Consider the following 57,671-nt stretch of genomic DNA (forward strand, 5'->3'; position numbering starts at 1 on the left):
TTTAACGCTTACCTCTAACGTAGTCAAGTTTTGACTTAATCTGGTCAGATTAGAGCTTTTTCAAGCCCCGGCCTTTAGGCATGGGGTTTCTGACATTCAATCTAACTTTTCCTATAGGAATCATACTTGAATCTTGCTAAGTATACTGAGAAATAAACCTTTGTATGGCAAGCTTCTAGCCAATTTGGTTTTTCAGAAATCAAATATGAGTCCTATATAAGGCAATCTGGTAGTGATTGACCATAGCAGTATTTTAGGTGTTAGGCGATGCTTACTGCCTACGGCGGCAAGCATCGCGCCCCCCAATCAAGAGAGGAAACTGCGAGTGGTCGCAGGCTCTTGGTGGGTAAGCCATCCCACATTTAAATTTATGGGGATTATTTTTTTACTTTTTACTTCTTACTGATGCTGTTGCTGCCATTGTGCGCGTTGCTGTTCGAGTTGCTGCCTCTGTTCGGGAGTGAAAACAGAGTCCATCTTCGCTTTTTGCGCTGTTATAATTCGCTTGATTTGAGCCTTTTGACTATCAGTTAGATTTAGAGATTTCATGACATCATGACGATTAGCATGTTGCCCTTGTTGATGCTGTGTTCTTGCTGCTTTCAGTTGTGCAAGTTGTTGTGGTGTATAAACACCTTCGATTTGCTGCCTGCTATCTTTTTCAATTTGACGCAGCTGTTGTTTTTGCGCGTCAGTCAGATTTAATTTTGCCCAGCGACCGCCTTCTTTTTTGTGAGAATTTTGTTGAGCTTGTGCTAGCAATGGCTGTCCATTATGAATCGCATCTGCTTTAACAATAAAGGGAACTGCTACAACACTTACTGCTACAACACTTGCAAGAACAGACATTAACTTATTAAATTTCATCATACTTTAGAGGTAAATTTGCTTTTTGTGTATGTCATCATCATAGGAATCTATGATCAAAACTGAATGAGCTAAAAGTCATGATTTATACTATGACCTTTGTAATAGTGGCGTATGGGAAGGTTAGGAAACCCACCAGTTTCCAATGTTCGGGTTGGGAGTGAAATTCTTGGTAGCCATAGCGTTGTTTGATTAACACTGGCGATGCTCCTGTTGAATTTACCAGCCGTCTTGAGTCAGCATTAGGCAAAGTAGTTTGATTGCGATCGCTCGCTCTCCTGATCAAGCGAGAAAAGGGAAAGCGATCGCGCTTGAATTGGGCGGGTACACCATTGCACATTGACTATGTATTTTCTAGTACATTGTTCGTAATAAGTTAAAAGTGAGTGAATTTTGTCAATACCTCCAAGTAGAGAAAGAAAACTCCTTAATATGGTTCTTGGTTATCACCCGAAGCTTATCGAATGCGCTTCATCTAAACTTTAAGTAGATGTAGAGTTTTCAACGAAGACTGCGACCTGACTGCAATGCCAAGCTAGAGCTTAACTATGTTTCATTAAAAGCGTATCTTTGATGAGTAAAATTATCGGTTATTGTCTGTTAGGTCTAATATTGGCTTCCAGTACAGGTTTAGAGCAAGTCTCTGCTCAAGGAACCGTAGAAAATGAACGCCGATTAGATCAAGGTCAGCATGAGCGTCAAGTAGATCAACGTCAGCATGAGCGTCGATTTGGGCAACGTCAGCATGAACGCCGATTTGGGCAACGTCAGCATGAACGCCGATTTGGGCAACGTCAGAGTGAACGCCGATTTGGGCAGCGTCAGAGTGAACGCCGATTTGGGCAACGTCAGGATGAGCGTCAAGTTGACCAAGGTCAGCATGAACGCCGAGTAAATCAAGGTCAATAATTGGGGATTAGAAAAAGCAAGAGTCACAGTAATTGAAGGCGAAAGCCCACTAGTTAAAGGGAGAAAACTTCTTAGTTTTCTCCCTTTAACGTGATTGATGAGCGATTGTACAAACTGCCTGCTGAAAAGCAATCGTACTTAGTGACTTTAGTCATGTTTAAGTGGTGACATTTGCTAGATATCTTTTCTTGATTATGCAGAATATATTGGCAATATACAAGTTAAGTAAAACAAGGACTAAAGGATATATGAACCGCTTAAAATCTCTTCTTCTTGGTGGTTTATTAGCTTCTGTTTCAATTGCTGCTCTTTCAACTCATGCTAATGCTTCTATTGTGAATTTTCGTAATGAACATTTAAATACTAATACTATTGCTTTTAATAACGCCAAACTAATTCGTGAGCGTCAATTGCATGAACAGCAGCTTCGCGAACAAAAAGCTCGTGAATTGCGTGAGCGCCAAGCTCGTGAACAAAAGGCTCGTGAATTACGTGAGCGCCAAGCTCGTCTTCATCACTAAAATTTGAATTTTTACTCGCTCTGCGATCGCCCCGCATTCCATCACCCTATCTCCTGTAAGATAGGGTGAAATTTTGTATTCTGTGAACTTTCACCATCGCCTAGAGCGCTATCGCACTCCTCTTGTCTTGAAAATCGAGTGATGCCTATTATGTTCCCGGACGAGAGCGAATACGATCAGGTATATGATGGCGATCGCCTAATATTTCGAGCATTGGACCATTAACGTCAAATTTAACCATACTTACCGACGCGACCAAAATATTCACCCGATAGCGATAGCGTCCTAAATCAATTCCCAGTAAACTGCAAAGCATAATCCGAATTGTGGCTTTATGGGAAACTACTAAAACATTACCTTGGGGATGTTTTTCTTGAATTTCAGCAATTACAGGCATAGAACGGTTAGCAATATCTACCGCAGTTTCTCCACCTAGTGGGGCATTCCAAGCGGGTTCTGTCAACCATTTTACATAGTTTTCTGCGTAATTCTCTTGGGCAAACGATTTACTCTTCCTTTCCCATTCGCCGTAACTACCTTCTTTAAGTCCGTCACGCAACTGCATATCCATACCGATAGCATCACAAAATGGCTTGGCAGTTGCAATTGTGCGTTTCATCGGGCTAACATAAACAGCCTCCCACAACAAGCTTTGATAAACATCGGCAAAACCGGATGCCATCTGCATCCCCTCTGTTGTCAACTCCGCATCAGTTTCACCGCAGAAATTACCCTTTTGACTAAAAGTAGTTTCTCCATGTCGCAGTAAATATAAATTGAGTGTCATAGCTTGTATCGCGATTGGATCAAGGAGTTTGTGCAAAAATAAACTACCATCAATCTCGCAATCGAGTCTGTGACATCAGGACAAAGTAATCAACCAAAAAAGTCAGTTCCCTCACAAACTTTTGTCAACGAGATCAAAAGTAGCGGTAAGAGCTAGTACTCTAGTTTGAGCCGGGATGCGGATACCGTTGGCGAATCCCCCAAACAGCTAAACTGAACTGCTCCTTGAGCTTTCTGAGCAATTTTATACCCAGATGCAACATTCCCCAACTTCAGTTCATTCCGATGCTACACATATCTCCATCAAGTAAAAAAGATTACGGTTTACTCTAATTTTGCGGTTCGTAAACCAGAATATAAATTATTAAAGTCAATAATCAGTAAACCAACTATTCTGCTGTTGAAGAAGATAGTGCAGTTAGGCGATCGCATTCTTTGAAACCGGAACCGGAACAATAAACTATTGCGCCGTGGTATTCCTAAGACTTTAGGCTAGAATCCCCATGCCTAAAGGCTAGGGGTGTTGACAGGGGATTTATGATTTTTGGCTCATGTCACCTGATAATTCAGGTTTTATAATTAAAGTTAAAGGGCTTAGAGCATTAAGCATAAATGAGGTTAAAGGCTGTGAAGAAAATAGTTGTTGCTGCAATATTCAGCTTAATCGCTGGCTCAACATCTTTACTTTTTACCCAAGCCGCTAAAGCTGATCCTATTGTTTCCTGTTATCCTGTTACTTACAACAGGGTTCTCAAAGAATCGGCGGCGGATCATCCCCATGCTTATGCAGATGGTTATCGAGAAGGGGAACAAACCGCTCGGAATAGAGTTGCTTATAAACCTCGGACTGTGGGAGGTGAATTTGCCCGTGGTTTTGAGGATGGGTACTTTAATCTACCTTATACTGGTCAAGAGACTGTTGTACCGAAAACAATTGTGCAACATACTACTCAGGTTTGTAATGAAGATGGTTATTACACCGTAGCGCCTCCTCCTACTTACATCTACAACCCTTATGCCATCTATGGGTCGCCTTATCCTACTTTTGGCATCAACTTCGGATTTGGAAGAGGGTTCAACAGATGGGGTCACTATCGAAGATGGTAGGGGTGGGGAATTTCGTTGGAGAAAGTCATTAGACCGAAAACTTTTGGAACTTGAAGAAAGAATCAAGGTTTGAGCATAACCCAGAGGTTGAATTCGAGTACGTTGATGCTGATGTCTGGTACAAGAAAAATCCCGAAACGGGCGAACGTATTGACGTAACCACTACGGACGATATTCTTGACCAGATAAATGATGAGGACGAAGAGGAAGACAATCCACCTTCATGAACAGGGTGTAGGGGATAGGGTGTAGGGTGTAGGGAACCCCATAATTAAAATCAGGGGTTTCAAAAGGGACGCTGTATTTCTTGCACATACGTGTCTCAAAATACATCTTTTTCTTTTTCCATATTTAAAAATAGGGGCTTGTACCCGTTGGGTGTGGGATAACCTTCTTTTCCTACACCCTACACCCCACACCCCACACCCTTTTCGGTCATCTAGATAACGCTTAACTTTAGCCCCTAGCTTACCTCTAGGGGCTTTCTTACTTTAATTTTAGCTTATGGATATGCAATCAATTTATTCTCCACTTTATCTTCAAATTTACCAAGGCTATAGTGTATACACAAATCGAATTACCCCCCTTAATCCCCCCAATATATCGGGGATAAACAAGATAAAGGAGGGAAACAAAAAATCTAGTTCCCTCCCCTTTATAAGGCTACGCCCGGATTTCTCACCAATGCTCAAAGCCTGTGCTTGTGCAGGGGAGCAGGGGAGCAGAGGAGAGTTCAATGTGCCAAGTTCAATCCCCTCCGCCCCTCTGCCCCTCTGCCCCTCTGCATTTCAAACTTGTGAGAAATGCGGGTACGGTGTACACACAAGTCTAGAAACTCCACCTGAAACTTGGTTTCGTTGCTCTAATCTCTAAATTCTGGAGAGAAGTGGAGTTTCAAGTTCCCAAAAATTTGGGTATTTATGGGACTAAAACAGTTGGAAGCTATACGGGTAGTACTTGTGTGTACACGGTAGCCTTTATAAGGGGAGGGTTAGGGTGGGGTACAACCTTTGTTAATCAGTGTAATGATGCTTTGAGGAGGTTGGGAGGGGTGAAAATAATGTGCAGCTTCACAGAGAATTGATATTAGTTAGTATGAGTATAAGAACGTCATTATCAATTACGAATTATTTTAATTTTCTAGCAAAATGGAAACGAAGCAAGATATTTAAAAGATGTAGGTAAAATCAGGAATTAGAAAAACTTCTAACTGATAAATATTCACTCCTCACTTAGCACTTACTTTTATGCTTGACCTAACAAAACTAGCGCGGCAAATGCAGGGTTTAAGTCAGCATCTTACTTTAGAAGCTGCTGCCAGTCGTCAGCGTTTAGAACTGGCGCAACAACATTTAAAAAATGCTTACGAGTCTCAACAAGATTTAATCGATCGCCAGGAAAAATGGCGCGAGCGCATTCTCTTTGCTAATGCTACCCCAATCGAGCCGCTAGAAACCTGCATCGACATTCCAGTTCCCCCAAAAATTCATACTGTCATCGCTACTGATGGTTCCCAAATTGCCCCCAATCATCACGAAATTGCTTACTGTTATCTCCTAAATATTGGCAGAGTCGTCTTACACTACGGACAAAATCGCCATCCACTACTCGATAGTTTGCCAGAAGTATTTTACCGCCCAGAAGATTTATATATGTCTCGGCAGTGGGGAATTAGAACTGAGGAATGGATGAGTTTTCGCCGCACTGCTTCAGAAGCTACAGTGTTGGCAGAACTGGCGTGTGATGCAGTGCAAAGGGAAATGCCAGCGCTAGCAATGGTAGATGGTTCGCTAATTTACTGGTTTTTAGAACAGTTGCCGATGGATGCACGTGATCGCATTTTACCCCCCATTCTCGAAGCTTGGCAGCAAATGCGTGATGCTCGAATTCCTTTGATGGGCTATCTTAGCGCCTCTCGCAGTATCGAAACAATGAACTTTTTACGCTTGTTGGCTTGTCCTCATCCAGCGCCAGACTGTAAAAGTCATTGCCCAAATCAGCTAGAAAAAGTACCTTGTAAAATTTTTGAACAGTTACGAGATACTTCTGTTTGGGCAACCCGACTCAAACCAGGACAACGCAGTACCCTGTGGCGCAGTAATTCTCCCATTCTCGAACTTTACGGCGATCAAACAATTTACTTTTGTTATGTCCACGTTGGCACCGAAATCGCCCGCATCGAAGTTCCGGCATGGGTAGCGGAGAATGCAGCCATGTTAGATCAAGCACTGGGACTGATGTTAGCACAAGTGCAAAAAGGATACGGCTACCCTGTAGCGATCGCTGAAGCCCATAACCAAGCAGTGGTAAAAGGTGGCGATCGAGCGCGTTTCTTTGCCCTACTCGAACAACAAATGATTAAAGCTGGTTTGAAAAATGTGGGAACTTCCTACAAAGAAGCCAGAAAGCGCGGGAGTATTGCGTGAAGGAGGTAGGAGGTAGTAGATAAGCTGCGTTGAAGAAGAATTCAGCTATTCTGAATTCTTCTTCAAGTATATCCAACGCTTTATTTTTCGCCGGATATCACCTTTTTAATACTAGAAAAATCTTAAATTATGATTTGCGATCGCTCCACATATTAATTAAAAAATAGCTTATTTTAAATAATTACGAATTATCTTTTTATTCTCTCCATAATACCACTTGTTGCTTGAGTTCGCTCATATCCAAATAATCATTAGCAAAAGCTTTCCATAAAAGTGGATGAGGAATAAAACCATCATATTTTTGAATTTCCGGCGCTTCTGAAGTACTGACTAAATCTTCTGAAGTAATTCTTTGTTCACACAAGGAAGCAATTTCACGATAAAGATATTTAAATTTATCCTTGCCTAATTTAACTGTCACATAATAGGGGTTTACTCCACCAATACTTGTAATTTCCAACAATTCTCGGCAGTATGAATTAAGTAATCTTTCTAAGGTGCGATAGGCAATCGTACCCATCCAAGGAAAAATACAGCATTTACCTTTTTCCAATTGCAAAATATTGTGCTGATCTAATCCAGCCTGTTGCACCAATTGGCGAACTTGATTTAAACGTTGTAAAGCATTTTTTTGCAAGTAACTATACTCGACATTCTCAAACAAGACTTGCTGCATTCGCTGTAAAACTTTGGTATGAATATTACCACCACCACCACGCCAATAAATACTAGATTTACCTTCAGATTGTTTAACAAAAATAGCCTTCTTTTTAAAGTCAACTTCTACAACTTCCCAAGTTCTGCCAGCTAAAGCAAACTGATTGCCAACAGGAAGCGGCGTGACAATACTACCAATTTCTGTTGCACCTTGCTTAACAATATATTCTTGCTGTTCAGCAAAGACAGCATAAAACTGAAATTTTCTCACTACCTTTTCTCCTAGTAAACCCAGGATTAATCTACCTTGTTCAGTATGCTGAATATGACCAATATCAATTAAATAGCGTAGTAATAGTTGTAAATCTTCTTTTAAAATAGCAGCAAAGGGCGGTAGACTAAAAATTTGTTTAGCTAGGGCATTAGCTGAAATTTCTCCTGCTGCTGTTAAAATACTCATTGTTTGGTGATAAAGCAAACTCAAAGGATATTTAATAGGTCTAATTGGTTCAATCCATTGTTCCTCTAAATAAAGTTGAATTATTGCAATACACTGTAAAAGTTGCCAGGGGATTTGTTCTGGTAGAGAAGCTTCTGCTAATGGCTTATCTTCAGCACATACAAAACGCATATCAGCAGCTTCACCTCTTCTACCACTGCGTCCCAAGCGCTGTAAAAAGCTAGCTACAGACAAGGGTGATTCTAATTGAATCACTCGCTCTAAATGACCGATATCTATACCTAATTCTAGAGTCAGAGTGGCGGCAGTAACAGCTGGATTTTTGGGTTCACGCATCGCATTTTCAGCAGCTTGCCGCAAACTAGCAGATATACTCCCATGATGTACATGATATATATCTGGTAGTCCTTGTTCTGTGGCAATTTTTCGCAAAGAAGCAATTACAGATTCGGTACGTGTGCGATTATTCGCAAATATGAGACATTTGCGAGACTTGCTGAGGTTGAAAATATATTGTTTATCATCTGTCGCCTCTGATTCATCTACTTCATCTGTAATAAAAAAATGTTCCACAGATAGTTTTATTTGGCGTTTTATACCATCAATTTTTGGTGTAATGACTGGCTTATCTGTTCCTGAACGCAACCACTCTTCAGCTATTGAGTAATCTCCAAGAGTTGCCGATAAACCAATACGACGCGGTTGCTTTTGCGTCAACTTTGCTAAACGTTGTAATTGGCAAATAATTTGACAACCGCGTTCTGAACCCATAAAGGCATGGATTTCATCAATGATGACAAACCTTAAATCACCAAATAAGCGAAGTAGGTCGTTATTTTTGTTAATTAACAAACTTTCTAGAGATTCTGGGGTAATTTGGAGAATGCCTTGCGGATTTTTTAAAAGTTTGTTTTTTCTAGTTTGCGAAACATCACCGTGCCAGTGCCAAACGGGAATATCTGCTTCTTTGAGTAAGTCATTGAGACGCTCAAATTGATCGTTAATTAAAGCTTTGATTGGACTAATATATAATGCGCCGATGGTGGCAGCAGGGTTGGCATGCAATAGAGTCAAAACTGGCAGAAAAGCTGCTTCTGTTTTACCAGCAGCAGTTGCAGCCGTAACTAGCAAGTGAGCATCAGTGTCAAATATAACTTGACAAGCGGCAATTTGAACTGGTCGTAATTCAGTCCACTGGTGATGATAAATATATTCTTGGATGAAGGGTGCAAGTCGGCTAAAGGCATCGCTCATATTTTTGATGGATAAAAGTGTTAGTAAAACTACTCCTTGGTATTTCAGAACCCTCGAATTATGAATCAACGAGTTCCATTACTCTACCGCTATCTGCTGCCCTACAACTGCTTAACTTCATTTACCCAGCCGTGCTGTAGATGGTGGGGACTTAGTTGCCTTAGTGGTGCAGAAAACTTTTTTGAGTTTCGTCTGAGCGATCGCAGGGAGCCAAGGGTTTGAATCCCCATCTGAACGAAACCTTCTGCCTTCTTCAATTTTTGGCATTCTCTACTTTTAATAACCGTTTTTGTAAAGCAATAACCACAGCTTGAGTACGGTTACTGACTTCCAATTTCTGTAGAATAGCGTGGACATGAACTCGCACTGTTCCAGGTGTAATATAAAGTGCGAGGGCAATTTCTTGATTGTTTTTTCCGGATGCCAACAGCGACAGAATTTCTTGTTCACGTCCAGTTAGGGGATTGGCAGGCTTTGAGATGTTTGTTGAGTGAGTCAGAGACGGTTCAGATACAAAGGAAGAACGAATCTCTTTTGTTGCAGTTTCATCCCACCAAGAGGCTCCAGCAACTACAGAGCGCAGTGCCAATACTAATTTTTCGGCAGGAATTCCTTTAAGACAGCATCCTTGAACGCCTGTTTCTATTAATCGCACAATTAGGGGCTTTGGCGAATGGGATGTGAGAACTAAGATTGGCAGATTAGGATTTCGCTGCTTAATTTGTCTACAAGCCTCGATTCCCCCGATTGCTGATAAACCCACATCCAACAGCACTACATCCAGAGGATTTTGCTTGACTAATTCGATAGCTGTTTTACTATCTTCAGTTTCAGCAGTAATTTCTAACCCTGGTTCTTGTTGCAATCGTATACGCAAGCCTAATCGGAAGAGTTCATCGTCCTCAACTAAGAGAATTTTGATTGGAGTAGAGGACATTTCACATAGTTCGAGAAGATTGAAATGGGTAAACGGGCAGTTTGAAAGCAAACATCGCACCAGTTGTGACTCTATTCTCTGCCCAGATTATACCTCCGTGGGCTTCAATAATTTGCCGAGACAGGTAAAGCCCTAATCCAGAACCTTTAGCTTGGCGATCGCTATGGCCCTGGTAAAATCGCTCAAATAGGTGAGTAAACTGTTCCACCTGGATACCTGCACCTGTATCTAAAATTTTCACCACTTGATAAGAAGGTTGTGGTTTTAAGACAACTTCTACCCGACCGCCACGCAGGGAATGATTAATGGCATTCACAAGCAAATTATTAAAAACTCGTTGTAGTTGCAAAGCATCACCCTGAACCCACAGTGCGTGTCGCCAATCAGAATCTCCATAAGTAACCGAGAGATGAACACGACGATTGGCAGCTAATTTAATTAAATTGCCAGCCGCCTCTTCTGCTAAAGTAGTTAAATCCACGGGTGCTAAGTCCAGCTTTAAGCCTTCAGTATCGTTGCGATAGATATCTAACAAAGTTTCTACTAGTTGCAACGAAGTCTTGTGACTGCGTTCCATTGTCCCTAAAACTTGTTGCTGACCTGGTAAGACAGGGCCAAGTTTTTCTTGTTGAAATGCTTGAATCGTCTCAATTGCTCCTAGTAACGGTGTTTTCAAATCATGAGTGAGTGCCGAGGCAAAGTGTTCTCTGAGTTTGACTAATTCCTCTTGGGATTCTAGCTTGGCACGGGTGAGAGCGATCGCTTCTTGAGAACGACGTAAGCGATCGCTTAAAATACCTGTTACAATCAACGCCATCGAAGCAATTGCTCGACTGGTAACTGTCGATATCTGAATGACTTCACCTCCTGGCAACCAAAGATTTAAAATTGTTAAGCATACAGCAACGACTGTCACTTTAAAAGTTGCTATTCTTCCAAACCATGAGTTTGTTAATAATATTGGGCCTGTATAAAGATATCCAAATACATATTCAGTTGGGGTCTCAAACTCCATAAACATGACAGTGAGAAACAATCCAAATATGACTGAGAATCTCCTTAATTGTGATTTATTAGTCAGTATTTTATCTCGAAGCAATATCATTTAGGATATATTTTCTCATTCATTTTTGTTAACTACATAGCCAGAAATTAGATCCTTACCTTAATTTTAGTAAGATTTACTTTATTTGTAACAGTCAAGATAACATTTAAATAAAAAATATACTCTTAGTTTAGAGACAGGTTATACACAGTATGCTTTTGATTTAGACGTTTATAAGAATAGCCCTTGTTAACCACCAATTATCAGGAATCCAGAAGTCCAAAAAAATCTTATTTGCCAGTTCTCTTAGTTCAGCGTTTATCAGGCATATAAACACACTAAACAGTCATATATATATAACTAAAATTTGGATATAAACAACTATATCTTTCATATATCCTAGTTTAAATATCAATTTATACGTTGTCTTATTAACAAAAAGGCTCTATGCTCAATAGAAGATTTATAATCAGCAAAAGTTGATGATCAACAAAAAATAACGTCCATTATTAGTGCAATAAACTTCTCCCAAAATTTATAACCCAATCAGTATAAGGGTTTTAAACACATTTACATCGATATGTCTTCAATCAACGCAGCAACAAGTTTTGATATAGTTGCTGATAGTTTAGAAGCATAAATAGCGTTGTTTGGTTTTGAGTATCTGCCAGATTTCATATTTGATTTAATCCACACTAGCCTTTTGGCATATTAATTTGAGTTAATGGAGGTAGTATTTTATCTCCTTGATTTGGTCAAGTTTAGTTTTCGGACTGGTCTAATCATCTAGATTTTTTAGCTGAGAAAAGTGTAATTGTAGCCAATTATCTAGCAAGTTAATTATGGTTCTACCGTTGTTACGACTATCTAATCAAAAGTATGACTTCAACTCAAACTCCATCTGCTTCAAGAGTTCGTTCCTCACAACATAATTATCCAAAAGTTGACACCTCTGGTCTTTACTCAAGAGCAATTAAGGAGTCTTTCGTTAAACTTGACCCACGAATCATGGTCAGGAATCCAGTGATGTTTGTGGTCTGGGTCGGGACTATTACCACTGCACTAACTACCGTTGCTCCAAATTTGTTTGGTACTGTTCCAGGCAAGAATCAATGGTTTTACAACGGGATAATTACCGTTATTCTGTTTTTAACTCTTCTCTTTGCTAACTTTGCGGAAGCAGTAGCAGAAGGACGAGGCAAAGCCCAAGCAGATACACTCCGAGCCACCAGGTCTGATACCTTAGCACGCAAAATTACCCCCAGTGGCTTACAAGAAGTCAGTTCTACTAATCTGCGTAAAGGCGATTTAGTGCAAGTAATTGCGGGTGATATTCTCCCAGCTGACGGGGAAGTGATCGAAGGTGTGGCTTCCGTTGATGAATCCGCCATTACGGGTGAATCAGCACCAGTACTCAAGGAACCAGGAACAGATATTTCTAGTTCCGTGACTGGCGGGACACGTATTTTATCAGACCAACTAACTATTCGGGTTACAGCCGATCCAGGTAAAGGGTTTATTGATCGGATGATTGCGTTAGTGGAGGGGGCAGAACGGACAAAAACACCAAATGAAATTGCTCTCACAGTCTTACTTGCAGCACTCACCTTAATTTTCTTGGTGGTGGTGGCGATAATTCCACTAATTGCTAACTATCGTCAAAGTCCGGTGAGTATCGCCAACTTAATTTCACTCCTTGTAGCCTTGATTCCCACCACCATCGGTGGTTTATTAAGTGCAATTGGGATTGCAGGGATGGATAGAGTAGCCCAATTTAATGTGATAGCGACTTCTGGTAGAGCGGTTGAAGCCTGTGGAGATGTAAACACTCTGATTTTGGATAAAACTGGTACTATAACCCTTGGTAATCGCCTAGCTGAAGAGTTTATACCGGTTAATGGTTACACTTTAGAACAGGTAGCCGAAGTTGCCTTAGCTTCTAGCTTGTTTGACCAAACACCAGAAGGGAAATCCATTGTTAGACTAGCGCGGCAGTTAGGCGCAGAGATCAACTTTGACGAAAGTAAAGCAGAAGGGATTGAGTTCACTGCTAAAACTCGGATGAGTGGCACAAACTTACCAGATGGACAACAAGTTAGAAAAGGAGCAGTTGATTCCATTAAAGGATTTGTTCGTTCTTGTGGCGGTTCCTTAAGTCCTGAACTAGATCAAGCTTATGAAAAAGTTTCTCGATTAGGCGGTACTCCCCTGGCCATTTGTCAAAATCAAAAAATCTACGGTGTGATTTATTTGAAAGATATTGTCAAACCGGGGATTAGTGAACGATTTGAACAACTGCGGCGCATGGGTATTCGCACCATCATGTTGACAGGAGACAATCGAATTACTGCTTCTGTGATTGCCCAAGAAGCTGGTGTAGATGACTTCATTGCTGAGGCTACACCAGAAGATAAAATGAGAGTTATTCAAGCTGAACAAGCGGAAAATAAAATAGTAGCAATGACTGGTGATGGTACTAATGATGCACCGGCACTTGCTCAGGCCAATGTAGGTGTGGCGATGAACTCTGGTACACAAGCAGCCAAAGAAGCTGCCAATATGGTGGACTTGGATTCTGACCCCACAAAGTTGATAGATATTGTGACAATTGGTAAGCAGTTACTAATTACCAGAGGCGCACTGACTACCTTTTCAGTCGCTAACGATATCTCTAAATACTTTGCAATTATTCCCGCTTTGTTTACTACTGCTGGACTTGGCAGTTTAAACATTATGGGTTTAGCAAGTCCGCAATCGGCGATTCTGTCTGCTTTGATCTTTAACGCACTGATTATTCCCGCGCTGATTCCACTAGCGCTTAAGGGTGTTAAATTCCGACCTCTCACAGCCGATCAACTATTGCAACGCAACGTTTATATCTATGGCGTTGGTGGTGTAATTGCTCCATTTATTGGCATCAAAATCATTGATGTGATTATTGTGGCGATTGGGTTATCATAGTTAGTTTTTTGAGCATTTGTCTTTCATCGGCGTTGTTGATTTAACTTCATGCAAATGCGCTTTAGCCGCAGACAGGAAGAGTGAAGAATACTTATTTTTTTTCTAAATTAAATAACGCCCTTTCACAAAAAGTTCACTTTTTGAATCTCCCAAATAAGCATTTTATTTGTGTCTGTCTATGAATATTAAAAGCTCACGCATAGACGCAAGGATATAAACATTCATGAGGCTTTGAATATATGACGAAAATTAAGTTAGTTAATAAGATAGTAAGTCAATTGAGTGATGAGACAGAGGTACTGCGATCGCCAAAATTGTATCGCTCTATTTCTTTCAAAATATTTCTTGCTCTCTGTTTAAATGCAGTTCTTGCCCCTGTTGTCTTTGCAGCAAGCGGAGAAACAATTTCGCGGGGAAGTGCTTATGCGATCGGTGTGCTGGGACTTGTGACAGTAGCGTTAGCAATTTATCTATTCATGGTGATGTTACAACCCCAACGCTTTTAAGCTGGTTGGGGATAAATCCCCAATCCCCAATCCCCAGTCCCCAAATATAGAACTTATGAACGATTTAATTTACGTGGTGGTTATTTTAGTCAGCTTTTTAGGTCTTTTTGGTTTAATTAGAGCGTTTGAGACGCTGTAGGGAATCAATTTGTATGATATTGAACATCTTGCAACTGCTAATCATTATCTTAATTATTGGGTTTGCTTTTGTTATCCCAATCGGCAAATACTTAATTAAGATTTTCACTGATGAGACAGATACGGTATTAGAGCGTTACACCTATCGATTTCTAGGGATAAATCCTGAAGAACAAATGACTTGGCAACGCTATAGTCAGGCGATTGTAATCTCTAATTTAGTTTTGGTGTTGTTGTTTTATGCAACACTACGACTTCAAGATATTTTGCCTTTCAATCCCGATAAAATTTCTCCAGCACCAACGGCAGAATTGGCGTTTAACACTGCAATTTCTTTTGTTACTAACACTGATTGGCAAAACTATGGCGGTGAAACAACCCTTTCTTATTTTAATCAGATGGTAATGATTACCTGTTTGATGTTTACTTCATCAGCAACAGGTTTAGCGGCTGGGGTTGCAGTCATTAGGGGATTGAGTCAAAACGGTGTCAATAATCTGGGTAACTTTTGGGTAGATTTGACTAGGGCAATTTATCGATTGTTTCTACCGATTTGTTTTGTGTTGTCGCTAGTCTATGTTTGGCAAGGAGTACCTCAGACATTGGCTCCGGCTGCGATCGCAACTACTCTAGAAGGTGCTACTCAAACCATTGCTCGTGGTCCTGTTGCTAGTTTAGAGTCGATCAAGCAAATTGGTACAAACGGCGGTGGATTCTTTAACGTGAATTCAGCCCATCCCTTTGAAAACCCAACTGCTTTGACAAATTCCCTAGAGATTATGTCAATGTTGCTGATTGTTCCAGCACTCACCTACACCTTTGGAACAATGGTAAGAGCGCGGCGACAAGGATGGATATTTTTTGGGGTATTCACCGCCTTATTCATGGGATTTTTAGCAATCATCCTGCCGGCTGAACAAATTGGGAATCCGTTGTTAACTGAAGTCGGGGCTGACCAAACCTTATCAGCTTTGCAAAGTGGCGGCAATTTTGAAGGTAAGGAAGTCAGGTTTGGCATTGCTCAAACTAGCTTATTTGTCACTGCTACCACAGCCGCTACTACAGGTAGTGTCAATGCCATGCATGATAGTCTCACACCAATGGGAGGCTTTGCGGCGCTTTCGGAAATGCTGCTGAATGTAGTTTTTGGTGGTAAAGGTGTCGGGCTGATTACCTTAATTATGTACGCTGCTGTCACCGTCTTTCTTGTAGGGTTGATGGTAGGACGTACCCCAGAATTTTTGAGCAAAAAAATTGAAGCTAAAGAAGTCAAACTTGTATCTTTAGCCTTACTAGCTCACCCCTTTACAATTTTAATCGGAGTCGGACTGGCACTTGTTTGGCCGAAAGCATTAGACAGTTTAAATAACCCAGATGCTCACGGGTTTACTGAAATTTTATATGCTTTCACATCAGTAACGGCTAATAATGGGTCAGCCTTTGGTGGACTCAACGGTAATACTCCTTTCTACAACACTGTACTAGGGATAGGGATATTGCTAGGAAGATTTTTAGCTCCTGTATTGCCCATGTTAGCCGTTGCTGGCTACTTGGCTGTTAAACCTAGAGTACCAAAAACCACGGGTACTATGTCTACAAACACCGTGTTCTTTGGAGTGCTGTTATTAGCTTCGATATTAATTGTTGGTGGATTGACGTTTTTCCCAGCTTTGGCTCTTGGCCCAATATCAGAACACTTTGAGCTAGCATCTGGCAAATCTTTTTAACTTAAATTCAGGAACTATTCCCAATGGCAATTCAATCTCGTTCACCCATAATTAGCTTGCTGATACCTGCAATCACTACCGCCCTTTGGTTTATCTTGCTTTGCGGTATCGTCTATCCACTTGCAACTACGGTGGTTGCCAATCTTTTGTTCCCTTACCAAGCCCAAGGTAGCTTAATCACTGTCAATAACAAAGTGATTGGTTCTGAACTCATTGGTCAAAATTTCGCTGCGCCTAAATACTTCCATCCCCGTCCTAGCGCTACAACCAAAACTGGTGGGACTGATGCTCAACCCTATAATGCTGCTAACAGTGGTGCAACCAATTATGGCCCCACTAATAAGAAATTGATTGATGCAGTCAAAGGTGCAGTCACAGCCTACCGCAAAGAAAATGGTTTAGCGGATAACACCCCTGTACCAATTGATGCAGTCACTAACTCTGCTTCTGGTTTAGATCCTGATATATCCATTGCCAACGCCAACCTCCAAGCATCTCGCGTAGCTAAAGCCCGCAATAAACCTGTAGCAGAAGTGCAAAAATTAATCAGTGACAATACCACAGGACGGCAGTGGGGATTTTTAGGAGAACCCCGCGTCAATGTTCTCAAACTGAATTTGGCTTTGGATAAATAGGGACTGGGACTGAGGAAATAAGGGGGGAATAAAGTTAAAGCGCTTTTCAAATAATTGAACTACACTCCCCATTCCCTACTCCCCGTCTTAGCCATGATCTAACTAGGTTAAAACATGAACCAGATTTAGTTGCTTCTGTAACCTCACTTGCAGATAGTTCTATCGCATCCGTCACCATCTTTGACCCGAAAACACAAACTTGGCATTACTTACCTGCGAGGGCTGAAAGTGCAGAACTGGCGCAAAAGTAGCTGTATTCTTGGGCGATGCTGATTTTTGTTAATGCTTACTTATAGCTCAATACGGTTCAGTTAAGGCTTTACTCTTTGTCAAAGTGATTTTTTTTGAACGTAGACGCGGAGCGGCTTGCCGCAGGCTACCGCAAAGGACGCAAAGGAAGAGAAGGAAGAGAAGCTTAACTGAACTCTATTGACTTATAGCTAAATTTTTATAAATTTTACATTAAAAATCATCTTTCAGGCAGCTATGAATTTCCAAGACTTTAACCAACCCCCAACTCTTCCTATTGCCATCATTGTTCAACCTAGCCAGGTAAAATATACAAACCAAACAGATAAAAATATCAGTATTGCAGGAATCTTAGTTACTTTGGCGATTACTGGTATTACTTTAGGTTGCGTTCTTAGATATAGAAAATGTCAAAAGGAGTGTCAGCAGCAAGCATTAAAAATTATCCGAGAAATTGAAGCCTTAAACAAAATTCCAAAAGAAACAACTGAGAGTGAAAAAAAATTGAGTCTTCAAAGAAAAAAACAGATTGAAACCCTAGAAAAAATCTGGAAGAAAACTCCTTAGAGGTTGTTTGAAAAGTCGGAGAGATGGTAAAAAAGCTCTCTGGGTATACATTGTGAATAGATAGTAGACAGCAGCAAGAGAGCGACTTAATTAACGAGTCAGTGGAGTTTCAAGAATAGAGTGGGATGGAGGAGGGGTTTTTCGAGGCATAGAAGATTTATGCTTTTTTCAAGGGGAAACTTAACCGAGAATCGATATAGCGCGATCGCTTTTTTAGTGAGCATCGCCTACAGGTTGCAGATGGTAGCTATCGATTTTTTGCCGCGCGGGCAGTTCCCGTCCTGAATGCCAATGACGAGATTCAAGAGTGGGTAGGTACTCACACCGATATTACAGAACAACAAATTGCTCTGCGCGATTGCAACCTTGCACAACTTGCACTACAAAAAGCTAATGAGGAATTAGAAATCAAAGTACAGATACGGACGGCGGAATTACAAAAGCTAAATGAGGAACTAAAACGCTCTAACCAAGAGTTAGAACAATTTGCCTATGTGGCTTCCCACGATTTACAAGAACTATTACGAGCCGTGACAGGCTATACCCAATTATTAGAAAATGAATATCAAGACCGTCTAGATGAGTCTGCCCAAGAATACTTTGGTTATATTATCGACGGCGCAAAGCGGATGCAGCACTTGATTCAAGACTTGCTAGTTTATTCTCGCGTGGGGACTCGCGGTCAAGAATTTGTCCTTGTTGACTGTAATACTGCACTCAGTCTAGCTCTTAATAATTTACATGTAGTGATCGCTCAAAGCAAAGCCATCATCACCCATGAACCTTTGCCAAAGTTGTACGCAGACAAAACCCAAATGGTGCAGTTGTTCCAAAATCTGATCAGCAATGCTATCAAGTTTTGCCGACAGGAGCCACCCCAGATTCACATTGGCGCCATCCTCAGAAAAGCAGGGGGAGCAGGGGAGGCAGAAGAAAAACCTAACTCCCCACTAGACATCTCCAGAAATTAAATATGCGTTATCCAGAATCCTTGTAGAGACGTAGCACTGCTACGTCTCTACATTCATTTTCACCAGATGTCTACTTCCTACTCCCCACTCCTCACTTCCTACTCCCCACTCCCCACTCCCCACTCCCCACTCCCCACTCCCCACTCCTCACTCCTCACTCCTCACTCCTCACTCAGCACTCCGAGTGGCTCATCTGGGTACAAGATAATGGCATCGGTATTAAGCCTCAGTATCTTGAGCAGATTTTTGAGGTTTTCCGCCGTCTTCATACTCGTCGAGAATTTCCTGGTACAGGCATTGGTCTAGCTATCTGCAAAAAAATCGTCGAGCGGCATGGTGGTCGCATCTGGGCTGAATCGGAACCAGGCATAGGAACAGTATTCCATCTTACCCTCAACGCAAATTAAGGTATCTTTAGTATATATACTGTACATCTGCCTAATAGCTTACTAATAACTGCATGATTGATCGTCAAGCATTGCGACCTATTGAAGTTTTGCTAGTTGAAGACTCTCCTAGTGATGCTAACCTAAGCATCAAAGGCTTTTCAAATGCTCAAATCGCCAACAACTTGCACTGGGTTGAAGATGGTGAAAGTGCTATTGCTATGTCACAAAACCGATTGATGTCTACCAGTTTATTCAAGTTGTGCAGCTAATCAAAGATTTCTGGCTGATAGCAGCAACATTACCACAAAAGTAATTGGGTTGGAAATTTCAACTGTTACTTATAAAACTAGACAATTAACCCCTGTCTAACAAATAGAAAATCAGGTGATTATCTAACAAATTGATATAACCCTGTACTATGGAAAAGTTCACCATTCATATTCTATTAGTAGAAGATAGTGCTAGTGATGCCCATCTGCTACGCCGGATATTTTTACATGCAGATCAAGAACAATGGCAGATGTTACATGTTGAACGGCTATCTGAGGCAATAGATGCTAGCAGAGAAAACTCTGCATCCACCCTTGATAATTCTCAGATAGTGAGTCGAAGACAACGCAGATTCGACCTAGTTTTGTTAGACCTCAGCCTACCAGACTCTATTGGATTGGATACGTTGAAAGAATTTCGGGCAGCAGTACCCGATATTCCAGTAGTGGTGTTAACAGGTCTTGATGATGAAGACTTAGCAATGCAAGCATTAGCAGAAGGCGCACAAGACTATCTCGTTAAAGATCAAATCACTATACAAAGGTTAGTGCGTGCTATTCGCTATGCAATTGAAAGGAGCGAAATTCTTAACCAACTACGGGAAAGTGAAGAACGCACCCGTCAAGCCCTAGCAAAGGAACAGGAACTCAACGAGTTAAAGTCAAACTTTGTAGCAATGGTTTCCCATGAGTTTCGCACCCCTATGACTACAATTCGGACGGCTGTAGATATCCTGGAATATAACAGTGATAAACTAACTGATGACCGGAAAACTAAATATTTTGATCGTATACAAAATGCTATAAACCAAATGCTTCATCTCTTAGATGAGATATTGTTCTTGAGTAAAACGGAAGCAGCCAAACTCGAATACAAACCCACACTTTTAAATTTAGAAAATTTTTGTAGCGAACTGACAGATATTCTTCAAATCAATGCAGGTAGTCAGCACAGTATTATCTTTACTTGTCAAGGAGAATCTACCCAAGCCGAAATGGATGAAGACCTACTAAATTGCATCTTAACCAATTTGATTTCCAATGCCATCAAATATTCCCCTCAACATAGCACTATTTGGTTTGATTTAATTTGCCAAGATCGCCTCGCAACTTTCCAGGTAAAAGATCGGGGAATGGGCATTCCCCTCAAAGACCAAGCTCGTCTGTTTCAAACCTTCTATCGCGCCAGTAATGTGGGTGTAATTCAAGGAACAGGACTAGGACTCACTATAGTGAAAAAATGTGTGGAGCTACATGGTGGTCATATTCAATTAGAAAGTGAGCAGGGTGTTGGCACAACAGTAATTGTGACTTTACCACTGGAATGATTGGGCATACAAGTAAAAAGAACCAAGTAAAAAGTAAAAAGAAAGATAAATTCAATATTTCTTTTAACTTTTAACTTGTTTCTCTCCCTCATCTCCCTCATCCCCCTCTCCTATTTTCCTACTTGGGGATTTGGCGTTGGACAAGTTTTATTAGTAAAATCACACTGATAAATATAGGGTTCTTGCCAACTCAGAGGAATTTCTAATAAATCTCGTGTGCCTGTCATGCCTTGTCCAATAAATAGTAACAAAGCAATACAGTTTAAAATTGTATGAACGATACGCCAACGATTGGACTTATCTTGATAAATATCTTGAACAATTGCTAATGAAAAAATCATCAGCAGTGCTGCGGTAATCCCAATATAATAATGTGACCAATACCACTCATTAGTGAGGCGATAGACTCCATCCTGACAGCCTAAAATGACTAAACCTGCACCAGTTAAAGTTGCAAAAACTCCCCGCCATAGCCGCTGCTTTGCCCGATAAAGAAATACTAAAGAGGCGATGGTAGCAGCAAACATTAATAGAATAAAAACAACTTGAAAAGGTGCTTTATTGCACAATTGATTTTTGATAATATTTTTGCCAATAGGATAGCTTAATCCGATTAAAGTTAATCCGACAATTGCACTTGTTAGCCATTCACCTAACTGCTTATGTTCTCCACCCACCACCGGAGGAATTTTGCTCTTACTCCCAGCTAAAATTTGCAATCGGCGTTGCCGTGTTTGCCAAGCAAAATTCACTACTGTACCGATGAGTGGAAACACGAATATGATTGCGATCGCTGGATGTACAAGACTAAGAAAATCTGTTATTTGCATACAACACCTTTCAATGAATCATTGAATTCATCTCAAAGGATAATTTAGGTCATCGTACCGTCATTTAAATTAATTTGAGATGAGAATTTGTTTAATATTCATTTCTATTATTTTTAGCTGATTTTAATCAAGCCAATATTTGAATATCTTATAAAAGATTATGACTCTACAAAATATTACTGTGTATCAAAAAATACATTAGTCAAAATTAGAAATTTTTTGTAACATTTAAAAAAATATGTTACAAAAAATGGGTGAAATGCTTTTTCGCAGAATAACTTTAGGTGAAAAAGGGCAAAATGTCAGGATTCAAGTTGAGCTATAAACCATCTCAAAATACTGTTTCTAAGAGAGTTATTCAATTCCACACAGCAACGCTAATTTTATTAGGCATTGTTTTATTTTCTGGCATGATTATAGCAGGATGGTTTGCTGGTGAAGATAGAATTAGTAGAATTTTTGCTCAAATCAACTACTGGCAAATGCACCCACCAATGTGGTTAGAAGTTTCAAGAATAGATGGTAAATATTTACTGCTACCCACTCTGGGATGCTTGTTAACTGTGTTTGTCGTGATGAAAATATCTCCAATACCACGGATTTGGTCGCAACGGTTAATAGTGGGAATGTTAATCATTAGACATCTCCAAAATAGTAACATTCTGTGATAAAAGAACATTAGAGAAATTTTTTGACACAGAAATATGAGTGATATACTGAAGCATATTGAAGAAAATTCTAAAGAAACACGGAGACTAATTGGTCTGGAGTATGAATAGTTACAGCAATTAATCCAAAATGCCGAACGATATAAAAGTTAGAATTTTATACTCTTTATCTATCCGTCTATATGAGGTATTTAATATTATGTAGATTATTACACTATAAATCAATACAGTTCAGAATGAGCAACAAAACCCAGATGTAGAGACGCGATTTATCGCGTCTTTAAAGACCAATTATCTACACAAATAACCCTTAACTGATACCGTTTTTTTGTGAAGCTGCATATAATTTACCCCCCGGCTATCGCCGTCCCCCCGATGCCTTGGGGGGACTACAGGCAATACTGTTCGGTTAAGGCAAGAGACGCGATAAATCGCCGTCTCTACAATAATCATTCCTTTGTAGAGACGGCGATTTATCGCGTCTTTGGAATTTAGAATTTTAATCAAAAAACCTTAACCGAACCGTATTGGGACTACAGGGGGATATTATTATGTGTATCTTCATACAAAATTGGTATGAACCGTATTGCACTATAAACTAGCAGATAATTGATTATTAGGTGAGATATTACATCAGCGCAAATTACGATTTGTAGTAAGTTTCCAGATCGAATAATAGTCATCACTATAAACGATATCTGTCTTTAGCTGATATTTTTTTTCAATTGTTTCGCGCCAAGTGTCTGAAGGATTAAGTAAAAATACATCAGTAAATCCATTAGGGATTTTAGGCGTTTTTTGATTATTCACCAACAGAAATCGCACCTTTGGTTCCAAAAGATAGCTCAGAGAAAAAACATTCCCATAATTATTGCCCAAAGCATCACTAATCAAAAGTGGACGAGTCGCCTGATTAATTATTTGGGCAACTTGTGGATTGCCATAGTTCATACCTTTATTCCACCAAGTTTCTGCCTGGGAACTCACCTTAAAAGAAATTAGACCACAAATAATCACTAATGCCATGATTGTGTGCCAAATGCTCCGGCGTGACACGCTCCCATTATATAGTTGTGTAGCTAGCAGATAAGCAACAGCTAATTGGATTCCTAAATAAGCTGGTATTAAATATGGTTCGATAGATGATCGTATACCCCCAGAAGTTAAAGCTGGTATTATTAGTGGTAGTGCTGGTACTACAATTAATGTGATGATAAAAGACCAGACTTTATAGTTAGTTGTTTGACAAAGAAAATAAATTGCATATCCTACCAAAGTTAAAAATATTGGTGTAATTAAATAGTTTAGAGAATTTTCTGAAGTAAGGTTTATATCAAAAAAAATCCGGCTTAACTGCATTAGTAAAAATGGAAATACAGTCATTAAAGATGACTGTGAATTTGTTTTATCTGCTGAAATCAAAAATTGAAAAAAGTCACCGATTACAACTGTTATCCAAGGCATGAAGGCTAAAAAACCTACCAGTGATGCTATCAGATAAGTTCTGGCAGTTTCAGTAAACTGAAATTTGGCGATGATCATCACATAAATGCCGTGAGCAAGTGCTACAAATACACTCCAAAGAAATGTATAAAGACTGATGGCTAAAGTTACTGCATAAATGCTCCAGATAGCGAATAAATCTGGTCGTTGTCGTTCTTTTGCTAGCTCATCTTCCAGCCGCATGGCTCGCAGCAGAGACGCACTGGATAGTAAGATGGTGACTAACCAAAGAATATATTCTTGTGCTTCTTGGGCGTATACTAAGTGAATGGGAGAGATAGCCATGAGTGCGATCGCAACACCAGAAACCGATAATGGCACATTAAATAATTCTCGGCATAGCCAATAAACACAAGGGAAAACCAGCAAACTAATACAGGCAGATAAACTTCTAATCGCCGTCACCGAATTACCAAAGACTTCCATCCACAATCTGGCTATGATGTAATACAATGGTGGATGCTGTGGATCTTGTTTTGCTAAAGACATAATTGTGTCATTTAAGCTTTTTTCTGGATTTGCACCTTGAAACTGGGTAAAACTTTCTCCACCAATGACACGATTATTAAAAAGTTGCTGTTTCGCTTCAGTTTTTGTGTAACCAGAAATCCGCAATGACGCATAAGTTTCATCATGCCAGTAAACTTTGCCATCAAGGTTAAAGAAGCGAAACAAGATACCCATCACCAATAAGAAAATAATTAAAAATCGCAACCAACTCGGAGTCAATTTGAGATGGCGCATAAGTGATTTTCCCAATAAATAAATATATCTACAATAATCGAGTCAGTAAGACTAAATAAGGTGCGATCGCTAAGAATTATATCTGAGTTTATTCATCTAAGATACTTTGAGCGATCGCACCCGATTCAGAGTAATGAATGAACATCAAAGGTTAGTTACTCTAGCCGCCTGTAAATGGCAGTCTTTAGCAAAAAAGACAATTTTTACAAAATTTTGTAACGCCATCTAGCAAAGTCTTTACTATTAGATATAGTTAAAAAATCAATAGTCTTAAACTGCGAATCAATAGCTGGAACACTGCATATTTTAGCTCCAATATTCAAGTATGCCTGCAAAATTTTAGGAATTTCAAAATTATATGAATCTGGAGAATTTTGAGGCAGTTGTAGAAAAGATTGTGAATTTGGATAGACCAAAATACTCGGATGCATCAAGCCATTCTGCCGAAAATAATCATAAGCACAAGTAGCTTGCCAAGGACATTGTGTTAGTAACGATGCACATCCAAAGAAATATTGGTTTTTACTCCAGATCAGATAATTTGCCAGCCCTTCCCAGAGTAATAAAAGTGCCTGACTATTGCGATATTCTTTAGCTATACATGCACGTCCAACTTCTACAGATACTCGCAGCACAGAATCAGGAATTCCATTAAGATTAAATATATCGGCAGCATCAAAGCCCAGTCTTTGAGAAGCCATTGTATAGGTTTGCATCCGATAAGTTCCAATCGTTTTACCCGTTTGTTTGGAGAACAAGATTAAATGATGGCAAACCGCATCAAATTTATCTATATCCATCTGGGTAAAGTTAGAAGTAGATAATCCTAAGCCTAGTTCAAGATTAAAAACTTCAAAGCGCAACCGAAAAATTGATTCTAATTCTTCTTCAGTTGATGCCAGCCGTAGGGTATATTTTTCAGTTTGAAGGACGGGAAAATCTTCAAGAGGGGGAAGAGGATTCAGTGCGTAATTGATGTGGCGTCCAGAAACTTCCATCTATCTTCCTACTTAGATTTGCGAAAATATCCTACTAGGATTTAGGTACTATAAAAATAGCTCACATTATGCATTAATGTGTCGAAGGGTAATTGAGACGGTTTTCGATAAAAGATCCTTGAGAAAGCTTTTTTACTTTCTGGGATTAGAGGTAGAGTGCTTTTATTATGGGCATTAATTCCTAAAAAATCTGGCAATAAGATACAAAATTTTTCTTTGATATAGGCTATAAATGCAAGTCATACCATTTTGGATTTTGGATTTTAGATTTTGGATTGTAAACCGCTTGGTGTATCTGGATTGTCTCACTCCATCTGTTGCAATTATTTTTAAAATTGGTATCAGGTTATAAAGCAATCCAGTTCAGAATGAGCAACAAAACCCTCATGTAGAGACGCGATTTATCGCGTCTTCAAAGACCAATTATCTACAATCAAAATCAGGCAGAAAGCCCCCGGATGAATCCAGGGGCTTAGATAATTTTGGTTGCGATCGCCATCTGCGGTAAATGCACTCTAAAATACTTAATTAATTACGGTGATTATTGTTGTAGTGAACCCTTGTACCTGCCCACAGCAACTTCTCCCGTAGTGTCTGATAGTAGGAATTGTTCTCGCGCAAAATAATAAATTTAGCCCGACACTCTGCCATCCGCACATCAACACGGTGTCCCGGCCAAATTGAAGTCCCTAAAACCCCATCTGTCCACAGTTTAGTACTCAAGTCGTAATCCCCCAAAGGCCAAATACTCACCACAGAACCAGGGGGTAAAACGAGGGGGCGACTAGAAAGGCTCATTGCACAAATAGGAGTGATGGTAATCGCCTCCATACCATCGTGCATAATTGGCCCATTAGCAGAAACAGTGTAACCAGTAGAACCTGTGGGAGTGGAAATAATCAACCCATCCCCAACGTATTGATCGACTACCTCACCGTCGATTTCCATTTCCAGAATTGAGGTAATCATTCTATCAGCGGAGGCGGGTTTGACACAAAATTCATTCAAAGAGAGGTAACGCTCACTCACAGGTTCCAAATTAGACCCGTGACCCTCATACACCGCAGCTTGTAACATCATCCGTCGTTGGATAGCATAGCGATCCTCAAACAGCCGATCCCAAACTTTCTCCGTATCCTGAAACTCTTCCACCGACTCAGTTAAAAACCCCAGATGACCTCCTACATTCACTCCCAGAATTGGGATGCCAGCTGGGGCTAAATGTCTGGCACTGGTTAAAACAGTACCATCGCCACCGAGTACCAAAGCGAGATCGATTGGTTGACCCGCCGAAGCCAAAAAGACTGGATAGGGGTTGTCTTTCGGCCCGCTAGGCCCCATCAACACTTGGCAATCGCGACTTTCTAGTTGTTTCGCACAGAGTTCTGCCCATTCTTTACTCCGGGCATCCCGCGCTTTATAAGCAATGATTACCTGCTTTAGTTGCACGCACAATTACCATTTCAGGAGATTAAACTGCTCCATATCGACGGTATCGCGGTTGCGATAAATGGCCAGCACGATCGCTAAACCCACCGCCGCCTCGGCTGCGGCCACGGTAATCACAAATACTGTGAAAACCTGACCCTTAATTAATGTTGAGTCGAGGAAGTTGGAAAATGCCATTAAATTCAGATTAACAGCATTGAGCAGTAACTCAATTGACATCAGCACCCGCACAGCGTTGCGGCTGGTAATTAAACCATAGATGCCGATGCAGAATAAAGCTGCTGCTAGTAATAAAAAGTACTGGAGTTGCATGAATTTGAGTATTCCTCCTGAAAAATCTGCCTGTTCATCTACGACTGAGGTCGTAAATATTACTCTTTTGTTTCGCTGGTTGTTGATACTAGTTCTCTGGGGCGTTCTGGTAAAGTCAAAACAGTTTGCCCTAGATTGGATGATGTCAGTTGGTCTGGCAAATACTCGCGACGTGCCAAAATAATTGCTCCTACCATCGCGATCAGCAGCAAAATGGAAGCTAATTCAAAAGGTAATAAAAAGTCAGTGAAGAAATGCTCTCCAATCAAAACTATAGAACTTTCACCACCCACAGCAGGAGCAGTTGAGTAAGCCCAAGGAGTAGCCAGCACCATCGTACTTAAAAGACCAAACAATCCCACACTGACTATACCTGTTAGTACTTTCCGCACCCAAGAGTTGGGAAATGCTACAAAATCCTGCCTTTTGTTCACCAACATAATGGCAAACAAAATCAGCACGTTAACCGCCCCAACGTAAATTAGTATTTGTGCGGCTGCAACAAAATCACCATTTAGCAACAGGTAGATTCCCGCCATGCTGATAAACACGCCCCCCAGCAAAAAGGCAGAATAGACGATGTTGGAGAACAGCACCACACCAATGGCCGCCCCAATCATCATCACGCCTAGTATGCCAAGTGATACTAACTGTACTCCTTCTGCTAAATTCACTGTTTTTTGTCCTTAGTCAATTGTCATTGGTCATTGGTCATTGGTCATTGGTCATTGGTCATTGGTCATTAGTCAAATAACAAAGGACAAATGACAATGGACAAATGACATTTATTTTTCTGTTTGTTCTACCAAGTCTTCTGGACGCGCCCCTGCACGTGGCGCATCTGCGGGTAGTCCGTGGGGTTCGAGGACGCCCTTGGGTAGATAAACTAGTTCGCGCAGTGGTGTAACCATTGGGTCATCTGTTACCTTGTAGGGCAGACGACCTAGTGCCACGTTGTCATAGTTCAATTCATGGCGATCGTAAGTGGCAAGCTCATATTCTTCTGTCATCGATAGACAGTTAGTGGGGCAAAATTCCACACAATTACCGCAAAAAATACAAACTCCAAAGTCAATGCTGTAGTGGTTGAGTTTTTTCTTTTTGCTGGCTTTGTCGTATTCCCAATCTACTACAGGCAGGTTAATGGGACAAACGCGAACGCAAACTTCGCAGGCGATGCACTTATCAAATTCAAAGTGAATTCTACCGCGAAACCGTTCGCCAGGAATGAGTTTCTCGTAAGGGTACTGTACAGTAATCGGACGCCGCCGCATGTGGTCGAAGGTGACAGAAAGCCCCTGACCAATGTAACGCGCAGCTTGTACCGTTTCTTTGGCGTAATCACCAACTTGTTTCAGGAACTTTAGCATTTTGTGTCTCTCTCTTCAGGTGATAAAAGTTAGGAGTGAGGAGTGAGGAGTTAGGAGTGAGCAGTGAGGAGTGAGGAGTGAAAAGTGAGGAGTTAATTAAAAACTCATAACTCTTAACTCATAACTCCTAACTCATAACTCCTAACTCTTAACTCTCTCATTACCCGCCGAAGGCGAAGGGAAAGGCTAGTTTTAGGGCGGCGGTTAATAGGAGATTAACCAAGCCGACTGGTAACAAAAACTTCCATCCTAAATCTAACAGTTGGTCAATCCGTACACGTGGTACTGTCCAGCGCAACAGGATGGCGACAAACACTAGTAAATAGGCTTTGAACACGGTCATGGTGATACCTAAGGCCGCAGTTACTATCTGGAACACGGGATTGACTTCACTGACTCCCAGCCAACCAGCGATGAGGTTGAGGGGAATCGGAAAGTCCCAACCGCCCAAGTAGAGAATTGCTACTAGTAAGGAAGAAAGGATCAAGTTAACGTAGGAACCCAGGTAGAACAGACCGAATTTCATCCCTGAGTATTCAGTCTGATAGCCGGCGACGATTTCTTCTTCCGCTTCGGGTAAGTCAAAGGGTAATCGTTCGCATTCAGCTAGGGCGGCTATCCAAAAGATCAGAAAACCGATTGGTTGTCGCCAAATGTTCCAGCCCAGGATGCCGTAGCCAGATTGTTGATTGACAATATCAACGGTGCTGAGGCTATTAGACATCATAGCGATCGCTAACACCGCCAACGCCAATGGAATTTCATAACTAATAGATTGCGCTGCTGCCCGCAAGCCCCCTAAGAGGGAGTATTTATTATTAGATGCGTAGCCAGCCATCAACAAGCCAATAGGTTGAATGCTTGACAAGGCAATCCACAAGAATACGCCCATACCCACATTACTAACTACGATATTCTGCCCAAAGGGAACGATCAGGAACGACAGAAATACCGGAATTACAACAATAATTGGCCCAAGGGTAAACAGCCAAGGGTCAGATTTGGCTGGTACTATATCTTCTTTAAATAACAACTTCAGACCATCCGCTACAGGCACCAGCAACCCAAAAGGCCCCTGGTATTCTGGCCCAATTCGCTGCTGTGCGGAGGCAGAAATTTTCCGTTCTAGCCAAGTAGCAACTAATACCCCCACTGTTGCCCCAATCAGCATCAGTATCATTGGCAAGGGCATCCAAATCGCTTTGGCTGTTCCTGCTGGTATACCTAAATCCCGGAGGGATTCAATAAAAGTTCCTTGGAGGTCAATTCCTGAATTCATGTTTCCGCTCTTTAAGACATCGAGTCATGGTGAGTTACAACTATTAGTTAAATTAATACCTGTAAATTCACCCATTTTTAATTTTTGCCCAGATGACGCCCAATTGAAGATTTGTTGCCAATTCCCATGCCTAGTATATCGTTGGATGGTTTGACCACCCTGAAGCGAGATGAGAACTTCTACTTATGGTTGGCATTGAGATTGGCTATTGAGGGGACGGGGGAGAGAAACAAGTTAAAAGTTAAAAGTTAAAAGAAATATTGAATTTATCTTTCTTTTTACTTTTTACTTGGTTCTTTTTACTTGTATGCCCAATTCCCATTTCCCATTTACCGTTGTTCAATCGGTGTATAAGTAACTTCGTGCAGACCGTTGTAAACCTGGGTAGGACGGAAAATCCGGTTTTCTGCTAGTTGTTCTTTCCAGTGGGCTAACCAACCGGCAACACGTGCGATCGCAAATATTGGCGTAAACAAGTCTGTGGGAATCCCCATCTTCCTATACACCAAACCGGAGTAAAAGTCAATATTTGGATAAATCCCTTTGCTACCGAGTTTTTCCTCTACCACTCGTTCCATTTCTTGAGCAATGTCATAGAACTTGTCATGGCCAAACTTCTCAAACAATTGCTCTGCAAGATTTTGTAAAATTATGGCTCGTGGGTCTTTCACTTTATACACACGATGTCCAAAGCCCATAATCTTAGATTTACTTTGCAGACAGTCCTCTATGTAGGGACGGACATTTTCTACAGAGCCAATTTTTTCCAACATCTGAATTACTTCTTCATTGGCTCCACCATGCAGAGGCCCACCCAAAGTTCCCACAGCACTAGCAACTACAGCGTAAGGATCAGTCAAGGTGGAAGCTGTCACCCTGGCACTGAAAGTAGAAGCATTCATTGTATGCTCAACTTGAAGTATCAAGCAGATATCAAAAATCCGCGCCATCAGAGGATCGGGTTCTCGCTCATCGAGCATGTATAGAAAGTTGGCGGAGTAGTCTAAGTCATCACGGGGACGCACGGGATCATTGCCTTTCCGCATCAGTTGGAACGCCGCTACCATCGTGGGAATGGTTGCTATCAGGCGCACCACTGAATCTCGAATGTAGACAGGATTATGTAAATCCCGGAGCGAATAAAACAAGCCTAAAGCAGCAGCAGAAGCTTGTAGGGCATCCATTGGGTGGCCGCTTTCTGGAAAGCATTTCATCATGTCCCGAATGCGGTACTTTATCCGCCGGTGGTAACGAACTTCATGCTCAAATGTTTCCAGTTCTTCCTTGTTTGGCAGTTTACCCCAGATTAAGAGATAAGCAGTTTCTAAGAATGTACTTTTTTCTGCTAATTCCTCAATCCTAATGCCACGATATTCTAGTATTCCCTTTTGCCCATCAACATAGCTAATACTTGATTGGGCGGCGGGAATGCCTTCTAAACCAGGCTTGTATTCGCACACCATCATGGCAACACCATTTGCTTTGTGAAATATCTGATCAAGCTAACTTACCAGAAATTTATTGTCGCCATAACAGTAGCCGTTCTAACAACAATCGAAAATGTTGAAAAACTGTTATAGCAGGTACTTGGGTGGTGTCAACCAAAACATCTGACTCCGACCCAGAGGAGAACCTGTTTCTGGTAGTTTTATCCCAATCATACCTGCTTTTTTCAAGACTAAGCTTGCTTTGGCTTCTCCCCACAGGAGAATTTCTGCCCAATTGCTCAAATTAGGTTCGTGTCCAACCAGCGCCAGTTGGGTATTTTGGGAATAATTTCTTGGTTCTAACCAGTCTTTGAGCCAACTAGAAATTTGACCATCGGGGGCGAGGTGGCTAGATTCCTCTAATTGGGAGCTTAGTTTTTCTGCTATGAGGATTTCAGCCGTTTGGCGGGCCCGCACTAAGGGACTGGTGAGAATGAAATCAAAGCTTAAACCTAATTTAACAAGTTTCTGGGCAACTTTCTCAGTTTTTTGCCTTCCTTCTTTGGTTAGGCTGCGATCTTCATCCTTGATGCCTAATCCCTGGTCTTCGGCGATGCCATGACGAATTAAATATAGTTCCATACTTTGTATTATGAGTGATCAGTTAGGCTGCTCTTAGGCAATGTTAGAACGCTATCCACCACTTAGCAATCTGTCATACTCTGGATGTGATCCAATCCAAAACCATACAAAATTATCATCTTCTTTTACAGCAAGCGCCCGATAATATATACCAATACGCACTGACCAAAACTGACCGACTTTTTTGAAATGCAATGATGGATATTTGGGATCTTCCCGAAGAAACTCGTAACATCGATCAGCAAGATCTTGGATATCAATTGGTAACTGGCGATAGTAATACCAAAAATCAGGGGTTGCTCGATGTTTCACAGGTCAGTACAACGCCCTTCTCGAAGATGTTTGAGTGCTTTCTCTGCCAATGCATCTAACCGACCAGCAGCGACATCTTCTTCAATCTGTTTATCCCAGGCTGCTGCATCGAATTCCGCAAACCAGGCACGAAAAGCAGCTAAATCTTCTGGTGAAAGTAGACTAACATCCAATTCGACATTTATAACCTGTTCGTCGTTGGCGTTTAATTCTTTCTTTCGTTTCTCATGTCTTATTAATTCTTGCGCTAAAAGAAGGCTTGTCTGATTGATTAAATTTCTCCTTAATTCTTCTCGTTTATCCAAGGATGCTGCATCGAATTTCGCAAACCAGGCACGAAAAGCAGCTAGATCCTCTGATGAAAGTTGACTAATAGCGAGTTCGACTGTCCATTTTCCTAATAATTCACGAACCAAATTGTCAAAATTATGTACAACTGGCAAATTTAGGTTTTCAATATATCCGTGAGCAAGACGATTCCAAACTTCAAAACAAGCTTGAGCAAGGTCAAATTGAGAGATTGATAACTCTCCAAAGGAGTACAGATGTCTTAGTAATCCTATAACGGGGAAACGTTCAATAGGAATTGACACATCGACTGCTCGCTTTCTTAAAGCCCCCTCAAATATACTCCACATAAAAATAAAAGCAGGCTCAATTTCGTCATTTTCAATCAGCTTATGTGCTTGGATAAACCGATCGGTTAGCTCTTGCCATGAAGGAAATTGTTCGGATGTTCCAGGTAATGACTTGGCTTCTATATCTTCAAGCGTTACCAATAAAAAATGCCAACCTGGATGCGTACTAACTTCCTCTGCTAAAGCTTGTAAACGATCAACCGACAGACGGTTGAGACTGTTTTTTACTTCAATTACCAAACCCGAACCGTCTTTAATAGCAATTAAATCTGGCTGGTAGTTACCCAAATCAAATGGTAATTCATCTGTTTTGAGTTCAGTTAAAACATGAAATCCTTGACTTTCGTACTTCTCTGCCAGAGATTTCACTTTTTCATCATATAGAATTTTAGTATTGTTAGTCATAAGTATTTTTCCAATGGTTGAGATTCACTTACTTTTACATAAACACACTCTTGACCTGTGATGACAGCACGCTGTAATAAGGAAGGTAGACTTTTAATCTCAATTGGGTCAGACATAAACCGACGATGGCTTTCTACATCTGATACTAAACTATCATCTTCAAAAACTAAGCCTACAAGTGCATCCTGAATCGGCTTGATAATATTATCGGTATCAGCCGGAAAATCATCACAAAGATAAACTAGCGTCAGTTGTAAATCACCTTGTTTAATGACGCTGCGATCTTTCCAAAGTTTTTGAGCTTCAACGCGCACAAAATTCTTCCATGCCTGAAGGTTTTCTTTTTTCTTTGTCTGTAACGAAACAGGTCGTCTGGGAATGAGAAATTCAAAAGGTATTATTCGCATCCCAAGTGCATATCTTTATAATTAGTTAACAAAGTTACAGCAATTTTCATAGATGATTACTCATCATATTGAGCATATCTACACTTATACAAAAATTCTACATGGTTATTCGTCAGGGTTAGGATAAAAGTCTAAGTCTAAAATCTCATCGACAGAAAACGAACAAGCGATCGCAAAGTTATCTTCTGATAAACCAGTTTCCACCATTGCCTCTCGTCGCGATCGCTGATAAGTAGTATTAATCCACTCGGCATCATTTAAAAAACGCCGCAAGCTAGGACTTTCTTGCAGCAATTCATCTATATTCAGTCGCTCACGGGTAATGGTAACTTGCCAACTGTGACTACGACGTTCTGGTTGATACTTCCACTTCAATAAATGCGACAACACCAACCGCAACGTACTTTGCAACGTCCGTTGTTGGCTTTTACCCAAGTCCACCACTTCCTCAATTAAGTGTTCTAAATCCAGCGTGTCCCACTGATGCGATCGCAAAAGCTCTGCTGTCTGCTCTACCCAAGCATAAAAATCTTGCTCATACAGAGTTTGTAAGATTTGGAGTTTTATAGACTTCATGGCGCTCCTTTCCTTCTTAGCAAATAAATAGGTAGGCGCAAGTTAACTTTGATTTAGTTGAGCATTCGTCATAAAATCCAAATTCCCGACTTTTATCAAAAATCGGGAAGGGATGCTATCTAAACAAACACTTTGACTGCTGCATTAGTTAGGAGTTCTCCGCGTCTCCTTGAGTTCCCTCTACTCTGACTGAATCGGGTTGTCTCTGGGATTAACTAACCTCAGCAATTTTTGCTTAATTTGAGCGTCGAATACTTCCCATTTCATTTTCGCATAAGCGGAATTTTCGTTGCTGCCAGATAAGAAGCCCATTGGAATTTCAAAGCCACCTGCGCTTGTTCTTCCACCGCCGAAAAAGCGCCCTGCACTATCTTGTCCAAAGGCTTCTTTGATAAATTCATCGGGGTCAAGGGTAAGTTTACTGGTTCTCAGGGAACCAATGACTATTTCTAGTTCTTCGTCTTCATCGTGAACAATACCGTAAACTACGGCAGTGTGAACGTTTTCTTCGGTGACGAGGAAATCAGCAGCTTGGGGGATAGCATCGCGGTCTTCATAGCGTAAGTAACCAACACCAGCAATGGAAAAGTTATTTTGGACGATGCGATTTTTTAGCGATCGCTCGATCACATCCATTACCCGCTTGGAACGGTTAGCCTGTAAAATGGCATTCAGCAGTTGAGCGTCATAAAATCGGCTTAAATACGCCGCCGCCATAAAGTCTTCTTCTTGCGCTTGCATCAGCCGATTTGTATCCGATCGCAAGCCATGCATCAAGGCAGTTGCACATTTGACGTGTTGATTTATGCTGCTATCTAATGCCAATAATCCTGTTTGCAGGTATTGAGTAAAAATTGTTGCCGTTGCTCTTACGTAAGGACGGATATCCTCAAACTCTGAGTGGAGATCGCCTTGGATACTGTGATGGTCGATGAGTACTACTAGGGGAATTTTAGCTTGCTGCACCGATGAAAGTAGCTGTGAAGTGGTTCCCTGGTTATCAATTAAGACAAAACCTTGATAACATGACAAATCTTTGGTTTTCAAGGTTTGAATTGTCCAGCGTTGGATCGGTAAGTTCGTCAGTCTTACCAAGGCAATATTCTCTTGATGGCTCAATGCACCAGCATAAATTATTTCACATTTGATATCATATTGCTGGGCAATTAACTGATAGGCCCAAGCACAGGAGAGGGCATCAGGATCGGGAAAATCTTGCAGAATTACCAGTTGGCGATCGTGTCGGTGTGCCAAAAGGGTTTTTTGCAGTTCTTCTGACTTTTGTTGTGCCAGCGAATTACCACGCTGATTGAGATATATAGCCCCATCACCTACCGATGGTGATAATGGCGGACTCTTAAATGCAACTTCCACTGGCGCTTTCTCGATTTCAGGTTCCTCTGGGTTTGGCTCTGTGGTCAACGACAAACTCTCAAACTGAGTAACGGGAGAATTAAAGTACATAGGGAACTTTTTTAAAGTGTGAGGCTCCTTTAATTCAGAAATACTACGAGCAGCAATTCACTGAATTTAGCCACATTATTATGATCTTCGCAAAAATATCAAGACATTGCACTATACATCTAAGTATATTTTTTGTCAGTAACAGCGCTTAACATCAACTAAATTCCACTAAAGGGCATACAGCAAGTAAGTTGAGTATATCGGGCTGTATCTGGCAGCATAAATCTGTTTTAGTGGCTTTTTTCTCTTGCGTAAATTTGATCGGTGGGATTTTTCTCTGACTTAGGATATACTTTCTATCTTATACTTTAGGATTAGTCTTTGATATTTTAAATATTCTTATGCTTAATATTCTCATTATTGTGACTATTAAGCAATTAACAATTATTTTTTTTTGATGAACAATGTGTGTTTGTATCCCCTTTGAAAATTCCGATCGTTCAGAGCGAAGCCTAATGGAAAAAGGCACAAGGCAGGAGGGTGAAAGAATGACTGGGGACTGGGGACTGGTATTTTTACTCAGCACGGGCTAAACGCCCCGCTACCGCTAACAGCACTCATCACTCATCACTTTCAAGGCAGGGATGAGGAGCAAAGGGAAAATTCATACACAAATTTAGAGGCTTGAGCGAGCGTTGAAGCACTCCGCTTCGTTGCAAGCTATACAGCCGCCAATTTTTTAACATTCCATAACTTTAGTTATTGGCTCTTTCCCCTCTGTTCCTCTGCTTTTTTTTGCTCAAAGACCTATAACATACTTTTGCCATTCTGTATGCAGTCCACTCTTAAGATGCTTGCTGACCTCGAAATAGAGACTGCTATAAGGTTGGCGGGGAGGATGACGCAAAGGCATGTGAGCTTCGTGGGGAGTCCGACTGCCTTTTTTGACATTGCAACGGACACAAGCGGTAACAATATTCTCCCAAGTATCCCCGCCGCCGCGCGATCGCGGTATTACATGATCTAGGGTCAACTCATCACCTGTGTAACCACAGTATTGACAGGCATGACCATCACGGTGCAATATATTTCGGCGAGTCAGAGGAATTTCTTTATAAGGAACGCGTACATAATGACGCAACCGGATCACGGTCGGCAACGGGAAATCCGAGTACAGAAATTTACCGTTGTGTTCCACGCGTTCTGCTTTGCCCTTGATTAAAAGAACTACAGCGCGACGCCAACTCGTTATGTTGAGAGGTTCGTAAGAGGCGTTTAAGACTAAAACCTTCCCCATTATTTGCGCTCAGGGTATGAGTTTTACAATATATTAACACAAATACACCCTGCTAGGGAGATGAGAATAAATTATACTTTCGGGAGAATTTGGAAATTAAGTTAGGAGTTAGGAGTTAGGAGTTAGGAGTTTGGAGTTAGGAGTTAGGAGTTTGGAGTTAGGAGTTTGGAGTTAGGAGTTTGGAGTTAGGAGTTTGGAGTTTGGAGTTAGGAGTTAGGAGTTAGGAGTTTGGAGTTAGGAGTTAGGAGTTTGGAGTTAGGAGTTTGGAGTTTGGAGTTTGGAGTTTGGAGTTTGGAGTTTGGAGTTTGGAGTTTGGAGTTTGGAGTCTAGAAGTAAAATTTCTAACATTATGCGAATAAGCTTACGTGTGCTAACGCAATCGCGCAGCGTCTCGTAGAGAAAAACGGAGTGAAAAGTTGAGCCGTAAGATTTACTTCTAACTCTTAACTTCTAACTCCTCACTCCTCACTCTTAACTTCTAACTCCTCACTCTTAACTTCTAACTCCTCACTCTTAACTTCTAACTCCTCACTCTTAACTTCTAACTCCTAACTTTTAACTTCTAACTCCTAACTTTTACTTTAGTGCCGCAACATCTTGTATCCATTCCAATATGAAGGTTAAACTTCCTATTTAATCTGATCTCGCTTTTAGGAGCGTGTATAGATAGATAACTTGAAAGTTTAGCCGTGGTGGGATAGGAGTCAGTATAAATGTTAAGTGGCAAAGGAATCCCTGGTGTAGTTCCCGATCAGCAGTGCGACACCTACGCGTGGTTTTCGCAACGAGCTTGGGTAGAAATTGATTTAGGGGCGTTGTCGTACAATGTACAGCAATTGGTACGGTTTTTATCGCCGCGTACCCAGCTGATGGCAGTAGTCAAAGCTGATGCCTATGGACATGGTGCGGTGACAGTCGCCCAAACCGTAATCCAATCGGGAGCTAGTTGGCTGGGAGTGGCTACAGTTCCAGAAGCTATTCAATTGCGAGAAGGCGGGATTCAAGCGCCCATTTTGATTTTAGGGGCAACTCATACACCAGAACAGATTCATGCGATCGCACATTGGAAACTCCAGCCCACACTCTGTAGCCCTAAACAAGCCTTAGTATTTTCTGATACCCTAGAATCCATGAATTATGGTTCTCCAGTACCCGTACATATCAAATTAGACACGGGAATGTCGAGGTTGGGAACTAATTGGCAAGAAGCTGGCGAATTTGTGCAATTAGTCCAGCGCTTACCACATCTTTCTATTGCTAGTATTTATTCCCATTTGGCAACAGCAGACGATCTTGATACGACGGCAATGGAAGAACAGCATAAACGATTTGAGGATGCGATCGCTCAAATCAAAGCAATGGGAATTCAAGTGCCCTGCTTGCACTTGGCCAACTCAGCCGCCGCACTCACAAATCCGGCATTGCACTACGACATTGTGAGAGTAGGTTTAGCCGTTTACGGACTCTACCCAGCACCGCATTTACAAAATGCGATCGACCTCAAGCCCGTTTTGGAACTGAGGGCACGAGTCACCCAGGTTAAAACAATTGCCGCAGGAACAGCTGTTAGTTACGGTCATAAATTTATTGCCCCGCGTGAACTTCGCCTCGCCGTCGTCGGTATTGGCTATGCTGACGGTGTTCCTCGCGGTCTTTCCAACAAAATGCAGGCGTTAATTCGCGGTCAGCGAGTGTCGCAAATCGGGACAATTACAATGGATCAATTGATGCTGGATGTGAGTGCCATACCTAATATCCAAGAAGGAGAAGTAGTCACCTTACTAGGGGAACAGGGAAAAGAAAAAATTTCAGCGGATGATTGGGCAAAACAATTAAATACTATTTCCTGGGAAATTCTCTGTGGGTTTAAGCATCGTCTGCCTCGTGTTGCGGTTATGTAGTTGGGCATGGGGCATTGGGCATTGGGCATTGTTATTCTGCCCCTGGTTCCCCACTCCCAATTCCCTCTTCCCATAAATAATTTCTTATGGTATGATAGTAAACTGATGCGGATGTGGCGGAATTGGCAGACGCGCTAGATTTAGGTTCTAGTTCCGAAAGGAGTGAAGGTTCAAGTCCTTTCATCCGCACTCTTAATTACCAAAAACTGCATGAGCCAACAGGTTCATGCAGTAATTTTATGAATAAATTCGTCATCAACTACTAGCACGAAGGTCAGTAGAGCTAGATTTTGCTGGCGTAATGAAGATTATTATCTGTGTTTTTTAGCTTTGCGATCGCTTAGTACACGTCACCATAAAAGGGGTTCGGAAGTATCGAGGGTTGATGTTGGGTTTCACTACGTACCCCTACGGGGATCTTGCTACCACCCAACCTACGAATGATTCAATTCCATACTCTTTTTGTGGTGGGCTGTACTTAGTTATTGTGTGATACCAAATCTGAAGATAATCGTCTCTTGTGGTAATTACTGTGATCTGCTCTTACCACCGCCTTTTCTTGAGAGGAAAATTTAGCCTGTGGGTGGGCTTTGTCGTTCGGTGCAGCACCGCACTATGAGCAATGGTTTGGTTTGCTTTCAGGCGGGCGATCGCAAAATATTAGTATTAGTGACAAAAGTAACTATTTCAACATGACTTTATATACAGGCGTATACCTGATTATTTCGATTACATTGAGAATGTACAAATCAAGTAATACAAGAGAGATTTCAGAATATATGAACCGCTTTAAATCTATTCTTCTTGGAGGCTTATTAGCAGCTGCTTCAATTGCTGCTCTTTCTCAAAATGCTAATGCTGCTGAATTTAAATCCGATCGCGATCATTTTAATGGTAATACTGTAGCTTTTAATAATAGCAAAGCTGAACATGAACGTCAAGCTCGTGAACAACGCGCCCGTGAATTACGTGAACGTCAAGCTCGTGAACAACGCGCCCGTGAATTACGTGAACGTCAAGCTCGTGAACAACGTACCCGTGAATTGCGTGAACGTCAAGCGAGGCTTTACCACTAAAAAATAAATTAAAAAAATAAATTATCACTCACTCATATTACATTAGGAGAGTAGCAATACTCTCCTTTTTTCTTTGCATAAACCTGCTCAAATTAATGCTTAAATTCAGCTAAATCTGAGTTGATAAGTTTTTCAATTAGTTCTATAACACCATCCCCCCGACTACCATTAGTCACAAAATCCACACGTTCTTTGAGTGTCGGCAAAGCATTGGCAACGGCTACAGAATAACCACAAACACTCAGGAAATCATGGTCATTTTCTGCATCGCCAATCCCCACTGCATTTTGAGGTGATAACTGTATCTCTTCCAAAGCAGCGGCTAACCCTGTGGCTTTATTAATTCCTGATGGTAGCACCATCACCGCACCTTTATTCAATATGACTTGCAATTCTAATCCCAAGTGGCGGATAGTTTCTAAAACTATGGTTTCTTGGGGATGCCAAGTAGCGACAATTACACGACCAACTGACAGAGGCTTGACTTGGCGATCGCGCAATGCCTTAATAAATTCTGGTGATGGTTGCGAACCTAATAGTTTCTCCTCACGGCTAGCTGGTGAGTACAACAAAGCGCCATTTTCTGCCACTACATAATCAAATAAATTTACTTGTGTAAAAACTTGCAGTAACTCATCTAGCTGTCTACCTGTCACCAAGATGAGTTTGTAACCAGAACTTCGCAGACGTGAAAGCGCTGCCAAAGTATTTTCATTTACATCATTGTCAGTTGCTAGTGTACCGTCGTAGTCAGTGGCCAATACAGAATAACGCATAATGTTACTCAATTTTTGTCATTGGTTTGTCATTTTATTGTATTACCTGTCAATGGCGGGTTTTTATCAAGCAACTGCAAAATCAATATAGTAAGAGTAATCAGGAGAAAACAGGCGATCGCGCAAATTTTTTGGGCAAACATCTCTGCCAAAGCAGTAAAGTCTTGCCTTAGTATAAAATCCAACTTAAAATATTTCAACTCCTGACTTCTGAATTCTGTTTTATTTTTGTCAAAAAAATCAGTATTATCCCTGTAGTCAGAATGGGGTAATTAATAAAAAGTGGCTTCATTTAGTACTCATATCCTTAAAGACTAGATTTTACTTAAGTGTAAATACATAAGTTCAAAGATATTATTTTAAGAAAATCAGTATTATTCCTGTGGTCAGAATGGGGTTACTCAATGGAAAGTGGCTTCATCTAGTCTTGACATTTCTATGTCTTATTTTTCCAGAATGTTTATAAATCTCAGTAACAGGAAGTAAATTAATAACAATTTACGAATTTACTGAGATTTGAGCATTTGAATATAAAGCGGCTTTCGTTGAGTTTCACCACAAATCCTAGAGGTCAAAATTGTGTACTTTAAAATACAAAAATTTGAAGCCTTTTACTTAACTTTAATTTGTGGAATAACTCTGCACGAATTTAGCTTACACGTATCGAATTTAGCTGAAGTAAAAGCAAAATGAGCACAACTCCTATAGGTAGCTACAGGTTGTTCCAGAAACTACATCCGCTATCTCTGTTGGCACAATTAACCAGTCGGCGTGCTACAGGGTGCTTAAGCATATTTACTGGGATAGTTTTTTGGTCAATCTATCTAGAGGACGGTAAACTTACTTATGCCTCCTATTCAGATAAACTGTTTGAGCGCCTTGACAGTCACTTGCGGCGATTGAGTCAGCAAATTCCTGCTCTCAACAGCGCCACTCGCGTGCAAATGCGGCTGATGTTTGAGACGAAGAATGAACATCAATCAATACCAAATGCTGATTACCAAGCTATTTGTTGGCTAGTAAATCAGGACTATATTACCTCTGTGCAAGCAGGAAGCCTGATAGACGAATTAGCAAAAGAAGTGCTGGAATCATTTCTGTGTTTAAAAGAAGGTAGCTATGAATTTAGTCCTGAAAGCTCTTTGGATGAATTACCAAAGTTCTGTCGCCTGGATTTACGGTTACTTGTTGAACACTGTCAAAAGCAATTAAGAAATCGGCAAAATATTCAGTCATCAATTCCGGCTGGTGGGGGTTCCCAAGTTTTGGCTGCAACACAACCGACTCAAGTTCAGCCACAACTGCAAATAAAAATTGGACAAAAATTACCGATACCAATCAATTTTGATATTCCTGAGAATAATAAAATTAGTCAGCCAACTGTTGGCAAAAAATTATATACAATTGCCTGCATTGATGATAGCCAAACGGTTTTGAATTCCATTAAACACTTTTTGGATGAAAACACATTTTCAGTTGTGATGATCAACGATCCGGTAAAAGCTTTAATGCAAATTCTGCGGAGTAAACCCGATCTGATTTTGCTAGATGTTGAAATGCCAAGTTTAGATGGTTACGAGCTATGTTCTTTATTACGGAAACATTCAGCTTTTAAAAATACACCGATCGTTATGGTGACTGGTAGAACAGGATTTATCGACAGAGCAAAGGCTAAAATTGTCAGATCGTCAGGATATTTGACCAAGCCTTTTACACAATCAGAATTGCTAAAAATGGTTTTCAAGCATCTTGGTTGATTTCAACAAGGCAAATAAAAATAACAAAATACGTTTAATTTATTTTTTTAGGAGATTTAATAGTGAGCCTGACTTTGCTTGGCACGATTCTGATTGTAGAAGATTCTCCCAGCGAATTAGAATTAATGAGTCATTATCTCAAAGAAAGTGGTTACAACGTAATTAAGGCAAGTGGTGCAAAAGAAGGTTTAGAAAAGGCTGTGTTAGAAAAACCAGATGCGATCGTTACTGATGTCGTTATGCCAGAAATGAGTGGATTTGAATTGTGTCGTTATCTAAGAAGAAATCCAATTACTGCAAAAGTGCCAATTGTGGTTTGTAGTTCTAAAAATCAAGAAATTGACCGTTTGTGGGCGATGAGACAAGGTGCAGATGCCTATATAACTAAGCCTTATACCCGCGAACATCTCCTACGTACTATTAAATCAGTGGTAATTTGAATCAATGACTAGTACAAACATTGCTCTTCCTGAAAAAACAACCCAAAATAACTTAGTAGATGGTTATCTGAAGTTTCAGCTAAATCAACAAACTACTGCTGTTTTATCAATAAGGCATACACAAGAAGCTATTCTTGTGCCCATTGAATCTATCACCTCAATGCCCAATATGCAGCCCTGCATATTAGGATTGATGAATTGGCGGAGTCGGATAATTTGGGTAGTTGATTTGCCAAGAATGCTCAATTTAGAATCCCTAGATTATCGACTGCGACAGTACAATGTGATCGTTATCCAATTGGAATCATTAGTGTTAGGCTTAGTTGTACAAGAAATCAAAGGTACAACCAAGTTCATCGTTGATGATATTCATTCTCCCATAGGACAAGTGGCATCCAGTTTAGTTCCTTATTTATGTGGGTGTGTTGTGCAACAGGAAGAAATATTACTGGTATTAGATGCACAGGCGATTGTACAATCTTCTATTCTCCGCAGTGATTAGGGTGTATTACTAAAAAAGATTTTTAGTGTCTTATTCACATACTTAGGAGAGCTACTTTTATGTTTAATAAAACCAACACGAATCAAGGTAATGGCGCTCAAAACCGAGCATCACTGATTTCATCCCAAAAAGCCATTGGGACTGTAGTAAAGCTACCAACTAAGCTGACTACTGAAAGTGTTAATAATTCTTCTTCAAATCAGAGTATTGCCTTTTTTACAAGGCTGGGATTGGTTAAGAAAGCGACTATTTTAGCGATCGCAATCGGTACAATACCAGTATTGGGCATCGGCGCGATCGCTTTTGGTTTTGCCAACAAATCTATTACTAAGCAAATTACCCAATCTCAACAAGCCGAAGCCACTGGCTTAAGTGATAAAGTTAACCGCTTTATGCTGGGACGCTACGGTGATATTCAGGTGATATCAAGTTTGCTATTTTTGACAAGTCCCCAAACTAGTGTCACTACCCAGCAAAAGCAAGCAGTCCTGGATCGTATTGTCCAAGCCTACAAAGCTTATGACAGTATTGCTGTTTTTGATCGCCAAGGTAACTTGATTGTGCAGTCCACAGGCGAACCCCTGGAAAATCAAAAAGATCGTACCTATTTTCAAGACGCTTTACAAAAAGATACTCCTGTTATCAGTAAACCGGAAGCAGCAAAAAGTACTGGTGTAGTGAGCATTTATCTAGCTGCACCTGTGAAAGAGACAAGGACGGGGCAAACTATTGGCGTAGTACAGGCACGTATGCCCGTAAAATCTTTAGAGGAAGTCATCAAAAACTACGTAGCCAATGGCCAACAATACCAGCTGCTCGATGCTTCGGGAACAGTTTTCTTGAGTCCCCAAAAGGAATTATTGGGGAGAGATGCCAAGGAAGAGTATTCTAGTTTACCGAAACTGCTGGCAGCTAAAAAGGTAAATAGTTTTATAGAAGTTCCGAAAACTCAGAAAAAACAAGAATTAGTCAGCTACGTACCAGATAGTACGGTAGATAGCTTACCTGATTTAAACTGGCAAGTACTTTTATCTACAGATACCGCAACTGTATTTGAACCGCAAAGACAATTGTTGTGGATTATAGCCATCGGTACAGCAGCGACAGCATTGATTGTAGCTGCCATCGCATCTCAGTTAGCGAAACTGACTACACAGCCAATTCTCAATGCCACTGCGGCATTAGCAAAACTAGGTCAAGGTAAATTCAATACCCGTCTGCAAATCGAAAGAGAAGACGAATTAGGGGTATTGAGTGCAAATATCAACCAGATGGCCGAACAATTGCAGGTCTTAGTTAAGGAACAGGAACTAGACGTTGAAGGGGTAAAATTACTAGCAGATATTACCCTACAGATTCGGAAAATTCTGAAAACTGAAGATATTTATCATACAGCAGTCAAAGAAGTTCAGCGATCGCTAAAAACAGACCGGGTAATCATTTATAGTCTGAATCCAGATACTTTAGCTGGCGCTGTCGTTGCGGAATCGTTAACTGGTAATTGGCCGGAAATGCTGGGAGTGCAAATTGATGATCCCTATTTCCGAGAACATTATCTAAAAACTGATCGTGATGGAGAAGTGCAAGCGGTTGCCAACATTCATCAAGACCAAAACTTGAAAAATGCCGACAGTTACATCCAACTTTTGGAAAAATTTGCTGTCAAAGCTCATTTAATCGCACCAATTCTGGCTCAAGAGAAACTTTTAGGCTTATTAATTGCTCATCATTGCGAAACTCCTCGTGTGTGGCAACAGCCAGAAATTGACTTATTTCAACAAATAGCAACTCAAGTCGGCTATGCCTTAGAACAAGCCAAGCTATTAGAAGAAATAGAAAAAGTCAAAAATGTTACTGTAAGTGGCTCAGATGAAACACTGCAACAACAACTTTTACAACTACTCAACGATGTAGAAGGTGCAGCTAGAGGCGACTTGACAGTGCGTGCAGACGTAACCGCCGGAGAAATCGGCACTGTTGCCGACTTTTTCAACTCCATTGTGGAAAGCCTGCGGGATATTGTTACCCAAGTTAAACAAGCTGCCATCCATGTCAATAGTGCCATTGGCTCTAACGAAGGAGCCATCCGCCACTTAGCAGAAGAAGCGCTAACCCAAGCTGCCGAAATCAACCGCACCCTGGATGCTGTTGACCAAATGACTCAATCCATGAAAGCCGTAGCCGAAAGTGCCGAAAAAGCTGCCTTTGTTGCCAACCATGCAGCTCACACCGCTACTAAGAGCGGACACGCAATGGATTTGACAGTACAAAATATTCTGTCTTTGCGGGAAACTGTTGGTGAAACTGCTAAAAAAGTGAAGCGTTTGGGAGAATCTTCGCAACAAATTTCTCGCGTAGTTTCCTTAATTAACCAAATCGCTATTCAAACAAACTTGCTTGCCATCAACGCCGGTATTGAAGCAGCACGTGCAGGTGAAGAAGGTCAAGGATTTGCCGTCGTGGCGGAAGAAGTCGGCGAACTAGCAGTCAGAAGTGCCGCAGCAACCCAAGAAATTGAACAAATTGTTGAAAATATCCAACGAGAAACCAGTGAAGTGGTGCAGGCGATGGAAATAGGCACTACCCAAGTGGTAGAAGGAACTCGCATTGTGGAGGAAGCTAAACAAAGTCTGAGTGAAATTTTGGATGTATCGTCTCAAATTGACTCCTTGGTGCAGTCAATTTCCACTGCAACTGCATCTCAGGTTGAAACATCCCAAAGTGTTAGCCAATTCATGAAAGATATCGCTGCTATATCACAACGTACCAGCGATTCTTCTCGCCAAGTTTCTGAATCTCTGCAACAAACTGTGGAAATTTCGCAGCAGTTACAAGAGACTGTCGAGGCTTTCAAAGTTAGTTAAGTTTGTCATTTGTCATTTGTCATTTGTCCAATGCCCAATGCCCAATGTCCGATGCCCAATGCCCAATGCCCAACAATTATTAACAAAAACCATGTCACAAGACAAAGAATTAGAAATCCAGATGCAATTTCTGGAAGAAGCAACTGATTACTTAAATACCTTAGAAGGGGTATTGTTGGAAATCGATACTAGTAACCGTATCGATTTAGATAAAATCAATGCTGCACTCCGGGCCACTCATTCTATTAAAGGTGGCGCGGGAATGATGGGATTTAGATCGCTCAGTGATTTATCTCACCGTCTCGAAGATTCCTTTAAAGTTTTAAAAACTAAAAAAAATTCTTTAGAAATTGATACTCAGTTACAAAGTTTATTGCTATCTGGAGTTGACTGGCTGCGTCAGATTGTAGAATTACTTGCCGAAGGGAATGTTGTTGAAGATCAGTGGTTAGCAACTTTTTGTTATCCAATTTTTGATGAGTTGCACGATCGCTTAGGCGACCCCACCCCTGAGGATGCCTCAACTATGCTATCCCCAGAGGATGGCCAAGACGTTATCCCCTTGCTATTTGCCACAGAAGTAGAAGAGTGTTTGCAACGCCTAGAATCTATATTGACAGATAGCGAACAGCCGGGATTGCATGAAGAAATTGTGATCATGGCAGCTGAATTGGGTGGTTTAGGAGAAATGCTCCAGTTGCCAGCTTTTAGCAAGCTTTGTGAGTCAGTAACGCAGCACTTGGAAACTGTTAGTAGCGAGCGCATTCCCGAAATTGCCCAGTTAGCATTGCAAACATGGCGGCGATCGCAAGCTTTAGTGCTGACAAATCAATTAGATAACTTGCCTACAGAAATTAACTTGGGTAGTTCTACGCAATCCCAGCTACTATTACCAGCAGAAATAATACCGCAGCTTCTCCCCACAGATATCCTCGACACAGAAGCAGCTTCAACAGCAGTTTGGCAAGCCGAAATAACTCCCGAAGCTTGGATTAAAGATGAAGCGATTGCAGCAAATTTTACATTCGTAGATGCAGAATTTGCCGACGAGGTAAATGGTGTCAATGTCACCGAACATAATACCATCTTTTCTAGAGAAGATAATTCTGCCGATGCCAAATTTGGCGAAGGCAAAGGAGAGCAAACTGGCGTTGTAAAAGAGCGGGAAATTCATGAAAATAGCGTTAGAGTTCCTAGCAAACAACTAGAGCAAATTAATGATTTATTTGGCGAACTGATTGTTCAACGTAATGGGTTAAACTCACACCTAGAAAGATTACGCAAACTCGTTCGTAACCTTAACCAGAGAGTCCAAGTTCTCGACCGCGAAAACCAAGATTTACGTATAGCTTACGAAAAAATTTCCACTCAAGCTGCTGGGGTACGGGCACAAGCTGAAAATGGTCATCAAGCACAAGACACAGACAGGGAATTTGATACCTTAGAAATGGATCGCTATAACGATTTAAACCTGCGATCGCAGGAAGTTATGGAAACCATTGTTCAGGTACAGGAAGTCACAACTGATGTGCAACTCAGTGTAGATGATACAGACAATATTGCTCGGAAATTAAACAAAACATCCAAACAATTACAAACAAAGCTAAATCACATCAGGATGCGGCCACTGTCTGATTTAATTGAACGTTTTCCTAGAGCCTTGCGCGATTTAAATGTAGAGTATGGGAAAAATGTCCAGTTAAAAATTGAAGGTGGCAACACTTTAATTGAACGCAGCATTTTAGAAGCATTAAATGAACCTTTAATGCACCTGTTAAGGAATGCCTTCGATCATGGTATCGAAGACTCTAGCACCCGCCGCCTTCTGGGTAAACCAGAACAAGGATTAATTGAAATTACAGCTACTCACCGCAGTAATCGCACACTCATTACTATCCGTGATGATGGTTGGGGTATTTCTCTAGAGAAAATTCGCACCCGCGCCCTAGCTATGGGATTGGATGCTTCTCTACTCGCGAATGCTAGTGATGAAGAACTGTTATCACTAATTTTTGAACCAGGTTTTACCACCTCCGAGCAAGTTACAGCATTATCTGGTCGCGGTGTTGGTATGGATGTGGTTCGTAACAACCTCAAACTGATTCGAGGAGATGTGAAAGTTGATACAGAACCAGGAGTTGGTACTACCTTCACCCTATCAGTACCATTTACCCTTTCGGTTGCGCGAGTTCTACTAGTAGAAATCAACAAAATGCTATTGGCATTTCCTACAGATGTCATTTCAGAAATATCCTTACTCCAAGACGAGCGAGTTTTCCAAATGGCAGGTAGTGAAGTCCTAAATTGGCAAGGAACAATGCTACCACTGATTCGCCTGACTCGTTATTTAGAGTTTAATTGTCTGCGCTACGATACTTCAGAGTTAGAAACCCCGGCAGCAATTAATGCTAATAGCGTGTTAGTGGTCAAAGGTAATAATCAGCCAGTAGCGATCCAAATAGACCGTTGCTGGGGTGAACAGGAAGTTGCTATTCGCCAAGTCGAAGGAAATATACCTTTACCTGAAGGTTTCAGCAACTGCACAATTCTCGGTGATGGTCGAGTTGTACCACTAGTGAATGTCAATGAGTTATTGTATTGGATTGCTACAAATCGGAAGACTCCCAGAGGTACTCAACTACCATCAGCAAGGTTAAAAACACCGTTCCTCATATTTGATGAAGAGAAAATGTCAGCAGCTTCAGTTAAGCAGAAAGGCACAATTTTAATCGTAGATGACTCGATTAATGTTCGTCGCTTTTTAGCGCTGACCCTTGAAAAAGGAGGGTATCAAGTAGAGCAAGCTAAAGATGGTCAAGATGCCTTAGAAAAACTCCATAGTGGATTGAGAGTTGAGGCAGTAATTTGTGATATTGAAATGCCTCGCCTTGATGGTTATGGCTTTTTAGGTAAGGTAAATTCAGACGTTGATACAAAAAATATTCCCGTTGCGATGCTGACTTCTCGTAGTAGTAATAAACATCGGCAATTGGCTATGCAATTAGGGGCGCGAGCTTACTTTTCTAAACCTTATAATGAGCAAGAATTACTCCAAACGCTGGAGGAAATAATTCACCCTGTGGCAGCAAAGGTAGCGTCTAATTAAAAATTGATAATTCATAATTAGGTTTTAGATATTTTCGTAGTAGCGTGGCAAGGCTAAAATGTTGCAAAAAAAAAATTGTAGGTTGGGTGGAGGCTTTGCGTAACCCAACATCCTGATATATGTTGGGTTGCGCTCCGCTCCACCCAACCTACGTCTAATGCACAACTTTAGGCTTGCCACGCCAGTAGGGTGCGTTACGCCAAAAGTTAACGCACCATTGTATAACAATTTGAAAAAGAATGCGACAAACAGACCATTTGTAGAGACGCGATGAATCGCGTCTTTACCCAAGGATGTGTTGCAATCATTAATTGAATTGGTACCCTGGGGCGACTAGAAGTCGCGGCTACACAGACAAAACCCACCTCCGTGGGTTAAAAGACTGATTTATATCACTCATAATCCCCTAGCTTTTGCGTCATACTATATTGTGTCAATTGAAATAATTTCTACATAAACTCAATTTGTAGTGAATTTATGGTAACTGTAACACTGACGGCTGTTGCTACTGTGATCGCAACTACACTTTGGACTAAAGCACAAGAGAAAATCGGCGAAAATCTTGGTGATGCTACATGGATGCTAGGTGGCAAGTTAATAGGATTACTCTGCCGATATATTGATGATGAAAATTCGCTGCTGAAATTGGCACTAAATCGCGGCTGGCTGAACTGTGTAGGGATAGAGTTCAACTAGTTGAACTTGTTGAAAGCTTTAAACACTATCTGCTAGGCTTAGAAGAATATTTACTAGATGAATTAGAAAAGAAGCATTTGTGGGAAGGTATTGATGCAGAGTGAACCACCTTTGATTCAAGTTGAAGCCACTGCTAAATTTAAACGTAATCTGCGTATTTTAGCCAAAAAGTACCGGAATATGATTAATATTCAGTTACAAGATGTAAGACTAATATCTCAGACTTTTTGAATTTTGACAAATTAATCCGAATTTCGAGAATAGTACTCGAACCAAGTGCGATCGCACTATTTAAGAGGATGTTTGAAAAGTCTAAATTATTACTAGTCTTGGCGACTAGAAGTCGCGGCTATACAGACAAAACCCACCTGCGTGGGTTAGGAAGCTTGATTTTTAGTTAGTCCGCGTAGGTGGACTTTGTTTGTGTAGCCGCGATTTCCAAGATACTGTTGGCGAATTGATAGGGGGTCTAACTGATCATTGCAATTGCTCTTGATTTTAGTCCGTTTCAACGGACAGTAGCTCTTAGCCCGAAATTTATTTCAGGGCGGGAAAGCAACGCCAAACCAAGATTTTAGGGGTGAGGGGTCAAACCCATCAAGAGTTGACCAACAGTGTCTTTCCAATCGCCCAAAACTGTCTTAGGACATAATATCAATTCCCTGAAACAAAAATACTTTCAGGAACCTTTATTAAGCCTCAACTTTTACACCCTTCCAGAAGGCCACATAACCTTCAATATTCTTAGCTTTCTCCTTGGTGCTGGGATAATACCAAGCAGCATCTTTATTGATTTGCCCATCAACTTCGATACTGTAGTAACTGGCAACACCTTTCCAATGACAAGTAGTGTGGGTGTTACTCTCTGCGAAGTACTGTTTGTTAATGGTGTCAACAGGAAAATAATGGTTGCCTTCTACAACTACAGTATTATCGCTCTCGGCTAAAACAGCACCATTCCAAATTGCTTTTGGCATAAATGACTTTGTAAATAAACTATACACATAACATTTTGACACTATCAGCTTATTTGTAGTGAATTTATAGAACCTGCTGCCCTGCCAAAAGAGTTCAGAAGTCGCGAAGAGGCAATGGGTTACAGGTTTTTATTTTATCTATTAATTATAATCACTTTTATTTATGGATTTGAAAATTAAAAGCATTTGCTTCTACCGAGAAGATTTTATAGCATATTGATATGGAAATTTAATTAGTCAAAACAAAGTTGGATTTTGGTTTATAGCTTGAATAAAAAATGTCTAGAAGAGAGATAAATAAACGATACCTGCGGCGAGCTAGGCTAACGTACCTTCTAGAAATGCTTCCAAGTTAAGGATCTTATTTAGAATATCTTTGCATTTTTTAAGTTATTACTAAACCTTCTCTAAATTCCCATTTGGGTAATTAACAAATCAGCCTATCAGGTTAACTGATCGTAAAAAGGTTGAGATTAATAAAACAGTGGACTCTATAACTAGAGAATACTGATTGCACTTTGTTCTAATTGAGGATAACTCTATGAAACTCATAAACTTGATAAATTCTCCATATATTGTTGCTTGGATTAATTCTATGCCTAAAATTACTAGCCTGCATTCGACCAAGAATCACAATAGACCATCAATAAACACTGTCGTCAACTCTAATACTTTCCCTAGACATTTTACGAATGTCAATTATCTCAAACCCTTTGACACTGCTTTTATCGCTTATTACATGATGGGTCTGGGTGATTTTAAATGATCTAAGTTACTTCTATACTTTCAAGTTTTGATTTACATCATTTCCTGAATTACAGCTTTGTGAAAATTCAGAATTAATTGAAAAAACACTCCATTGCTAGCCAATAGCAATTCTTTCAAAGTCTTTCTGTATCAAGCTTTTAGGGAATCATATCACTCAAATGAGTGAGTAATAAATCAACAAATATGATTATCTCATAGCAAGAATTTGAGATTAAAAAACAAGAAGAATCTATTAATAGACAACACTAATAAATCTCTAATGAGAAGAAAATTATGAAACTCACAACCTTCTTCAATTCTGCACTGATTGTTACTTCTATTGCTTTTATACCTGGAATTGCTGGCGCTCAAACAGCTAATACTAACAATGGTAGTGGACAAATAAATACAGATGCCAAATATCTACAACCCTTCAATATTGCCTTTCTCGCTTATCAAGGTTATTTAAAAGAGCAGGGTATTCCCAGTGGGGGCGCTTTGTTATTTAAATACCAAGGCGGAAGCCTGACTGCGGAAGATATAGTTCAGGCTGCTGTCAAGGCTAATAAGTTACCAGCGCAAGTTTTGAATGATTCAAGTTACCTCAACGCCCTCGATTCACAGCTGACATCATTGGGCAGTATTGATGGTTCATGTAACTAGAATATAGGTTTGCCAAGTTCGTAACAGATTTACAGCAAGAACTAGGTTGTCAGGAGTGCTGAAATCAATCTCCGCATCTCCCAATAATTTTAGTACTTCTCTAATAAAAGCTTTACTTCTGCCTCCAATTCCCAATCTTTCATGGCTGACCATTCAGCTTGACGGACTGCTAAAAATGCTTGCGATAAATCTGGATTTAAAGCATTTAAAAGAATATTATTCTGTTTTAGGCAGTCTAGAGCTTCGCCGAGACTTTGTGGTAAAAGGTCAATACCATTAGCATGACGTTCCTCACTTGGCAGGTGTCCGGGGTCTTGTGCAACAGGATTCCCCGGTTTTAAACTTCGTTGTATACCGTCAAGTCCGGCTGCAATCACCGCACCCAAAGCGAGGTAAGGATTGGCTGATGCATCAACGGTTTTTAACTCAAAATGGCTGGAACCGTTGAATCCAGGATTGCTGGGGACTCTCACGGCGGCCTCACGGTTGTCTAGTCCCCAACAACGGAAAGCACCACTCCAGCTATGAGGACGAATGCGGCGATAAGAATTAGTACTAGGAGTAGTTAACGTCATTAGTGCTGGTAGATGATCGAGTATACCAGCGATAAATGCTTGGCCTATCTGGGAAACACCGCAGATATCTTGAGGATCTGGTAGGAGATTTTGCCCATTACGCCAGAGGCTAAGATGGATGTGGCAACCGCTACCAGCCGCATCTGGGAAAATTTTGGGTAAGAAAGAGGCTGTAAGGTTATGGTGATGAGCGATCGCTCTCACGGTTTCTCTAAAGCTAATCTGCCAATCAGCTGCCCGTAAAGCATCAGTATATCGCATAGAGATTTCCTGTTGACCTGGGCCAGATTCGGGATAATACTGCTCTACAGGAATTCTTTGGGCGATGAGTGCTTCGACTATCTCATCAATTACTTCTCGATGAATATCCATTGCTTGAGTCGAAGCAAAAACTGTAGAATCTGCGGGTATAATTCCCTCAGATGTTTGCCGTAATAAATAAAATTCATTTTCAAATGCAGCTTTAATCTCCAACCCCTCGCGTCTGGCCGCCTCAATCATCCGTACCAGAAAATTACGGGGACACAACGCCCAAGGACTCCCGTTAAGTACCATGTTCCCCATTACACGAGCATGACCCGGAGCGTAAGGTAAAGGAGTGAAGCTAAACCAATCTGGTACTAAACGGATTTCGCCTACTGGCCCTAGACCAGTTTCAGGAATGACAGCATCATACATTACAGGTACTCCCTGTTGTCCAGCAGAAATGCCTACACCATAGTCAAAGTAGTGGGATAACATCTCGACATGAACAGCTTTGCCACGAATGATGTTGGCGTTGTCACACCAAAGGATACGGACAAACCTAACTCCAGCTTCCTGAAGAGATTTTTTGACTTTTTTAAATGCTTTGTTTGCAGCCATCGGTCAATTTATCCCGCTTTTGAGTTGATTTGACAATTCTCCCACCTCATTTTCACGCTCAAGCTAGAATAACTAGAAATATGAGGACAAGAAAAGTTTGTGGTGAATATATCCCACATCCCCAAATTACCCATACCACCGTCTCTTTTGGGGTCAGAAATCGGTTCTTTTACTGAGTTTACCGTTACTCAACGAATGCCTGCGATCGCTCGCCGAGTTATCGCCGAAAATAATTTCTCATCTGAGATTAATACCAGCTTAGAAAACCTGGCTACAGAACTGCCAACAGGATTTTTACAACCTCTTGTAAATGACACTGCTGTAGATTTTTCTGCCTGGAATACATATTTAGAATTTTACAAGGGTCAGCGTTGGGTAGATGTTCCCTGGTTTTTTGCCGAAACTTATTTTTATCGATTAATTCTAGAAATTACCAATTATTTTCGCCCTGGTGTATGGCAAGGTGTTGATCCATTTGAGTTACAAAAATCTCAAGGATTGGAAGCATCTCTAGACTCGATTATTTTGCTATGTGGTCAAGTCAACAATTGGTTAGATAATTCCCAACTAGGGGAAAAATCAAACCAAACAGCTTTAATAGCATTGTTATATTTTGCTTTGTGGGGAAATCGAGTTGACTTGAGTTTATGGTCAGCATTCGAGAATGACCGGAGTCGTTTTGATATTCAAACCCAACTAGCTCATATCTTAGTAAATGATGCCTCCCAAGTCACGGAATTATTAACTAGTTCTCATGGGGGACGAATTGATTTTGTTGTAGATAATGCTGGTTTTGAACTTATTTGTGATTTATCTTTAGTGGATTTTCTATTAAGTAGCGGACTGGCTAATCAGGTTTACCTACACTTAAAGCCACATCCGACTTTTGTATCTGATGCCATGATTAAGGATGTACATTACACAATCAATTTTTTAGCTGCTAGTGAACATCAACAAGTTATATCCTTTGCCCAAAGATTACAAGAAAATATTGGATCAGGATGTTTAATACTATCTGAAGATTACTTTTGGACATCGCCTTTAGCATTTTGGGAAATACCCAACTCCCTCAAAAATGAATTAACCAATGCGAGTTTGGTTATAGTCAAAGGAGATGCAAATTATCGCCGATTATTAGGCGATCGCCACTGGAATTTTACCACCAGTATTGCAGATATAATCTGCTATTTACCCGTGCCAATGGTAGCTTTACGCACCCTGAAGTCTGAAGTAGTAGTAGGTTTGAAACCAGAAGTTATTGAAGAAGTAGCAAAATCTGACTCTTCTTGGTTGACAAATGGACAGTGGGGTGTAATTCAGTTAGTAGTTTAGGCAATTTTGAAAAATTGAGATAATTTGTAAGAGAAGTATACGTATCTTCACTACTTATAGCGTTGTCTACCCTACCCGTAGCAGCACAACCAGCTTAGGATAGACTAGAAGCAATTTTTGAAGGAAATGGTAGAAAAAATCACCGCTGTGTTTAATGGCAAAGTGTTCTATCCGGCAGAACCGATCGCACTGCCAATCAATACCCGCGTGCGAATGAGTATTGAAATTTTACCGCCAAGTGAACATGAAACGGTATCATTTTTGCAAACGGCGCGATCGCTCAATCTCGAGGGACCGCCTGACTGGTCTAGCAATATAGATAAATATTTGTACAGTAAGTAAACTTTACATGCATTCTGAAGTCTTTCTTGATACATCATTTGCCATTGCCTTATCTGCACCGAGCGATCGCTTGCATGACCGAGCCTTGCATCTGGCTAAAATGTTACAAGCAGCAGAAACTCGTTTGGTGACAACACAGGCGGTAATGTTGGAAATTGGCAATGCCTTATCCCAACAACCTTACCGTCAGGCGGCAATCATATTATTAAATTCTCTAGTAGCAGACTCCAAAGTAGAAATTGTCCCCCTTTCTCAGGAACTCTACGAACGTGCTTTTCAGCTATATCGGGAACGAACAGAGAAAGAATGGGGATTTGTCGATTGCGTATCTTTTATTGTCATGCAATATAGCGGAATCACTGAAGCACTGACCGCCGATGAACATTTTCAACAAGCAGGCTTTCGAGCATTATTGCGAGAAAATTTGCCGTAAGGATTTGGCATTGGGCATTGGGCAAAACAGTTCCGAGTTCCCAGTTCTGAGTAAAGAAATGAGATTCAGCACTCAGCACGGGCTAAACGCCCCGCTATCGCTAACAGCACTCAGCACTGTTGAGGGGCATGAGGCATTGGTTATCGGGACTTAAACAAAATAGAAGTTAAAAATAGAGTATAATGCTTTACCAGCATAGCTTTCACGTCGAAGTAACACCCCATGAAAGAGACAACCTCCGCAGCCATGCCCCCGTGTTTTGAAAAATGGTGTCAACTTAAGTCCCACTAATTGATAGAGCATTGATTATGATTGATTTTTAAGCGTTTCTGTTATATCGAACTCAGGTATATCAAAGTATTAATTCTGATGTAGTTATTGCTTGTACTGATGGTTCGATGGATCGATGAACTTCACTAATTCTGAGGCGGTGGTAAGTGTTTGCCAATTTCTTTTGCTGAACCTCTTGTACGGCAGTGCCAGTCGCCAAAAGTGTTGCGGAAACAGATCCCGGTGCTGCTTGGGAATTGTTCGACGCGGCAATTTTTTCCTTCACGATAAATGTCCTGATTAATCTTATAGCAAGTAGAACTGGTGTAGCTTGCACGGATATCGTATACGGGTTGATCTGTATCCATACCTAAATGCTCCCCCCCGCGCCTGGCGTTGAATGTCAGATCAGTTGCATTCGCCGGACGAGAGTGTGAGGCAATCTGAAGAGTGAGATCGCTGATAAGCACCCAAAAACTGCCGCTATTAGTGTAGGGTGGAGACTCCCATTCTTGATCACAGAGAAAATACATCTTTGCCTGTTCGACGCTAGGCGCTCCTTTTTTTGGTTCTACGGTCGATGGGCAAGTGTGAGGTTTACGTGCCGTTCCATATGGAAGAGTTTGAGCAGTTAGTACGGTAGGCATTAAAACCGCAAGCAGCGTACAGCCTAAAATTCTAAGAGTAAACTTTAATTTCACTCAACTAGAGAACCCTGACGTTGATTCCTTTGTATTTGCTAAGATAAAAACTGCAAAGTAAAAATAATCATAGCATTTGAAGCAAACATTAGAGTAATTACTGACTTCTCTTGCATCAGTAAACCAAAAAGTTTTTCCCAAAGAGCGATAGCGCAAGCGCTGACTTGGTGCGACTCGTTCTAGAGTAAAAATGAAAACATATTGACAATTAAATATTTCGTTACAATCGGCGTGTGCGTTAGGCATTCAAGAGTGATCAGCCATGAAATTGATATCCGATCCACCGATTCCTGTAAAAATTCAAAAAATGAAGGAACGGGTGCGGTGGATGCATCCAAGTTTTGTGCAACGGGGAATTGACCAAACCAGTATAGTTATTGACGATCGCAGAGAAGATAATCCAGAATTTTCCTTTATGGTTATCGGTGATTCTGGCACTAAATCCCATTCTCGACACCACCCCCAACGAAAAGTTGCCGAACTGATGCTTCCTCACCGCGATGATTGCAGTTTTGTATTGCATACAGGCGATGTCATCTATGTGGTTGGTTCCCAAGAGTATTACTCGACAAACTTTATTGAGCCTTACCGGGAATTTCTTGTCGGTGGCGACAACCCGAAAGACATTCCTTATGACCGTATGATGTTTAATCTGCCATTCTTGCCAGTACTTGGTAAT

The 57,671-nt window shown here is 40.9% G+C and carries 54 protein-coding genes and 1 tRNA gene (1 of these 55 running past the window's edge); 28 read left to right on the forward strand and 27 right to left on the reverse strand.

What is annotated here, in order from left to right:
* Positions 1-399 precede the first annotated feature (399 nt).
* Together V7K67_RS05880 and V7K67_RS05885 are read right to left on the reverse strand one after the other, a co-directional pair.
* Positions 400-849, reverse strand: a complete 450-nt coding sequence (locus tag V7K67_RS05880; RefSeq protein ID WP_335165611.1) for a P pilus assembly/Cpx signaling pathway, periplasmic inhibitor/zinc-resistance associated protein — start codon at positions 847-849, stop codon at positions 400-402.
* A 103-nt stretch (positions 850-952) separates the two neighbouring features.
* Positions 953-1,207: a hypothetical protein gene (locus V7K67_RS05885; protein ID WP_334730114.1), complete on the reverse strand. Its 255-nt coding sequence runs from the start codon at positions 1,205-1,207 to the stop codon at positions 953-955.
* Positions 1,208-1,440: 233 nt separating this feature from the next.
* On the opposite strand from V7K67_RS05885, the gene V7K67_RS05890 reads away from it, so the two are divergent.
* Together V7K67_RS05890 and V7K67_RS05895 are read left to right on the forward strand one after the other, a co-directional pair.
* Positions 1,441-1,776 (forward strand): hypothetical protein, encoded by a 336-nt coding sequence (locus tag V7K67_RS05890; RefSeq protein ID WP_335165613.1) that lies wholly within the window; start codon positions 1,441-1,443, stop codon positions 1,774-1,776.
* A gap of 248 nt (positions 1,777-2,024) precedes the next feature.
* Positions 2,025-2,297, forward strand: coding sequence for a hypothetical protein (locus tag V7K67_RS05895; protein ID WP_334730116.1), 273 nt, complete (start codon positions 2,025-2,027; stop codon positions 2,295-2,297).
* 148 nt (positions 2,298-2,445) lie between these two features.
* Here the strand turns inward: V7K67_RS05895 and V7K67_RS05900 are convergent, their stop codons facing one another.
* On the reverse strand, positions 2,446-3,084 hold the full coding sequence (locus V7K67_RS05900; protein WP_334730117.1) for a histidine phosphatase family protein: 639 nt from the start codon (positions 3,082-3,084) through the stop codon (positions 2,446-2,448).
* Between the two features lie 626 nt (positions 3,085-3,710).
* Here V7K67_RS05900 and V7K67_RS05905 point away from each other — a divergent pair.
* Both V7K67_RS05905 and V7K67_RS05910 read left to right on the forward strand, forming a co-directional pair.
* A complete protein-coding gene (locus V7K67_RS05905; RefSeq protein WP_334730118.1) occupies positions 3,711-4,190 on the forward strand; it encodes a hypothetical protein in 480 nt (159 codons plus the stop codon).
* Between the two features lie 1,247 nt (positions 4,191-5,437).
* Complete coding sequence (locus tag V7K67_RS05910) at positions 5,438-6,616, forward strand: DNA double-strand break repair nuclease NurA (protein WP_334730120.1); 1,179 nt, start codon at positions 5,438-5,440, stop codon at positions 6,614-6,616.
* Between the two features lie 196 nt (positions 6,617-6,812).
* On the opposite strand, the gene V7K67_RS05915 is transcribed toward V7K67_RS05910, so the two are convergent.
* From V7K67_RS05915 to V7K67_RS05930, 4 genes are all read right to left on the reverse strand, one after another.
* Complete coding sequence (locus tag V7K67_RS05915) at positions 6,813-8,987, reverse strand: DEAD/DEAH box helicase (protein WP_334730121.1); 2,175 nt, start codon at positions 8,985-8,987, stop codon at positions 6,813-6,815.
* Positions 8,988-9,104: 117 nt separating this feature from the next.
* A complete protein-coding gene (locus V7K67_RS05920; protein ID WP_334707085.1) occupies positions 9,105-9,254 on the reverse strand; it encodes a hypothetical protein in 150 nt (49 codons plus the stop codon).
* A complete protein-coding gene (locus V7K67_RS05925) occupies positions 9,241-9,924 on the reverse strand; it encodes a response regulator transcription factor (RefSeq protein ID WP_334730122.1) in 684 nt (227 codons plus the stop codon). Before V7K67_RS05925 ends, V7K67_RS05920 begins: the two co-directional genes overlap by 14 nt.
* Before the next feature lies 1 nt (position 9,925).
* Positions 9,926-11,029: a sensor histidine kinase gene (locus V7K67_RS05930; RefSeq protein ID WP_334730123.1), complete on the reverse strand. Its 1,104-nt coding sequence runs from the start codon at positions 11,027-11,029 to the stop codon at positions 9,926-9,928.
* An 819-nt stretch (positions 11,030-11,848) separates the two neighbouring features.
* Here V7K67_RS05930 and kdpB point away from each other — a divergent pair.
* The 9 genes from kdpB to V7K67_RS05975 all read left to right on the forward strand — a co-directional run bounded on the left by kdpB (position 11,849) and on the right by V7K67_RS05975 (position 20,709).
* Positions 11,849-13,930, forward strand: a complete 2,082-nt coding sequence (gene kdpB / locus V7K67_RS05935) for a potassium-transporting ATPase subunit KdpB (protein ID WP_334707088.1) — start codon at positions 11,849-11,851, stop codon at positions 13,928-13,930.
* A gap of 239 nt (positions 13,931-14,169) precedes the next feature.
* Positions 14,170-14,436 carry a K(+)-transporting ATPase subunit F gene (gene kdpF, locus V7K67_RS05940; protein ID WP_334707089.1) on the forward strand — a complete coding sequence of 89 codons (267 nt, stop codon included), beginning with the start codon at positions 14,170-14,172 and terminating at the stop codon, positions 14,434-14,436.
* A 152-nt stretch (positions 14,437-14,588) separates the two neighbouring features.
* Positions 14,589-16,301 (forward strand): potassium-transporting ATPase subunit KdpA, encoded by a 1,713-nt coding sequence (kdpA, locus tag V7K67_RS05945; protein ID WP_334730124.1) that lies wholly within the window; start codon positions 14,589-14,591, stop codon positions 16,299-16,301.
* A gap of 23 nt (positions 16,302-16,324) precedes the next feature.
* Positions 16,325-16,936: a K(+)-transporting ATPase subunit C gene (gene kdpC / locus V7K67_RS05950; RefSeq protein ID WP_334730125.1), complete on the forward strand. Its 612-nt coding sequence runs from the start codon at positions 16,325-16,327 to the stop codon at positions 16,934-16,936.
* A 486-nt stretch (positions 16,937-17,422) separates the two neighbouring features.
* Positions 17,423-17,752: a hypothetical protein gene (locus tag V7K67_RS05955; protein ID WP_334707092.1), complete on the forward strand. Its 330-nt coding sequence runs from the start codon at positions 17,423-17,425 to the stop codon at positions 17,750-17,752.
* Between the two features lie 494 nt (positions 17,753-18,246).
* Positions 18,247-18,723 carry a sensor histidine kinase gene (locus V7K67_RS05960; RefSeq protein WP_442943766.1) on the forward strand — a complete coding sequence of 159 codons (477 nt, stop codon included), beginning with the start codon at positions 18,247-18,249 and terminating at the stop codon, positions 18,721-18,723.
* 218 nt (positions 18,724-18,941) lie between these two features.
* The gene (locus V7K67_RS05965; protein ID WP_442943768.1) at positions 18,942-19,130 is read left to right on the forward strand and encodes a sensor histidine kinase; all 189 of its coding nucleotides are present in this window, start codon (positions 18,942-18,944) and stop codon (positions 19,128-19,130) included.
* A gap of 53 nt (positions 19,131-19,183) precedes the next feature.
* Positions 19,184-19,381 carry a hypothetical protein gene (locus V7K67_RS05970; RefSeq protein WP_334730126.1) on the forward strand — a complete coding sequence of 66 codons (198 nt, stop codon included), beginning with the start codon at positions 19,184-19,186 and terminating at the stop codon, positions 19,379-19,381.
* A gap of 149 nt (positions 19,382-19,530) precedes the next feature.
* The gene (locus V7K67_RS05975) at positions 19,531-20,709 is read left to right on the forward strand and encodes a hybrid sensor histidine kinase/response regulator (protein ID WP_334730127.1); all 1,179 of its coding nucleotides are present in this window, start codon (positions 19,531-19,533) and stop codon (positions 20,707-20,709) included.
* Positions 20,710-20,819: 110 nt separating this feature from the next.
* On the opposite strand, the gene V7K67_RS05980 is transcribed toward V7K67_RS05975, so the two are convergent.
* The gene (locus V7K67_RS05980; protein WP_335165619.1) at positions 20,820-21,539 is read right to left on the reverse strand and encodes a DUF4079 domain-containing protein; all 720 of its coding nucleotides are present in this window, start codon (positions 21,537-21,539) and stop codon (positions 20,820-20,822) included.
* Between the two features lie 299 nt (positions 21,540-21,838).
* On the opposite strand from V7K67_RS05980, the gene V7K67_RS05985 reads away from it, so the two are divergent.
* Positions 21,839-22,207 carry a hypothetical protein gene (locus tag V7K67_RS05985; RefSeq protein WP_334730129.1) on the forward strand — a complete coding sequence of 123 codons (369 nt, stop codon included), beginning with the start codon at positions 21,839-21,841 and terminating at the stop codon, positions 22,205-22,207.
* A gap of 633 nt (positions 22,208-22,840) precedes the next feature.
* On the opposite strand, the gene V7K67_RS05990 is transcribed toward V7K67_RS05985, so the two are convergent.
* The 15 genes from V7K67_RS05990 to V7K67_RS06060 all read right to left on the reverse strand — a co-directional run bounded on the left by V7K67_RS05990 (position 22,841) and on the right by V7K67_RS06060 (position 36,970).
* The gene (locus tag V7K67_RS05990; RefSeq protein WP_335165621.1) at positions 22,841-24,454 is read right to left on the reverse strand and encodes a glycosyltransferase family 39 protein; all 1,614 of its coding nucleotides are present in this window, start codon (positions 24,452-24,454) and stop codon (positions 22,841-22,843) included.
* A 203-nt stretch (positions 24,455-24,657) separates the two neighbouring features.
* Positions 24,658-25,452, reverse strand: a complete 795-nt coding sequence (locus V7K67_RS05995) for a GNAT family N-acetyltransferase (RefSeq protein WP_335165623.1) — start codon at positions 25,450-25,452, stop codon at positions 24,658-24,660.
* A 528-nt stretch (positions 25,453-25,980) separates the two neighbouring features.
* Positions 25,981-26,901 carry an NAD(+) kinase gene (locus V7K67_RS06000; protein WP_334710501.1) on the reverse strand — a complete coding sequence of 307 codons (921 nt, stop codon included), beginning with the start codon at positions 26,899-26,901 and terminating at the stop codon, positions 25,981-25,983.
* A 6-nt stretch (positions 26,902-26,907) separates the two neighbouring features.
* Positions 26,908-27,213 (reverse strand): NADH-quinone oxidoreductase subunit NuoK, encoded by a 306-nt coding sequence (nuoK, locus tag V7K67_RS06005; protein WP_006199065.1) that lies wholly within the window; start codon positions 27,211-27,213, stop codon positions 26,908-26,910.
* A gap of 59 nt (positions 27,214-27,272) precedes the next feature.
* Positions 27,273-27,887: an NADH-quinone oxidoreductase subunit J gene (locus V7K67_RS06010; protein ID WP_334730132.1), complete on the reverse strand. Its 615-nt coding sequence runs from the start codon at positions 27,885-27,887 to the stop codon at positions 27,273-27,275.
* Positions 27,888-27,998: 111 nt separating this feature from the next.
* Complete coding sequence (gene ndhI / locus V7K67_RS06015) at positions 27,999-28,583, reverse strand: NAD(P)H-quinone oxidoreductase subunit I (protein ID WP_094349399.1); 585 nt, start codon at positions 28,581-28,583, stop codon at positions 27,999-28,001.
* A gap of 160 nt (positions 28,584-28,743) precedes the next feature.
* Positions 28,744-29,862 carry an NADH-quinone oxidoreductase subunit NuoH gene (nuoH, locus tag V7K67_RS06020; RefSeq protein ID WP_335139934.1) on the reverse strand — a complete coding sequence of 373 codons (1,119 nt, stop codon included), beginning with the start codon at positions 29,860-29,862 and terminating at the stop codon, positions 28,744-28,746.
* Between the two features lie 329 nt (positions 29,863-30,191).
* Complete coding sequence (locus tag V7K67_RS06025; RefSeq protein ID WP_334730134.1) at positions 30,192-31,328, reverse strand: citrate synthase; 1,137 nt, start codon at positions 31,326-31,328, stop codon at positions 30,192-30,194.
* Positions 31,329-31,436: 108 nt separating this feature from the next.
* Positions 31,437-31,931, reverse strand: coding sequence for a phosphohistidine phosphatase SixA (gene sixA, locus V7K67_RS06030; RefSeq protein ID WP_334730135.1), 495 nt, complete (start codon positions 31,929-31,931; stop codon positions 31,437-31,439).
* Between the two features lie 51 nt (positions 31,932-31,982).
* Positions 31,983-32,243, reverse strand: a complete 261-nt coding sequence (locus V7K67_RS06035; RefSeq protein WP_334730136.1) for a ParE family toxin-like protein — start codon at positions 32,241-32,243, stop codon at positions 31,983-31,985.
* Positions 32,240-33,286 carry a hypothetical protein gene (locus tag V7K67_RS06040; protein WP_334730137.1) on the reverse strand — a complete coding sequence of 349 codons (1,047 nt, stop codon included), beginning with the start codon at positions 33,284-33,286 and terminating at the stop codon, positions 32,240-32,242. The genes V7K67_RS06035 and V7K67_RS06040 overlap by 4 nt, the downstream gene beginning before the upstream one ends.
* Complete coding sequence (locus V7K67_RS06045; RefSeq protein WP_334710507.1) at positions 33,283-33,693, reverse strand: RusA family crossover junction endodeoxyribonuclease; 411 nt, start codon at positions 33,691-33,693, stop codon at positions 33,283-33,285. The genes V7K67_RS06040 and V7K67_RS06045 overlap by 4 nt, the downstream gene beginning before the upstream one ends.
* Positions 33,694-33,798: 105 nt before the next feature.
* On the reverse strand, positions 33,799-34,269 hold the full coding sequence (locus V7K67_RS06050; protein ID WP_335165627.1) for a DUF29 domain-containing protein: 471 nt from the start codon (positions 34,267-34,269) through the stop codon (positions 33,799-33,801).
* 180 nt (positions 34,270-34,449) lie between these two features.
* Positions 34,450-35,733 carry a DHH family phosphoesterase gene (locus V7K67_RS06055; protein WP_334710509.1) on the reverse strand — a complete coding sequence of 428 codons (1,284 nt, stop codon included), beginning with the start codon at positions 35,731-35,733 and terminating at the stop codon, positions 34,450-34,452.
* Between the two features lie 739 nt (positions 35,734-36,472).
* Positions 36,473-36,970 carry an HNH endonuclease gene (locus V7K67_RS06060; RefSeq protein WP_069070622.1) on the reverse strand — a complete coding sequence of 166 codons (498 nt, stop codon included), beginning with the start codon at positions 36,968-36,970 and terminating at the stop codon, positions 36,473-36,475.
* A gap of 713 nt (positions 36,971-37,683) precedes the next feature.
* On the opposite strand from V7K67_RS06060, the gene alr reads away from it, so the two are divergent.
* The 3 genes from alr (at position 37,684) to V7K67_RS06075 (ending at position 39,947) form a co-directional block, all read left to right on the forward strand.
* On the forward strand, positions 37,684-38,871 hold the full coding sequence (gene alr, locus V7K67_RS06065; RefSeq protein WP_334730139.1) for an alanine racemase: 1,188 nt from the start codon (positions 37,684-37,686) through the stop codon (positions 38,869-38,871).
* A 107-nt stretch (positions 38,872-38,978) separates the two neighbouring features.
* Positions 38,979-39,060: transfer RNA gene (locus V7K67_RS06070), tRNA-Leu, on the forward strand.
* A 401-nt stretch (positions 39,061-39,461) separates the two neighbouring features.
* Positions 39,462-39,947 carry a hypothetical protein gene (locus tag V7K67_RS06075; RefSeq protein ID WP_334730140.1) on the forward strand — a complete coding sequence of 162 codons (486 nt, stop codon included), beginning with the start codon at positions 39,462-39,464 and terminating at the stop codon, positions 39,945-39,947.
* Positions 39,948-40,039: 92 nt separating this feature from the next.
* On the opposite strand, the gene V7K67_RS06080 is transcribed toward V7K67_RS06075, so the two are convergent.
* Positions 40,040-40,723 (reverse strand): HAD family hydrolase, encoded by a 684-nt coding sequence (locus V7K67_RS06080; RefSeq protein ID WP_334730141.1) that lies wholly within the window; start codon positions 40,721-40,723, stop codon positions 40,040-40,042.
* Positions 40,724-41,412: 689 nt separating this feature from the next.
* Between V7K67_RS06080 and V7K67_RS06085 the strand changes: the two genes are divergently transcribed.
* The 6 genes from V7K67_RS06085 (at position 41,413) to V7K67_RS06110 (ending at position 50,088) form a co-directional block, all read left to right on the forward strand.
* Positions 41,413-42,480, forward strand: coding sequence for a response regulator (locus tag V7K67_RS06085; protein ID WP_334730142.1), 1,068 nt, complete (start codon positions 41,413-41,415; stop codon positions 42,478-42,480).
* Between the two features lie 62 nt (positions 42,481-42,542).
* Positions 42,543-42,920 carry a response regulator transcription factor gene (locus V7K67_RS06090; RefSeq protein ID WP_190890190.1) on the forward strand — a complete coding sequence of 126 codons (378 nt, stop codon included), beginning with the start codon at positions 42,543-42,545 and terminating at the stop codon, positions 42,918-42,920.
* A gap of 4 nt (positions 42,921-42,924) precedes the next feature.
* Entirely contained in the window at positions 42,925-43,422 is a 498-nt protein-coding gene (locus V7K67_RS06095; protein WP_334730143.1) for a chemotaxis protein CheW, read from the forward strand.
* 59 nt (positions 43,423-43,481) lie between these two features.
* Positions 43,482-46,286 (forward strand): methyl-accepting chemotaxis protein, encoded by a 2,805-nt coding sequence (locus tag V7K67_RS06100; protein ID WP_335165632.1) that lies wholly within the window; start codon positions 43,482-43,484, stop codon positions 46,284-46,286.
* Positions 46,287-46,377: 91 nt separating this feature from the next.
* Positions 46,378-49,392, forward strand: coding sequence for a hybrid sensor histidine kinase/response regulator (locus V7K67_RS06105; RefSeq protein ID WP_335165639.1), 3,015 nt, complete (start codon positions 46,378-46,380; stop codon positions 49,390-49,392).
* Between the two features lie 477 nt (positions 49,393-49,869).
* The gene (locus tag V7K67_RS06110) at positions 49,870-50,088 is read left to right on the forward strand and encodes a hypothetical protein (RefSeq protein WP_335165643.1); all 219 of its coding nucleotides are present in this window, start codon (positions 49,870-49,872) and stop codon (positions 50,086-50,088) included.
* A 692-nt stretch (positions 50,089-50,780) separates the two neighbouring features.
* Here the strand turns inward: V7K67_RS06110 and V7K67_RS06115 are convergent.
* Complete coding sequence (locus tag V7K67_RS06115) at positions 50,781-51,065, reverse strand: DUF427 domain-containing protein (protein WP_334706982.1); 285 nt, start codon at positions 51,063-51,065, stop codon at positions 50,781-50,783.
* A gap of 1,041 nt (positions 51,066-52,106) precedes the next feature.
* Between V7K67_RS06115 and V7K67_RS06120 the strand changes: the two genes are divergently transcribed.
* On the forward strand, positions 52,107-52,475 hold the full coding sequence (locus tag V7K67_RS06120) for a hypothetical protein (RefSeq protein ID WP_334730150.1): 369 nt from the start codon (positions 52,107-52,109) through the stop codon (positions 52,473-52,475).
* Between the two features lie 89 nt (positions 52,476-52,564).
* Here the strand turns inward: V7K67_RS06120 and V7K67_RS06125 are convergent, their stop codons facing one another.
* Entirely contained in the window at positions 52,565-53,914 is a 1,350-nt protein-coding gene (locus V7K67_RS06125; RefSeq protein WP_334730151.1) for a glutamine synthetase family protein, read from the reverse strand.
* A 102-nt stretch (positions 53,915-54,016) separates the two neighbouring features.
* Between V7K67_RS06125 and V7K67_RS06130 the strand changes: the two genes are divergently transcribed.
* The 3 genes from V7K67_RS06130 (at position 54,017) to V7K67_RS06140 (ending at position 56,021) form a co-directional block, all read left to right on the forward strand.
* Positions 54,017-55,246 (forward strand): damage-control phosphatase ARMT1 family protein, encoded by a 1,230-nt coding sequence (locus V7K67_RS06130; RefSeq protein WP_442943770.1) that lies wholly within the window; start codon positions 54,017-54,019, stop codon positions 55,244-55,246.
* 126 nt (positions 55,247-55,372) lie between these two features.
* Entirely contained in the window at positions 55,373-55,588 is a 216-nt protein-coding gene (locus tag V7K67_RS06135) for a hypothetical protein (RefSeq protein ID WP_292843976.1), read from the forward strand.
* A gap of 7 nt (positions 55,589-55,595) precedes the next feature.
* Complete coding sequence (locus V7K67_RS06140; RefSeq protein ID WP_104906391.1) at positions 55,596-56,021, forward strand: type II toxin-antitoxin system VapC family toxin; 426 nt, start codon at positions 55,596-55,598, stop codon at positions 56,019-56,021.
* Positions 56,022-56,373: 352 nt separating this feature from the next.
* Here the strand turns inward: V7K67_RS06140 and V7K67_RS06145 are convergent, their stop codons facing one another.
* A complete protein-coding gene (locus tag V7K67_RS06145; RefSeq protein WP_334730153.1) occupies positions 56,374-56,577 on the reverse strand; it encodes a hypothetical protein in 204 nt (67 codons plus the stop codon).
* A gap of 677 nt (positions 56,578-57,254) precedes the next feature.
* Here V7K67_RS06145 and V7K67_RS06150 point away from each other — a divergent pair.
* On the forward strand, positions 57,255-57,671 hold the 5' portion of the coding sequence (locus V7K67_RS06150; protein WP_334730154.1) for a metallophosphoesterase family protein. It continues 1,152 nt past the right edge of the window; only the first 417 of its 1,569 coding nucleotides appear in the window; it begins with the start codon at positions 57,255-57,257; its stop codon lies beyond the right edge, outside the window.

It is taken from the genome of Nostoc sp. (assembly GCF_036917155.1).
Taxonomy (GTDB): domain Bacteria; phylum Cyanobacteriota; class Cyanobacteriia; order Cyanobacteriales; family Nostocaceae; genus Nostoc.

Excerpts from the sequence above, each read along its gene's own strand:
- V7K67_RS05880 (WP_335165611.1), bottom strand. The coding sequence starts at position 849 with ATGTCTGTTCTTGCAAGTGTTGTAGCAGTAAGTGTTGTAGCAGTTCCC.
- V7K67_RS05885 (WP_334730114.1), bottom strand. The coding sequence starts at position 1,207 with ATGTGCAATGGTGTACCCGCCCAATTCAAGCGCGATCGCTTTCCCTTT.
- V7K67_RS05890 (WP_335165613.1), top strand. The coding sequence starts at position 1,441 with ATGAGTAAAATTATCGGTTATTGTCTGTTAGGTCTAATATTGGCTTCC.
- V7K67_RS05895 (WP_334730116.1), top strand. The coding sequence starts at position 2,025 with ATGAACCGCTTAAAATCTCTTCTTCTTGGTGGTTTATTAGCTTCTGTT.
- V7K67_RS05900 (WP_334730117.1), bottom strand. The coding sequence starts at position 3,084 with ATGACACTCAATTTATATTTACTGCGACATGGAGAAACTACTTTTAGT.
- V7K67_RS05910 (WP_334730120.1), top strand. The coding sequence starts at position 5,438 with ATGCTTGACCTAACAAAACTAGCGCGGCAAATGCAGGGTTTAAGTCAG.
- V7K67_RS05915 (WP_334730121.1), bottom strand. The coding sequence starts at position 8,987 with ATGAGCGATGCCTTTAGCCGACTTGCACCCTTCATCCAAGAATATATT.
- V7K67_RS05920 (WP_334707085.1), bottom strand. The coding sequence starts at position 9,254 with ATGCCAAAAATTGAAGAAGGCAGAAGGTTTCGTTCAGATGGGGATTCA.
- V7K67_RS05925 (WP_334730122.1), bottom strand. The coding sequence starts at position 9,924 with ATGTCCTCTACTCCAATCAAAATTCTCTTAGTTGAGGACGATGAACTC.
- V7K67_RS05930 (WP_334730123.1), bottom strand. The coding sequence starts at position 11,029 with ATGATATTGCTTCGAGATAAAATACTGACTAATAAATCACAATTAAGG.
- kdpB (WP_334707088.1), top strand. The coding sequence starts at position 11,849 with ATGACTTCAACTCAAACTCCATCTGCTTCAAGAGTTCGTTCCTCACAA.
- kdpF (WP_334707089.1), top strand. The coding sequence starts at position 14,170 with ATGACGAAAATTAAGTTAGTTAATAAGATAGTAAGTCAATTGAGTGAT.
- kdpA (WP_334730124.1), top strand. The coding sequence starts at position 14,589 with ATGATATTGAACATCTTGCAACTGCTAATCATTATCTTAATTATTGGG.
- kdpC (WP_334730125.1), top strand. The coding sequence starts at position 16,325 with ATGGCAATTCAATCTCGTTCACCCATAATTAGCTTGCTGATACCTGCA.
- V7K67_RS05955 (WP_334707092.1), top strand. The coding sequence starts at position 17,423 with ATGAATTTCCAAGACTTTAACCAACCCCCAACTCTTCCTATTGCCATC.
- V7K67_RS05970 (WP_334730126.1), top strand. The coding sequence starts at position 19,184 with ATGATTGATCGTCAAGCATTGCGACCTATTGAAGTTTTGCTAGTTGAA.
- V7K67_RS05975 (WP_334730127.1), top strand. The coding sequence starts at position 19,531 with ATGGAAAAGTTCACCATTCATATTCTATTAGTAGAAGATAGTGCTAGT.
- V7K67_RS05980 (WP_335165619.1), bottom strand. The coding sequence starts at position 21,539 with ATGCAAATAACAGATTTTCTTAGTCTTGTACATCCAGCGATCGCAATC.
- V7K67_RS05985 (WP_334730129.1), top strand. The coding sequence starts at position 21,839 with ATGTCAGGATTCAAGTTGAGCTATAAACCATCTCAAAATACTGTTTCT.
- V7K67_RS05990 (WP_335165621.1), bottom strand. The coding sequence starts at position 24,454 with ATGCGCCATCTCAAATTGACTCCGAGTTGGTTGCGATTTTTAATTATT.
- V7K67_RS05995 (WP_335165623.1), bottom strand. The coding sequence starts at position 25,452 with ATGGAAGTTTCTGGACGCCACATCAATTACGCACTGAATCCTCTTCCC.
- nuoK (WP_006199065.1), bottom strand. The coding sequence starts at position 27,213 with ATGCAACTCCAGTACTTTTTATTACTAGCAGCAGCTTTATTCTGCATC.
- ndhI (WP_094349399.1), bottom strand. The coding sequence starts at position 28,583 with ATGCTAAAGTTCCTGAAACAAGTTGGTGATTACGCCAAAGAAACGGTA.
- nuoH (WP_335139934.1), bottom strand. The coding sequence starts at position 29,862 with ATGAATTCAGGAATTGACCTCCAAGGAACTTTTATTGAATCCCTCCGG.
- V7K67_RS06025 (WP_334730134.1), bottom strand. The coding sequence starts at position 31,328 with ATGATGGTGTGCGAATACAAGCCTGGTTTAGAAGGCATTCCCGCCGCC.
- sixA (WP_334730135.1), bottom strand. The coding sequence starts at position 31,931 with ATGGAACTATATTTAATTCGTCATGGCATCGCCGAAGACCAGGGATTA.
- V7K67_RS06040 (WP_334730137.1), bottom strand. The coding sequence starts at position 33,286 with ATGACTAACAATACTAAAATTCTATATGATGAAAAAGTGAAATCTCTG.
- V7K67_RS06045 (WP_334710507.1), bottom strand. The coding sequence starts at position 33,693 with ATGCGAATAATACCTTTTGAATTTCTCATTCCCAGACGACCTGTTTCG.
- V7K67_RS06050 (WP_335165627.1), bottom strand. The coding sequence starts at position 34,269 with ATGAAGTCTATAAAACTCCAAATCTTACAAACTCTGTATGAGCAAGAT.
- V7K67_RS06055 (WP_334710509.1), bottom strand. The coding sequence starts at position 35,733 with ATGTACTTTAATTCTCCCGTTACTCAGTTTGAGAGTTTGTCGTTGACC.
- V7K67_RS06060 (WP_069070622.1), bottom strand. The coding sequence starts at position 36,970 with ATGGGGAAGGTTTTAGTCTTAAACGCCTCTTACGAACCTCTCAACATA.
- alr (WP_334730139.1), top strand. The coding sequence starts at position 37,684 with ATGTTAAGTGGCAAAGGAATCCCTGGTGTAGTTCCCGATCAGCAGTGC.
- V7K67_RS06080 (WP_334730141.1), bottom strand. The coding sequence starts at position 40,723 with ATGCGTTATTCTGTATTGGCCACTGACTACGACGGTACACTAGCAACT.
- V7K67_RS06085 (WP_334730142.1), top strand. The coding sequence starts at position 41,413 with ATGAGCACAACTCCTATAGGTAGCTACAGGTTGTTCCAGAAACTACAT.
- V7K67_RS06095 (WP_334730143.1), top strand. The coding sequence starts at position 42,925 with ATGACTAGTACAAACATTGCTCTTCCTGAAAAAACAACCCAAAATAAC.
- V7K67_RS06100 (WP_335165632.1), top strand. The coding sequence starts at position 43,482 with ATGTTTAATAAAACCAACACGAATCAAGGTAATGGCGCTCAAAACCGA.
- V7K67_RS06105 (WP_335165639.1), top strand. The coding sequence starts at position 46,378 with ATGTCACAAGACAAAGAATTAGAAATCCAGATGCAATTTCTGGAAGAA.
- V7K67_RS06110 (WP_335165643.1), top strand. The coding sequence starts at position 49,870 with ATGGTAACTGTAACACTGACGGCTGTTGCTACTGTGATCGCAACTACA.
- V7K67_RS06115 (WP_334706982.1), bottom strand. The coding sequence starts at position 51,065 with ATGCCAAAAGCAATTTGGAATGGTGCTGTTTTAGCCGAGAGCGATAAT.
- V7K67_RS06120 (WP_334730150.1), top strand. The coding sequence starts at position 52,107 with ATGAAACTCACAACCTTCTTCAATTCTGCACTGATTGTTACTTCTATT.
- V7K67_RS06125 (WP_334730151.1), bottom strand. The coding sequence starts at position 53,914 with ATGGCTGCAAACAAAGCATTTAAAAAAGTCAAAAAATCTCTTCAGGAA.
- V7K67_RS06135 (WP_292843976.1), top strand. The coding sequence starts at position 55,373 with ATGGTAGAAAAAATCACCGCTGTGTTTAATGGCAAAGTGTTCTATCCG.
- V7K67_RS06140 (WP_104906391.1), top strand. The coding sequence starts at position 55,596 with ATGCATTCTGAAGTCTTTCTTGATACATCATTTGCCATTGCCTTATCT.